We start from the raw sequence: 57,671 nt of genomic DNA, 5'->3' as shown, positions 1-57,671 counted from the left end.
CGCCGTCCGGTTCCGCGTGGCACAGAGCATCACGGGCCACCCGGGCTCCCTGCCGCAGGGGTGGCGACGGTGGGCGGAGGAGGCGTTCCACCCGCCGCAACCGTGGCGCGACCTGCTGGGAGCGGCGGTGCGTTCCGCCGTCTCCGGCCCCGGCGTGGGCGAGGACTACACCTACGGCAGGCCCGCCCGCAGGTCGGCCGGCGTGCCGAAGGTCGTCCTGCCGAGCTTGCGGCGCAGGCCGCCCAAGGTCGTCGTCATCGTCGACACCTCCGCGTCCGTGAGCGACGCGGAACTGGGCAGCGCGCTCCTCGAGATCACCGCGATCGTCCGTGCGGTGGGCGGCCGCCGTGATCTCGTCTCGGTGTTGTCCTGCGATGCCGCCGCCCATGTCACCGGTCCGCTGTGCCAGGCGGAGGGAATCCCGTTGGTGGGCGGCGGTGGCACCGACCTGCGCGAGGGCTTCGCCAAGGCCTCGCGCACCCGCCCGGACGTGGTCGTGGCCCTCACCGACGGCCAGACCCCATGGCCTGACGCGACACCACCCTGCCGGACGGTGGTGGGTCTGTTCCCGCGACCACGTCCGTCCGGAATGGACGACGAGGACGATCCCGACTACGTTCCGGACACCCCGCCCGACTGGGCGCGGGTGGTCACCATCGGCTGACCGTTCAGACGCAGCGCCTGGGCGACCGTGATGCGGGACGCCGTGGCCGTGGGCAGAATGCGGTGATGCGGATCAAATTCCAGGTCGTCGCCTTCGACGCCGCCGATCTCACGCAGGAGAGCCGCTTCTGGGCGGGTGTTCTCGGCGGGGAGGTGCAGGAGGACGACGACTGGCACATGGTGATCGTCGACGGGACTCCCCGGGTCGGCGTGCAGCTCGCGCCTGACCACACGCCGCCGGAATGGCCGGACGGGCCGACCAAGCAGCAGGTCCACCTCGACCTGTGGGTCGAGGACTTCGCCGAGGCGCACGAGCAGGTCATGGCCCTGGGCGCCAAGGTGCTCAAGCCGGCCATCGGGAACACCACCGGGGACGACTTCCAGGTGTACGCCGATCCTGCCGGGCACCCCTTCTGCCTGTGCTGGCTGGTGGCCGAGCAACCCAGGTGAGCCGTTGGTCGCAGGTCGTTGCGGCAGAAGGCGCAACTTCCCGCAGCTGACATCCCCGGTGCCGCTCCGCGCGTCTCTAGGCACGAGAGGCCGCGCCGAGCGGCCTGCGGAAAACTGGGGTTCTCCTTTGCGTGCTTTGACCATCGGTGCCGCGGTCGTGCTGACCGCGGCACTGGCGCCCGGTGCCGCCCAGGCGGCGCCTCCGTCCAACGACGACTTCGCCGGCGCCACCGCGATCACCTCACTCCCGTTCTCGTCCACTGTGGACACCCGAGAGGGCACCGCGGCGGACGACGACCCCTCCCACTGCTGGTGGAGCACCAGCAGCGTCTGGTTCCGTTACACCGCACCGGCTGACGGTTTCGTCCGGATGACGACGGACCGGCCGGACGACCAGAAGCCCGCCGTCTCCGCCTACACGGGCGAGCGTGGCGCACTGACCTGGACGGCGGGTGCCTGCCAGTACCCGCACGGCGGCGGTTCGAACACGTTCGCGGTGACCGCCGGCACGACCTACCACCTCCTGGCGCAGGACACGAGGTTCGCCGGGCCGGTGACGTTCGGGCTCGAGCTGGTGCCGCGGGCGGCCAACGACGACCTCGCGTCCGCCGCCGACATCCGGCTGGACACCGCCGCCACCGGTGACACCGGACCGGCCACGACCGAGACGGGCGAGATCAGGCCGGGCTGCGACGGTTCCTCCAGTCGTTCGCTGTGGTTCCGCTACACGGCCGACCGTGCACTGATCATCGCGGCGAAGGTCGGCGACAGCCGGAGCAACGCGGGTGTCGCCGTGTTCCGCGGCAGCGCACTGACCGAGGTGGACTGCCGGCAGAGCGCGCACGACCCGGCGATCTTCGCGGCGACGCCCGGTGAGACCTACTACGTCCGGGTCGCGGACGACGTGTACGGCGCGGGACCGCTGACGTTGCGGCTGGCCGAGGCGCCACCGATCAAGCCCACCGCGTGGTGGGTGTCGCCGCAGCAGCCCGGCGTCTTCGACGACGTCCGGTTCGGCATCGATCCCGGCGATCCGGCGGGACGCTGGCTCGCGGGCGGCGAGGTGCGGTTCGGGGACGGCACGTCCGCCCCGATCCCGGCGGTGCCCGGCACGGCGGAGGTCTGGCACCGGTACGCCGCCGACGGCGAGTACGAGGTCACGATCACCGGCTACACGGCGGACGGCCGTTCCGGCTCCTCCACGCAGAAGCTGAAGGTCGAGACGCACGACGTGACCGTGTCGAACGTCGTCGCGCCCGCGACCGCGACGGCCGGTGAGACCGGGCGGGTCGAGGTGTCGGTCACCAGCACCGGCTACGCCGAGGGCGTCGTCGCCGAACTGCTCCGCCGCAGGCCGGACGGCTACCACACCGTCGTCGGCACGGTTCGCGGGCAGGTGGCGAAGGACGGCACGGTGGTCCTGCCGTTCGCGTACACCTACTCCGCGCAGGACGCGGCGCTCGGCAAGGTGACGTTGAAGGCACGGGTACGCCTCGACGGCCGCGAGGACAACAACCCGGGCGACAACGAACGCCAGCTCGAAACGACTGTCGTAGCAGCGAAGTAGGTCCTGAAGGGCCGGGCAACGTCCTATCAGGACGTTGCCCGTCCCTTCAGGAGGTTCAGGAGCCGCAGCCCTCCGGCGACCAGTCCCGGGAGCTCGCGCCGCCGGCCCGGACGACCCGCACCTCGACGCACAGCGTGCCCGACGCGGTCAGCTCGACCGACGGCTCGCTGACGGTGCCGGTCTTGAGCTCGTCGTTGGTGCGCCAGACGAACGTGTCACCGGGCTGCGGTGACGGGTAGGTCCACGAGAAGCGGAGCGTCTGCGGGTTCACGCGGACCACGGTGACCACGACCTCGCCGGCGGATCCGCCCTCGGCCGCGCTCTGCGGCTGCGCCCCGGTCGGCATCTGCACGGAGCCCTTGTCCTGCAGGAGGAGCGCACTGGTGATGCCGACCACGGCGACGGCCCCGGCCACTCCGGCGTACAGCGGCCAGCGGGACTTCCGGCGCGCGGGCGGATCCGGCGGACCGGCTGGGACGACGACCGCTGCCAGTGCGGCGGTCGGAGCCGACTCCTCGTGGATCTGCCGGAGCCGCTCGGCGAACTCGCCCGCGGACGCCGGTCGGGCGGACGGATCGGCGGACATCGCCTGGCGCAGCAGTGTTTCGAGGGAAACAGGTGCCCTGCCGGACGGCGGCGCCGCGCTGAGCAGGATGCGCTGCGCGATCGCCACGCGGGAGTTGTCGCCACGCGGCACCACGAACGGCGAATGGCCCGCGAGCAGGTGCCACAGCGTCGCGCCGAGCGAGAAGACGTCCGCACGGACGCTGTGCGCACCGCTGCTGAGCACCTCGGGCGCGGTCCACAGCAGGTGGTCTCCGCCGGTGGTGCCGAAGTCGGTCAGGTACACCTGCCCGTGCTCGTCGCGCAGCAGGTTGGCGGGCTTCACGTCGCGGTGCAGGACACCTGCCTGGTGCGCGGCGTGCAGGGCGTCGGCGACGCCCATCCCGATCTCCAGCACGCGCGCGAAGGGCATCGGTGCCGCGGCGGCCAGGTCACCGTCCGGGAAGTACCTCATCACCAGGTACGGCATGCCCGCGCGGGTCCGTCCGGCGCGCTCGGCGCTCGCGATGCCGGGATGCCGCAGACCCGCCACCGTCCTGATCTCGGCCACCCGCGGCGGGTCGACGAGCAGCTTCACCGCGACCTCACCGTCCGCGGCGCGGTACAGGTGAACGGTCCTGCCTAGCGGTCGGGCGTACCGGAAGCCGGGGATCTCCGGTAACTCCTCTGTCATTCGCCACCTCGAAGCCGGCGGCGCCCGTCGGGTGGCCCCGCCCACCAGACCGCGCCGGACACTCTGCAAGGCTTGGAATATTCCACCCCTGGCCCAAGTGTCAACCGTCAAACCACCAGTTGAGACGTGGCGAGGCCCTGAAACGGCGGACGGGCGCCCTGTCCGGGCGCCCGTCACTCACCTCAGTGCCGGCCCCAGTTGGGGACGTCGTGGCCGTTCATCGTCACCTCGAACTGGTCGTACTTCGCCATCAGGGCCAGCAACTCGTCCTCGGAGGGCTGGTTGCCGTCCGCGTACATCTCGGCGAGTCCCCTGAAGTACTCCTCGCGGTTGAGCGCGGGGGTGAAGATGATCAGCATCGTCGCCTGGTCCTCGTACGGGTTGTGGAACCCGTGCGAGACCCCCATCGGCACGTTGACGTAGGTGCCGGGCGGCGCGGCGAACGACTTGCCGTCGAGGTGGAGTTCCACCATGCCGTGCAGGACGTAGAACGCTTCGAGCTGCTCGTTGTGGACGTGCGGCGAGGCGCCGGGCGCTCCGGGGGCCATCCGGTGCTCGTACAGACCGAGCCTGCCGTCCGTCTCGCTGCCCCTGGCCTTGAAGGTCGTGTGGGTGGTCGTGCCGATCTGCACCGACTCGCCCTCGCCGGGAAGCAGGATGTTGGAGACTTGCGTCATGTCTGTTCACTCCTCGTTGCTGGCGATGTCGTCCTGGTTGAACCACGAGAGGTAACGCTCGCCCGTGTCCGGGAACACGGTGATCAAGTTCTTGCCCGCGTACTCGGGCCGTGCGGCCAGCACGCGGCAGGCGTGCGCCGCCGCGCCGGAGGAGACGCCGACCAGCAGTCCCGCCGTCCTGGCCAGTTCCCGCGCCGTGGCGTAAGCGTCCTCATTGGACACCGCCAGGACCTCGTCGATCAGGTCGACGTCGGTCGTCGCCGCGACGAAACCGCCGTTGAGACCGGGGATGCGGTGCAGGCCGCCCCATCCCTGGCTGAGCACCGGTGATCCCTCGGGCTCCACGGCGACCACGCGGATGGCGGGGTTGCGCTCCTTCAGGTACTTCGCGGTGCCGCTGAGCGTTCCGCCGGTACCCACACCGCAGACGAAGACGTCCACCTCGCCGTCGGTGTCGTTCCAGATCTCCGGGCCGGTGGTGGCGTGGTGCGCCGCCACGTTGTCGGGGTTCTCGTGCTGGCAGGCGAACCACGAGCCCGGCCGTTCGCGGTAGATCTCCTCGGCCTTGGCGATCGCCGCGACGTAGCCCTCCTGGTACGGGGTCAGCACGATCTCCGCCCCGAACGCCCGCAACAGCTGGATGCGCTCGCTGGTCGCGCTGTCCGGCAGCACGATCACGCACCGGTAGCCGCGCGCGGCGGCGATCGCCGCCATGGAGATGCCGGTGTTGCCGGACGTCGCCTCGACGATGGTGCCCGAGCCCCTGGTGAGCTGCCCGCGTTCCTCCGCGCCGTTGATCATGTAGAGCGCGGCGCGGTCCTTCACGCTGGACAGCGGGTTGGCCATTTCCAGCTTGGCGTAGAGGTTCGCGGTCGTCACGCCGAGGTCGAGCTTCACGGTGGGCGTGCCGCCGATCAGGTCCACGAGCGACTCGGCGGGTGGTCGTTTGGTGAGCGGCTGACTGAGCCGGACGTTCACGAGCTCTCCGATCGGTTCGGTGTCACCAGCTGGGGAACACGGCCGCACCCTTGTGCTTCTGCCCCGCGACCACGACGGACTGGCGAGTCCTGGCCGCCTTCGCGACGCTGCGGCTCGACTTCAGGTTCGGGATGGAGAACGGCGCCAGCACCCGGGAGTCCGCGGGCACGTCCCGGATGACGAGCGCCTGGGCGCCCACCACGGAGTCGTGGCCGACGGTGACCGGGCCGAGGATCGTCGCGTTGGCGCCGACGACGACCCGGTCGCCGAGCTTCGGGTGCCGCCGCGAGCCCTCCGGCCGCTGGTTGTCGTGCCACCAGCCGACCGCGCCGAGCGTCACCTGGTGGAAGATCGTGACGTCCTCCCCGATGACGACGGTCTCCCCGATCACCACGCCCGCGCCGTGGTCGATGAAGAAACCACGGCCGATCGTCGCGCCGGGGTGGATCTCGATCCCCCCGGTCAGCAGCCTCGCGACGACCATCACCAGCCGGGCGCCGCGCCGATGTCCCCGCAGGTGCAACCAGTGCGACACGCGGTGGCCCCAGATCGCGATGACCGTCGGGTGCAGCAACGCCTCGCTGCGCGACAGGATCGACGGGTCGCGGTCCATGACCATGTCCAGGTCGGCGGTGATCACGCGGAGCAGCGCCCTCGCGTTCACCGGACCGCTCCCGCGGTTTCCTTCTCCTTGCGCAGCTGCCCCATCCTGTTCTCCGCGTAGGCCACGCCGACGAGCACGACCAGGCCACCGGCCAGGAGGTTCCACGTCACGTGTTCACCGAGGAACAGCACGCTGACGAGCACCGCGAACACCGGCACCACGTAGTTCACCGCGGAGGCCGTCGTGGCACCGACGTCACCGATGAGGCGGAAGTAGAGCACGTAGGCCAGGCCGGTGCTGAAGAGCCCGAGCAGCACGATGCTCAGCGTCACCGGACCGGTGAAGTCGGGCGTCCGCCAGGCCAGGAACGGCGTGACGACCGCCTGCAGCACGGCCGCCGACACGAGCTGCGACGCGGCCAGCGACAACGGGGCCAGGCCGAGCGGCGACAGGTACTTCCGCACGTACACGAAGCCGATCGCGTAGCTGACGGCCGCGCCGAAGCAGGCCAGCCGTCCGCTGAGCGAGCCCAGCGACTCGTGCCACGGGCCGATCAGCAGCACCACGCCGACGAAGCCCAGTGCCAGGCCGACGGCCTTGCGGGAGGTCGCCCGCTCGGTCGGCAGCGCGGCCGTGGCGAGTGCCAGCGTCAGCAGCGGGGTGGCGCCGATCAGGACGCCCGCGATGCCGGCGCCGGTGCTCTTCTCGCCGTAGGACAACAACAGGAACGGGATGACGTTGCCGAACAGGCCGGCGGCCGCGATGTGGCCCCAGACCTGGACGGACCTCGGGAGGGCGACCTTGCGGATGGCCGCGATCGAGAGGAGCACGGCCGCGCCCAGGATGAGTCTGCTCAGCACTAGCTGTCCCGGTGTCAACCCCTCGAGGGACACCTTGATGAACGTGAAGCTGCTTCCCCACAGCAGCGCCAGCAGCAGGAAGCGCGCGACGGATGCCTTGTCCATTGCTTCTCGATTCGGATCATCAGTCAGTAGTCGTTTGGACACTTCAGCAGAGGGGGCTCGGGGCGTACTAGAGCGAGCCGCACGCGGGGCAACCATTCGCGGCACCCGACTGGTAGTAGCAGTGACGGACACAGCGGAAAGGCCGTGGAGTGCTGCATTCACCTGAGGGGTTCGAGGAGTTCGTGGCGGTCGCGTCGCCAAGGCTGCTGCGAACGGCTTTCCTGCTGACACGGGACATCGGGCACGCGGAGGACCTCGCCGGCATCGTCTTCGCACTGCTCCCCCGCATCGTGCAGCCCGAACCCGCCGTGCCGCCACGCAGCCTGCCGGAGTACCAGGACGGCGCCCGGCTCGTCGCCCAGGCCTGGGCTGACCTCCCCTCGACCAGCACCACCCTGCGTTTCGTGCCGAAGTCGCTGGACCTCGTGCTGTTCACCCACTGCGAGACCGGACGGGACGGCGGCCTGCTCCTCATCACCCTGGTCGTCAACGGCCACCCTTACACCGAACGCAACGGGTGTGGCGGCTCGCGCAGGGTGAGGGACTGGGGTGCTTTCGGCATCGTGGTGGGGCAGCCGTCCGTCATCACGCTGACCGTGGAACCCCAGCGCACGACGGCCAAGGGCACGTTCGCCGTCGCCATCGGTGAGGAGGTACCGGTGAGCGAGTACTCGTTCCCCCCGCGCCCGCAGACGCTGGAGACGTTCCCCGCCATCCAGCCGGAGCCGGCGATCGTGCTGCGGCCCGACCAGGCGGCTCCGGCTGCGCAGAGGGAGTTCACGATCGAATGGCCGGGCATCAACATGATGGAGCTGCGGTCGAACACACCCGGAAGGATCCGGGTGCTCGTCGACGACGTCGTCGTCCTGGACTTCTCGCACTGGTCCTACAGCGTGTTCACCACATGGGTGCAGCCCTCCGACTGGGAGAAGATCGACGGGCTCGATCTCGCGAAGGGGCAGGCCGTCAAGATCACCGTCATCCCCGAGCGCGTCACGGGCGACTGGGACGTGACGCTCACCCCTCGGTGAGGATCCGCGTCTGCTCGCGCAGCACGCCGATCGTGTTCGCCACCCAGTCGGCGATCACCGCCTGCTCGGCGGGTGTGTAGCGATCGGTCAGCTCCGCCATCGCCTTGGCGAGCCCCGCGAAGGTGTCTCCGAACGCGCCGGGGACCGCCGTGATCACCAGCCGGCGGCGGTCCTCCAGGTCCGGCTCGCGGCGGGCCAGTCCTGCCCGCACGAGGCGGTCGACCACGCCTGTGACCGCGCCGGGCGTCAGGCCGATCTCCCTGGCCAGTTCCCCCGCGGACACCGACCCGGCGCCCATGATCACGGCCAGCGCGCGCTGGTCGACGGCCGTCACCCCGAGGCTCGCCCCCACGGCCTCGTGGAACGCGACCACGGCGGTGCTGAGCTCACGTCCGGCATCTCGACCTTCCACACCGCCACTTTACCGCAATGGATATTTCAGTATGCTGAACTAAATTGTTCAGTCGAATGAAGTATCAGGGGGAACCGTGAGTGAATTCAGGCTGGCGCTGGAGGTGCCGGGGTGGACCTGGTGGTGCTACACGCGTCATCTGGGGCTGGTGGTGGGGCTGTCCTCGGTCGCCTCGGTCCAGCGGCTGGTCACCGTGAACTGGACGCAGGACATCGACCCCGTGGTCGCGACGGCCTCCGAGGTCGTCGTGCTCGCCGCCCGCATCGCACTGGTGGTGCTCGTGTGGAGGATCGCCGTGGCCGGGCGGACGTTCCGCTGGGGCGCCGGGCGTGAGTTCGCGCGCCGGCACTGGCGCAGCCTGGTGTGGCAGGTCGTCTTCCTCGGGGTGGCGTTCGCGGTGTTCGAGGTGCTGGCCGAACACGTCGTGTCCGCGCTGCTGCCCCCGTCGGCCCGGCAGACCTATCTGGCCGTGCTGTTGTTCCTCAAGAACCCGACGATCATCGCGCTGACGTTCCTCTGGTGGATCGGCATCGTCCGGCAGACGTTCACCGAGGCGTCGGCGCGCCCTGTTGGAAGTGAATTGCCCGGCTGACGGCCCAAGCTCTCGTGCCATGTTGGTCGGCCGGGATGGCGAACGGACCCAGCATCATCACCTCGACGCAGGTCAACATCTCCTTCGGCGCCTGCTACGGCTGATCGGCCGCGCGGTGACCCGGCTTGCGGGACCGGGTCACCGCCGCAGCCGGCCGTACCTGCTGGGGGTCACGCCGAACCAGCGGCGGAACGCGTGGATGAAGCTCGCGGCCTCGGCGAAACCGAGCCGTTCGGCGACGGCCTCGACCGACAGGTCGCCGTCGGTGAGCATCCGGACGGCCCGTTTCGCGCGGACCTCGTCGAGCAGCGCCTGGTAGCTCGTCCCGGACGTGGTCAGGCGGCGGCGCAACGTGCGCGGACTGACGCCCAGCGCCCGTGCCACCGAAGGCATGCTCTCCTCGAACCTCACCGAGGACTCGAGCAGGCGGCGCACCTCCTGGGCGACCCCCGGACTTTCCCTGCGGCGCGCGGCGAGGGTCCGGCACTGCTCCTCGCACAACGCCGTGGTCTCCGGGCTGGCCAGCCGCAGCGCCTCGGCCAGCACCGAAACGTCCACAATAGACTGGTCGGCGCCCGCTCCGAAGCGTGGCCGGACACCGAAGACCTCCTCGTGCTCGCGGACGTCCCCAGGTTCGGCGTGGGCGAAGTCGACGCCCAGGACCGGCACGGCACCGGTCAGCAGCTCCCCCACGACGGTGTGGATCGCGGCGAGGTCGCGTTCGACGAGGAACGACGCCACCCCGTCCGGCAGCGCGCCGCCGTCGAGCGCCAGCACGAGCCGGTCGCCGTCGATCTCGGCGGTGGGGGCGGTGAACGCGAAGCTGAGGTCGAGGTAGCGCAGGGCGGTGGTGATCGCGTCCTGCAGGGTGGCCGCGCTGAGGAACGCGTAGCCCAGCACGCCGAACGTGGTGGCGTGATACCGGCGTCCGACGGCGATGCCCGCGTGCGGCAGCAGACCGGCGAGGTTGCGCACGACCGCGAGCTCCTGACGGGCCTCGATCTCGGCGACCGGGTCGGTGAGCAGCGCGGCGTCGATCTCGCTGCCGTCGAGCAGGCTGCCCACCGTTAGGCCGTGCTCGGCGCCGAAGCGCAGCAGGAGTGCGACGCTCGCGACGCCGCGGGGGAAGTCCCAGTGCCGGACGACCGGCTCGGCCAACGACCTCATGGCCGCGATTGTCAACTGCGCGGCCGGTGTTGTCCTGGTGCGAACGGGTGGTTGTTCCTAGCGTCGACCACGTGAGAGCACAACCCGAGGTGGTCGTCATCGGTGCCGGGTTCGGCGGGCTGGGTGTCGCGTTGTCGTTGCACAGAGCCGGGTTCGACCGGTTCACGGTGCTGGAGCGGGCGAGTGGGGCCGGCGGCGTCTGGCGGGACAACACCTATCCCGGCGCGGCCTGCGACGTCCCGTCCTCGCTCTACTCGTACTCCTTCGCCCCCAGCACCTCGTGGCCACGCCGGTACTCGGCCCAGCCGGACATCCTGCGCTACCTCCGCACCACGGCCGCCCCGGTGCGCGACCGCATCAGGTTCGGCGCCGAGGTGGTGGCGGCGTCGTTCGACGAGACGCGCGACCGGTGGCGGGTCGAGCTGGCGGACGGCGGCACCGTCGAGGCCGACGTGCTGGTCTGTGCAGTGGGACAGCTCAGCACGCCGTCGGTCCCGGCGCTGCCCGGCCTCGACCGGTTCACCGGGGAGGTCTTCCACAGCGCCGCGTGGCGGCACGACGCCGACCTGCGCGGACGCCAGGTGGCCGTGGTGGGTACGGGTGCGAGCGCGGCCCAGTTCGTGCCGGAGATCGCGCCGGTCACGGGCCACCTGACGGTGTTCCAGCGGTCGGCCCCGCACGTGTTGCCGAAGCCCGACGCCCGGCTGACCGGCCGCTCGCACCCGTCGAGGTTGCGTGCCGCGCGCGGCGGGGTGTGGCTCGCGGGCGAGGCGCTGACCGGGCTGCTCAACGCCGGGCGGCTCTCCCGCGCGCTCGTCGCGGCCGTCGCCGCCGCGCACCGCCGGGTCCAGGTCCGCGACCCCGCGTTGAGGGCGGCACTACGGCCCACCACGCAGCCGGGGTGCAAGCGGGTGCTGTTCAGCAACGACTGGTACCGCACCCTGAGCAGGCCGGACGTTGACGTGGTCACCGAGGCGATCACCGAGGTCACCGAGCACGGCTTGCGCACCGCCGACGGCCGCGACCACCCCGCGGACGTGCTGATCTGGGGCACCGGGTTCACGGTGTCCGGCTTCGGACTTCCCCTGCGGATCGCCGGGCGGAACGGTCACGACCTCGCCGAGGCGTGGGCCGGTCGTCCGCGCGCCCACCTGGGCCTGACCGTCCCCGGCTTCCCGAACCTCTTCCTGGTCTACGGCCCGAACACCAACCTCGGGGGCAACTCGGTGGTCACCATGATCGAGGCGCAGTGCCGGTACGTGGTGTCCGCCGTACGCCACCTCGCGGAGACCGGAGCGGTGCTGGAGGTGCGGCGCGACGTCGCGGAGGCCTTCGACCGCGAGATGACCGCCCGGCTGGCCAAGGGCGTGTGGAGCACGTGCTCGTCGTGGTACCGCACCGCCGACGGGGCGATCACGACCAACTGGCCGGGGGGAACGCGGGAGTACCTGCGCCGCACCGCACGGCTGCGGACGGCGGACTTCGAACCCGCCCGCACCGCCGTGGAGGTGTGAGCCGTGGACTACGACGTGCTGGTCGTCGGATCGGGGTTCGGCGGCGCGGTGACCGCGTTGCGGCTGACGGAGAAGGGCTACCGGGTCGGCGTCCTGGAGGCGGGGCGGCGCTTCGCGGACCACGACCTGCCCGAGACGTCCTGGCAGGTGCGCGACTACCTGTTCGCCCCGTCCCTCGGCTGCACGGGCATCCAGCGGATCACCGCGCTGCGTGACGTGGCCGTGCTCAGCGGAGCGGGTGTCGGCGGCGGGTCCCTGGTGTACGCCAACACCTTGTACCGGCCGCCGGCGTCCTTCTTCCGCGACTCCCGCTGGGGGCACATCACCGACTGGGAGGACGAGCTCGCCCCGCACTACGACCAGGCGTCCCGGATGCTCGGCGTGACCGGCAACCCGTGCCGCACCACCGGTGACCGGCTCCTGCGCGACGTGGCGGTCGACCTCGGCGTCGAACCCACCTTCCGGCCCTCCCAGGTCGGAGTCCACTTCGGACCCGGCGGCACGGACCCCTACTTCGGCGGCGCCGGACCGAAGCGGGACACCTGCGTCGGCTGCGGCTCGTGCATGACCGGCTGCCGTCACAACGCGAAGAACACGCTGCCGAAGAACTACCTCCACCTCGCCGAACGGGCGGGCGCGCAGGTGTGGCCACTGACCACCGTCGTCGACGTGCGGCCGCATCTGAGCGGGTACAAGGTGGTGGCGCGACGCACCGGAGGACGGGCGACCCGTGCGTTCACCAGCTCTCAGGTCGTGTTCGCCGCGGCGTCACTCGGCACGCAACGGCTGCTCCACCGCATCCGCGACCGAGGTGGCCTGCCCGGTCTCTCGCCACGGCTCGGGTTCCTGTGCCGCACCAACTCCGAGGCAGTGGTGGCCGTGCGGACGCCCGGCGGCCGGGTGGACCACTCCCGCGGGCTCGCGATCACGTCGTCCATCCACCCGGACGCCGACACGCACGTCGAGGTGGTCCGGTACGGCAGGGGCAGCAACCTGATGGGGCTGCTCATGACGACGCTGGTCGACGGCGGTCCCGCGCGGTTGCGCCGCGGCCTCGCCCAGCTCCTCCGCGAACGCGGCTCGGTGCTGCGGATGCACACGCCCCGCGCGTGGTCGGAGGAGACGATCGCCCTGCTGGTCATGCAAAGTCTCGACAACTCGCTCACCACCGTGACCCGGCGCGGCCGGATGACCACGACGCAGGGCGAGGGCGCTCCGAACCCGTCCTGGATCCCCGCCGGGCACGACGTGGCGCGCCGCCTCGCGGCCAAGGCGGGCGGGGTGGCCCGGGGAGCGTGGACGGACCTGGCGGACATCCCGCTGACCGGGCACCTCATCGGCGGCTGCGTGATCGGCGACTCCCCCTCGACGGGCGTGGTCGACCCGTACCACCGGGTGCACGGCTGTCCCGGCCTGCACGTCGTCGACGGGTCGGCGATCCCGGCGAACCTCGGCGTGAACCCGGCGCTGACCATCACCGCGCTCGCGGAGCGGGCCATGTCGTTGTGGCCCAACAAGGGCGAGCCGGACCCGCGCCCGGAGCCGGGCACCGCATACTTGCGCCTGAACGCCGTGGCACCGCGCAGTCCGGCGGTCCCGGACGGCGCGCCCGCCGCGTTGCGTCACGACGTGGAGGTGCACGATGCCGAGTGAGTGGCCCGCCGAGCCGTGGGACCTGCACGGACGGGGCTGGCTCACCCTGTGGACGGCACCACGTTCGGCCGTGCCCCTGCCACCGCCGGACGTGGTGCCGTTGAGCCTGTTCGGCCGGGTGCTGGTGGTGTCGGCGTTCGTCGACTACCAGCCGCCGGGTGTGCTGGCCTACCACGAGGTGATGGCCGCGGTCCTGGTGCGCCGGAAGGCCCGTCCCGGCCTGTCCATTCTGGACATCCTGGTTGACGACAGCACCTCTCAACAGGGTGCGCGGGCGCTGTGGGGAATCCCGAAGCTGCTGGCGGGCTTCACCTTCTCCACCGAGCCGCACCTCGACGCGACGGCTCACGACGACGGCGGCGTCATCGCCGCCGCCACCGAGACCCGCAGGTCCTCGCGAGCTCTTCCCGTCCGGCTGACCACTTCGGTCTGGCAGACCCTGCACGGCAGAACACATCGCACCGCACTTCACACGTCCGCTCGAATCAGCCTCACCCGCCTGCGCTGGCGAATCACGCCGGACGGCGAACTCGGCTGGCTCAAAGCGGCGCGGCCACGCCTGCACCTGGCCGTCTCCACCCTGCACATGCGATTCGGATCTCCCTGACGATCTCATGAGGAGAAGCTCATGCGCGTTCTCGCGATCACGCTCGCCCTGGTGGCCTCCACCGTGGCCACGCCGGCGTCAGCCGCGCCACCGGACTACGGCCTGCCCGGCACGTACCCGGTGGCGTACAGCGATGTCACGGCCGTGGCGGGCGGCAGGTCCGTCCCGGCGCGGGTGCACTACCCCGCGACGACCTCCGGCGTGAACCAGCCGGTCGCCACGGGCAGGTTCCCCGCGATCGCCTTCGGGCACGGCTTCTTCCAGGTCACCTCGAAGTACACCAGCACGAGCACGCACCTCGCCTCGTGGGGCTTCGTCGTGGTGGTGCCCACGACCCAGGGCGGTCTGAGCCCCAGCCACAGCGCCTTCGCCGACGACCTCAACACCTGGCTCGTCGCCCAGGACGGCACGGCGGGTTCCCGTTTCCGGGAGCACGTCACCACCACGGCGCTGGGTGTCTCGGGGCACTCCATGGGCGGAGGCGCCGCCGTTCTCGCGGCCGCGCGCAACCCGAAGATCACGGCGGTCTCGACCTACGCCGCGGCGGAGACGAACCCCTCCGCGAAGGCGGCGGCCGCCACGCTGCGGGCGCCGGCGCAGTTCCTCGCCGGATCGCAGGACACGATCACCCCGGTCGGTGAGCACCAGCGGCCGATGTTCGCGGCCAAGCCACCGTCGAAGCAGCTCCGCACCATCACCGGCGGCTTCCACTGCGGCTTCATGGATTCCTCGGGGTTGTTCTGCGACAACGGTTCGATCACCAGGGCCGCTCAGCTCGTCGCGGCGAAACGAGTGCTCACGTCGTGGTTCCGCCACTACCTCGCCGGGGACGCGGCTGCCCGTGACCTCGTCTGGGGCACGCCCGCCCGCACCGACTCGGCGGTGACCTTCGAGGGAACGGAGTGACCGTCACGGCCAGAGCGCTGTCGCCGTGCGGACGAACGACGCCAGGGCCTGCGACCGGGTGCTCGGTTGCCACGCGAGCACCGTGGTGACGTCGGGAGCGTCGAGGACGGGCACGGCGACGTGCTCCGGCCACTGCCAGGCGCGGCTGGAGGCGGGGATGACGAGCAGCGTCCTGCCGAGCGCCACGAGCTGAGCGAGCTTCGACTGCGTGCGCACCTCCGGGCCGGGTCCGTCCGGATAGGACCCGTCGAGCCGCGGCCACCGGGCGATCGGCAGACCCGGCACGTCGCGGACCTCCTCGAACGTGAGCCGGTCACGTGCCGCGAGGGGGTGCGCCGCGGGAAGGATCGCGACCTGGCCCTCCGTGAGCAGGTCCTCGGTGTCGAACCCGTCGAGGTCGTCGAACGGCCGGTGCATGAGCGCCACGTCGGCACTCCCGTCGCGCAGCAGCCCCGCCTGCTCGCCGACCTCGCACAGCAGCACCTCGACCGGCGTCTCGGCCTCGACCGCGCCGAGCAGCCGTTGCAGCAGTTCGTGGGACGCCCCCGCCTTGGTCACCAACACCAGTGGCCGGCGGGGGTCTCCCGCTCGGCGCGTCCGGCGCGCGGCCGCCGCGACCGCGTCGAGCGCCGGACGGGCCTCGTGCAGCAGCACCCGGCCCGCGTCGGTGAGTGCCACGCCCCGGCGGTCGCGGTCGAGGAGCCGGACGCCGAGCCGGTGCTCCAGCTGCCGGATCGCGCGGGACAGCGGCGGCTGGGCGATCCCGAGCCGTTCGGCGGCGCGACCGAAGTGCAGCTCCTCCGCGACTGCGACGAAGTAGCGGAGTTCGCGGGTCTCGAGATCGGGCACGCACTTCAGCGTACTGATACCCGTGGAGTATCACAGGGTGCTGAATCGATCTTGGACAGCACGTCTCCCTGCGCCGAGCATTGATCACGTGAGCAACGAGAAGACCGCGCTGATCACCGGCGCGAACAAGGGAATCGGTTTCGCCATCGCCCAGGGTCTCGGGGCGATCGGGTTCACGGTGGCGGTGGGAGCACGGGACGACGGCCGGCGGGCGGAGGCCGTCGAACGCCTGCGCGCCAACGGCATCGACGCGTTCGGGGTCGCGCTCGACGTCACCTCCGACGACAGCGCCGCCGCCGCGGCGAAGACCGTCGAGCAGACGACGGGCCGGCTCGACGTGCTCGTCAACAACGCGGGCATCGCCGGACGCACCGACGGCGGCGCCCAGAACGCGTCCACATTGGACTTGGACGTCCTCCGCACCGTCCTGGACACCAACGTGTTCGGCGTCGTGCGCGTGACGAATGCGATGTTGCCGCTGCTGCGTCAAGCGGAGTCACCGCGCATCGTCAACCTGTCGAGCAACATGGGGTCGCTGGCGCTGCAGACCGGGCCGCCGCTCGCCGCCTACGCACCGTCGAAGTCGATGCTCAACAGCATCACCGCGCAGTACGCCCGCGAACTCGCGGACACGAACGTCATCGTGAACGCCGCCTGCCCCGGCTACGTCGCCACCGACTTCACCGGCTTCGCCGCGCCGCGCACGGCGGAGCAGGGTGCCGCGATCGTCCTCCGGCTCGCCACCCTGCCGGACGACGGGCCGCGTGGCGGCTTCTTCGACGACGAGGGCGTCGTTCCCTGGTGATCCCCGGTCACAACCCGGCGAGGCGGACGACCGCGGCGAACCCGTCGTCGGTGCCCGGCCAGTGCGCGCGGACCGCGTCGATGCCCGCGCGCCGGACCACTCCGCGCAGCACGGCTGTGACGATGATGGCGTCGTCGGCGTACCCGAGCACCGGGATGAAGTCGGGGATCAGGTCGATCGGCACGGCGAGGTAGACCATCAGCAACCAGAGCCGGACCCGGACCCCACGCGGCAGCGACCTGTCCGCGGCGAGCCTGCGCACCAGGCGCAGCACGTCGGGCAGCAGGCGCAACGCCTCCCGCAGCAGGCCTCCGCGCGGGCGGACGACCACCAGCGCGACGATCAGCGCCACCCAGGTCAGCACCAGTGCGGCCGTCACGCCGATCAGCAGGTCCCACCAGGAGGAACCGGTCACTTCCGGCCCACGAGGCGCTCCACGTCGGCGACCTTCCCGGCGAGGATCAGCACGTCACCGCTCTCGACCACGGTCTCCGCGGTCGCGTAGGTGAAGCCCTGCCCCGGACGCTTCACGCCCACCACGGTCACGCCGTACTTGGCCCGCAGCTTGCTCGTGCCGAGCGGCTTGCCGATCGCCTCCTCCGGCGGCCGGGCCTTGATCATCGCGTAGTCGTCCTCGATCTCGATGTAGTCGAGCACGCGGCCGGCCACGACGTGCGCGACGCGTTCGCCCATCTCGTGTTCGGGCAGCACGACGTGGTGGGCGCCGATGCGTTCGAGGATGCGACCGTGTTCGTGGCTGATGGCCTTGGCGAAGATGTCGGGAATGCCGAAGTCGACCAGTACGGCGGTGGTCAGGATGCTGGCTTCGAGGTTGTTGCCGATGCCGACGACCGCGCGCTGGAACTCGTCGACTCCCAGCTGGCGCATGACCTCGGCGTCGGTGGTGTCGGCGACGACGGCGTGGGTGACGTCGTCGGCGTAGCGCTGGACCAGCTTCGAGTCCGAGTCGATCGCCATGACCTCGGTGCCCAGGCTGATCAGTTCGAGCGCGACCGACCTGCCGAAGCGGCCCAGTCCGAGCACGACGACGCGGGACGGGTGCTTATCCGACAATGGGTCGCTCCTCGGGTAGTTCGTAGCGCCGGCGGCGTTCCCGCAGCGCCAGGGACGAGACCAGGGTGATCGGCCCGACCCTGCCGATGAACATGAGCACGATGATGACGAACTGCCCGGCCGGGGACAGCTGGGGTGTGATGCCGGTGGACATGCCGACGCCGCCGAACGCCGCCGTGGTCTCGACCAGCACGGCGTCGAGGCGGAACGAGGTGGTGGCGAGCAGGACGAGCGTCGCGACCATCACCACGCCCACGCCGAGCAGCGCGACCGTGACCGCCTGGCGCTGCACCTCCGCGCTCAGCCGGCGGCCCATGACGTGCACGCTGGGCTCGGCGCGGACCTCGGCCAGCAGCACGAACGCGAGCAGCGCGAACGTCGTGACCTTGATGCCGCCCGTGGTGCCCGCACTGCCGCCGCCGACGAACATCAGCACGTCGTACACGAGCAAGGTGGCGGGTTGCAGCTGGGCCACGTCGATGGTGTTGAACCCGGACGAGCCGGGCATGACGCCGTGGAACAGTCCGATCAGGAGCTTGTCGCCGACGCCGTACGGCCCGAGAGTGCCCGAGCGGGCCCATTCCACGACGAGCACGACCAGCATGCCGAACGCCATCAGCCCTAGGTACACGGGCACGGTGATCTTGGTGTGCAGCGACCACCGCTTGCGGCGCCGGCGGAGCAACTCGAACAGCACGGGGAAACCCAGACCGCCCATCACCGAGAGCGCCGCGATCGGCAGGCACACCCACGGATCGGTCGCGTACCGCATGAGGCTGTCGGGGTAGAGCGCCAGACCGACGCTGTTGAACGACGAGATCGAGTGGAACACCCCGGAGTACAGGGCCTGCCCGAACGACTCGCCGTAGCCGAGCCAGAACCGCAGGGCCAGCACGACCGCGCCGATCGCCTCCACCACCAGGCTGATCGTGACCACCCCGGCCACGACCCTGCGGACCTGGCCGAGGTTCAGCGTGTTGGTCTCGGTCTTCACCGTGAGCTGCATCTGCAGGTTCAGCCGGTGCGAGACCAACAACGCCAGCACCGACGCGAGCGTCATGATGCCGAAGCCGCCGATCTGCCACAGCACCAGCAGCAGGACCTCGCCGAACACCGACCAGTGCGAACCGGTGTCGACCACGGCCAGCCCCGTGCCGGTGATGCCGGAGACCGCCGTGAACAACGCCTGCATGAACCCGGTGGTCCGGCCCGGCTCGGCGGCGACCGGCAGCATGAGCAGCACCGTGCCGGCCGCGGTGGCCGCCAGCAAGGCGAGTACGACGAGGCGGGCGGGGTGCCGCCACCCGGTGATCACCGCGACAGCCTAGAACGTCCTCTCCGGACACGTCGGGAGACTCCCGAACGTGGCGGGCGCGACCCCTCCGCCCTCCCGGCCACTCCGGGCGGCACGCGGGGACCCCGCGTGCCCTCCTACCGCACGAAAGCTCCCCGCGTGCGGTCAGCGAACATGAAACGCGCCCACGTCAGAGAGTCCTGCCGTTTCGGTCAGTGTTGATCTTTATGAGGGGAGCTTTACTCAACCTCAGGTTTATGAAAGCTCCCCTCATAAAGATCAACTAGGCTGCAGTGCCTCCGAAATCGTCCAACCCGGACACGAGGGGACGCTCCCGGACATGCCTCGCGTATCTCAGGCACAGGCACGCCGAGCACAGCCTGGCCGGGGATCCGGCGGGGCACGGCCACACGCTCAAACGCGGGGGCACAGCCATGGCGCGTACCCCGGAGACAGCGTCACCGGGGTACGCCGGACATGCCCGCACACCGAGGCACACCGGGCACCCCAGGCGGGTCACGTCGGGCGCGGCCTCACCGGAGTCCGGCGAGGCCGCGCCGTCCCGTCACCTCCCGGCGGCCTGCCGGTCCAGCTGGTCCCGGACGCTGCGCGGCCGCATGTCCGTCCAGTGCTGGTTCACGTAGTCGAGGCAGGCCTGCCTGGTGTCCTCGCCGTGGGCGACGGTCCAGCCGTCGGGAACGGTGGCCAGCGTGGCCGGCCAGAGGGCGTGCTGGCCCTCGTCGTTGACGACCACGAAGAAGCGGCCGTCCTCATCGTCGAAAGGGCTCGTGCGCATGGGATTTTCCTGACTAGTAGATGGTGCGGTCGTCGGCACTGCGGCGGTGGGCACGCGACTTGCGGAGGTCGCGGGCGATGTTCAGACGGGTCAGCCAGCGGTCGGTGCCGTCGAAACGGGCCGTGAACGGCTCACGGCCGTGCGTGCCGCGGTAGTTGTCGAGGAACAGGACCTCGCCGGGCTTCAGGGCGTAGCCCGCGATGTTCGCGTCGATCGCCTTGACGATCGTGTCCAGCGCGGCGGCCGCCTCGGGGTCGGAGGCCGGGACCTCCATGAAGTACGGGTCGAGGCGCAGGTACGGGTTCTCCTGCGGGCCGAACAGCACCGCGATGGGCTCCGGGTTCGCGTCCAGGCCGGTGATCCACTCGTAGCTGCGGTCGCGCAGGCGGCGCAGCTGCTCGTCGCCGTCGTTCTGGCGGTTCTCGGCGAGGTGCGAGCGGTCCGGGCGGATCGGGAAGCGCTCCTGGCGCAGCACCTCGACCACGTCGGCCGGCAGGTCGATGCCTTCCAGCGAGCCGTACGTGGTGTTGACGCCGTCGGGGTTGCGCAGGCACATGAGGCCCACGTAGTCCGTGCGCATCGGGTGGAACGCGTCCTCGATGTGCCACGTGAGCAGCTCCTCGCTGCCCGAGCCGAGCTGCTCGTACTGGTGTTCCTTGATGGGGAACACGTCGTGCAGCAGCCGGCCGTCCTGCTGGGTGGACCACGCGATCGGGTCGCCCAGCAGCGACGCGCAGAGGTAGAAGAACAGGTCCTCCGCCAGGGTCGGCCTGCCCTCGCCGCCGCAGTCCTTCCAGTGCGCCGGCGTGAGCCCGATGCGCTCGTCGTCGATCGGGTAACCGCCGATCACGCACAACGGGTGGGGCTCGGTGAGGCGGAACTCCAGCAGGCCGGCACGCAGGGCGCGCGGCAGTTCGTGGGCGATGATCGTGGCCTCGCGCACGAACGCGGGGTCCTCGACGGTGCGGTAGCGCTCGGCCAGCGAGGCCACGAGTGCGCCGGCCTCGGCGATGTCGGATGCGGACAGGTCAATTCTGAACACGGGCCTTCTCCCCTGCGAGTGCGAGCGTTTCGAGGCCTCGGGTGAACGAGGCGGTGGGGCCGCCGTAACCCAGCCGGACACGGGTCGGGTCCCCGAAGCACGACCCGGGGACGAGGAGCGTGCGGTGCTCCCTGGCCAGGTCGTGGCAGAAGCCGGTGGTGTCGGTGTGGCCGAGCAGCTGCGGGAAAGTGCTGGCGCTGCCCATCGGTTCCGGCAGGTCGATCAGGTCGGGGTGGTCGGCGGCCCACTGGCGCAGCAGGCCCAGGTTGCGGCGGGCCTGCTCCATGCGCGGGCCGACCAGCAGGCCGGCGTTGCGGGCGACGCGGGTGGCGAGCAGCTCGACCAACGGCGAAAGGTGCAACGTCATGCGGTCGCGCAGGTCGAGGGTGCCGCGCAGGACGTCCTCGGGCCCGATCGCCCAGCCGACGCGCAGACCCGGCAGGCCGTAGCCCTTCGACAGCGTGCCGATGGAGATGGCCTTGTCGTAGTCGTGCACCGGGTCGACGAGCGGCTCGCCCTCGATGACCATCTCGCGGAAGGCCTGGTCCCACACCAGGTACGCGCCCGCCTCCGCGCAGATGGCGACGAACTCGTCGCGCTGCTCCGGGGTGAGCGACGCGCCGGTCGGGTTGTGCGGGAAGTTCACGACGACGGCCTTGGCGCCGTCGACGACCGCGCGCAGGTCGTCCAGGTCCGGGCGGAAGCCGTTCTCCGGGCGCAACGGCCACACGCGCAGCTCGCACCCCATGGACCGGGCGATCGACGTGTGCGTGTGATAGGTCGGCTCGGTGACGACGATGGCGTCGCTCGGTTCGAGCAATGTGCTCAGCACGAGGTAGATCGCCTCGCTGCCGCCGTGCGTGACCATGACCTTGTCGGGGTCACCGGTCCCCCATTGCGCGGCGATCGCGGTGCGCACTTCCTCACTGCCGAACGACGTGCTGTCGCGGAACACGACGGCGTCGAGCTCGTCGCTCCCGATGCCGAGCAACGCGCGCAGCTCCGCGAGCGAGTAGTCCTCGACCCCGCTGCTGCCGATGTCGTCGTCCACCGCGAAGTAGTAGAGACGCATCCAGTCCTCGAGTGGCGCTGGTTCGAACTTCATAAGGGCGACTCCTTTCAGCGGTAGGCCGAGGACTGCAGGTCGTACAGCTCGGCGTAGAGGTCGGGGTGGGCCATGAGGTGTTCGTGACTGCCGATCTCGCGGATGCGGCCGCCGTCGAGGACGACGATCAGGTCGGCCATGCGCACGGTCGAGAAGCGGTGTGACACCAGAAGAGTCACCGTTCCCCGCTGCTTTCCCTCCCGGGCGGCCTCGGCGAAGCGCTCGAACAGCGCGTGCTCGGTCTGCGGGTCGAGCGCGGCGGTGGGCTCGTCGAAGACCGCGAGCAACGGGTCGGTGCGCAGCAGTCCGCGGGCGAGCGCCAGCTTCTGCCACTGGCCTCCCGACAGCTCGACGCCGCCTTCCCACGACCGGCCGAGCTGGGTGTCGAGGCCGCGCGGCAGACCGTCCACAACGGACGTCGCCCCGGCTCGGGCGAGAGCCCCGTGCAACGCGGCGTCGTCGTCGATCCGGCCGATGTCCGCCGCCCCGACGGTTTCGCGGGCCGCGAACTGCAGCTCGACGAAGTCCTGGAAGGCACCGGTGAGCCGGGTCCGCCACTCGGCACTGGGGATGGTGCGCAGGTCGACGCCGTCGACCTGGATCTCGCCGCCGTCCGGCTGGTAGAAGTCGCACAGCAGCTTGACGAGCGTCGACTTGCCGGCACCGTTCTCCCCCACCAGCGCGACCACGGACCCGGCCGGCAGGTGCAGGGACACGCCGTCGAGGACGGTCCGCTCGCTGGCCGGGTAGCGGTAGGTGACGTCGACGAGGTCGATGCCGTGGCTCAGCGACGCCGGCGGCGCGGCCGGCTCTTCCGTCCGCTTGACCTCGGACGCGGCGAACCGCTCGAGCCAGACGTAGCGCCGGGCCTGCTTGAGGCACCACAGGAAGTCGCCGCTGTAGCCCACGGAGGAGGCGACGACCGCGGCCATCTCGATGGTGAGCGCGACGACCAGGACGACGTCGCCGGGGGTGGCCCTGCCCTGGACCGCGAGCCAGACCACCAGTGCGATGGCACCGAAGAACCCCGCCGCGTTGATCACCGCGTCGATGCTCTTGAGCACGGCACCGCGCCAGGCGGCGGCGTTGCGCGTGCCGAGCACCTCGTCGGAGACCTGGTGGTGCCGGCGGACCAGTTCGCGGGTGAGCCCGAAGACGCGCAGCTCCTTGCCCGCACCGGCGGTCGTGCCGATGTCGAACAGGTGGCGGCGCAACCGCTCGGGTTCGCCGGTGTCCTCCTGGGCGTCGGCCGCGATGTCGTTGGCCCGGCTGGTGATCCACAACGAGATGAACGCCAGCAGCGCCAGCGAGATGAGCGCGGGGTGGACTTGAGCGAGCAGCAGCGCCGTCGCGCCGAAGCCGACGAACGCGCTGATCAGACCGGCCGTCGCGTTGGTCATCTCGGCGAGGCTCTCGCGCTCCTCGCGCAGCAGCTGGATCTGGTCGAGGTACTTCGGGTTCTCGTACGGGGCAAGGCTTCCGATCCCGCCGAGCAGGCGCATCAGCGTCCGGTCGGACAGCGCCTGGGTGCGTTCGAGGACCGCGAACACGCAGTGCGCGTTGTAGTACTGGGCCACGATGAGCAGCCCGGTGGCGGCGGCGATGCCGAACCCGGCGGTGAGCGCCGTGTCCAGGTCGCGATCGCGGGCGGCGTCGACGAGGGTGCCGGCGCTGTAAGCGATCAGGGGCCCGGTGAGCGCGAGCGCGATCTCCGTGAGGATCTGGAAGACCGCGTGCCAGCGCGCCGCGCGGAACCCGAAGCTGATGGTGGTGACGAAAGCCCGCCAGGTGTCATGCATCGGTGCCTCCTCCCGTCGGCTGGAAGCGCTCCGCCTGCAGGCGGAACAGGTGGGCGTAACGGCCGTCGCGATCGATCAGCTCGTCGTGGCCGCCGGCCTCGATGACACGGCCGTCGGACACGACCACGATCCGGTCCGCGCGCCGCACGGTGGAGAAGCGGTGCGAGATGATGATCGTGGTGAGCCCCTGGGTGAGGTCCAGGAACCGTTCGTACAGCTCGGCTTCCGCCCGCACGTCGAGTGCCGCCGCGGGCTCGTCGAGCACGAGGACCTTGGCGCCCGCCTCGACGGCGAACATCGCGCGGGCGAGTGCGACGCGCTGCCACTGCCCGCCGGACAGGTCGACGCCCTCGGTGTAGGTCTGCGACAGGACCGTGTCCCAGCCGTTCGGCAACGACTCGATCAGGTCGCCGATCCCGGCCCGTTCGGCGGCGCGGCGCAGCATGTCCTCGTCACCGGCGTGCTCGACGGCACCGAGTCCGATGTTGTCGCGCACCGGCAGGTGGTAGCGGGTGAAGTCCTGGAACAGCACCGCCACCCGCCTGCGCCACTCCCCGGGGTCGAGGCTCGCGAGGTCCGCGCCGTCGACGCTGATCTTGCCGCCGGTGGGTTCGTAGAAACCGGCGAGCAGCTTCACGAGCGACGTCTTGCCCGCGCCGTTGTCACCGACGATCGCCAGCGACTGCCCGGCGGGGATCACCAGGTCCAGTCCTGCCAGGACGTCGCGTTCGCCGCTGGGATATCGGAACGACACCCCTTCGTAGCGGATCTCCCGCGAGGGCACGTCCGCACCGACCGGAAGCCCGGTCTGCGGTGGCGCGCCGTCGGCGAGCCGCTTCTCCAGCGAGAGGAGCTTCGGCACGGTGACGGCGGCGTTGGACAGGTACAGGTGCTCGTCGCCGACCGCGTACTCGTTGGCGTTGGCCAGTGCCTCCACGAACACGGCCAGGGCGGCGAGCGTCAGGTCGCCCTGCACCGCCGCGTAGGCCAGCAGGCCGTAGGACAGCACGTTGATCACCAGGATCACGGACGCGGAGCCGATCACCATGCCCGGACGCGGGCGGCGCGCCTTGCGGATCGGGCCGATCCCCGCCTGCCACAACGTGTCGAACCGCGTGACGAGCCAGTCGAGGGCGCCCCAGAGGCGCACCTCCTTGGCCGGGCCCGGATCGAGCGCGAGGTCCCTGGCGTACTCGGCCTGGCGGAGCTGGGCGCTCTGTCCGAACCCCTCCTCGCCGACGCGCAGGTAGTCGCGCTGCATCCGGTAGACGATGATCGGCCAGATCACCAGCCACGCCAGGCCGAGCCACCAGTGGAACCAGGTGAGCACGGCCGCCGAGCCGATGGCCCGCAACCACGACGTGAGCACCTCGGGCAGCGCCTCGACGGTCTGGCCCGGACGGTGCGCGCTCATGCCGAGACCTCGCACGATGCGGACCTCGTCGAGCACGTCGGAGTCCTCGAGGTGAGCGATGCCCCTGGGCTTGCCCAGCGCGGTGAGGACGATCTCCTGCAGGTACCGGTCGAGGTCGCGGCCGAGCGTGGACACCGCCGCCCGCAGCAGCGGGGACGTCAGGCGCTCGAGGAGGATCGCGACCGCGACCGCGACCAGCAGGGTGCCCACCCGGCCGGTGGCGGCCGAGTCCGCACCGTCGCGCGCGGCGTCGGGGATGGCACCGATCAGCAGACCGGTGAGGACGGCGATCCCGATGGGCAGGACCGCGCCCACCACCACGCCGCCCGCCAGGAGCACCGTGCGCGGCCGGCTGACCCGTGGCAGGACCCGCAGGACGGCGAGGATGCCCTTGGCGGTGGGCGGGAGGCTGTGGAGCGGGTTCGGCATGACTTCCGTATCCGTCAGATGAGGCGGGCGGTCGCCGAGGCGCGCCGCTCGTGGGACTTGCGCAGGTCGGTCGTGATGCTGACCCGCTTGAGCCAGCGGTCCGTGCCGTCGTAACGGGCCTGGAACGCCTGCCTGCCGTGCGCGAGGCGGTGGTTGTTGATGATCAGGACGTCACCCGGCGTCAGTGCGACGTCCAGGCACGACGCCTCCAGGAGGTCGCTGACCGCCTGCAGTGCCTCGCGTGCGGCGGGGTCCGTGGGGGTCTCCATGAAGTACGGGTCGATGCGGATGTACGGGTGCTCGCGCGATCCATAAAGGACGGCGACGCGGTTGTCGTCGGCCTTCATCTCGGCGATCTCCGAGAACTCGGCATCGACGCCCTTGGTCTCGTTGTGCTTGGCCAGGTGCGAGTCGTCGGGCCGGATCAGGAAGTTCGGCTCGTGCAGCAGCTGGAGGTGCTTGGCGTCGAGCGACCGCAGGTCGGGCTCGGACACGATCGTCGCGACCTCGTCGGGGTTGCGCAGGCACTCCAGCAGCAGGTAGTCGGCGCGCCACGGGTGGAACGCGTCCTCGGTGTGCAGCGTGAGCGTGTCGGTGCTGCCGATCCCCATCTGCTCGGTCTCGAACCCCTGGATGGGGAAGATGTCGTGCACGAGCCGGGCGTCCTGCTGGGTCTTCCAGCCGAACGGCTCACCGAGCAGGGAGCCGTGCAGCAGCAGGAGGACCTCCTCGGCGAACTCCGGGGTCGGCGTGGGCCGGCCCCGCCAGTGCTGCGGCGTTGGGCCGATGCGCGCGTCGTCGATGTTGTGACCGCGGACCACCGCGTAGCCCAGCTCGTCCTCCAGCGCGAAGTCGCGCAGGAAGCGGCGCTGGCCCACGGGCAGCTCGGCGGCGAGCAGCGGCAGGTCGCGCAACAACTGCTCGTCCGCCGGGCCCGAGTACTCCTTGGCAATGCGCAGCGTCAGGTTCTCGGCCTCGGCGGCCTCTTCTGACGACAGGTTGTAGATCCGTTTCGGCGTGGACACGGACTGCTCCCTCTATTTCAGGTTCAGGTGTGCGATCAGGGCCTCTGCGGCTTCCCGGAAGCGGGATGCGACCCGTCGCACGGTCTCGGTGCGGTGCAAGTTGGTGCTGTGGTGCCATTCGACGAGGAGCTCTCCCTCGTCGGTGCGCTCGATCTCCAGGTGCAGCGCGTACGGACGCAGTCCGCGGCTGGTGCTCTCGCCGCACAGGTCACCCGGTAGTTCGTCGACGATGAGGCCCCTGACCTCGTCGTCGTTCACGGCGGCGTCCAAACCGCCCGTGAAGTTGATGTTGATCTGACGGTCTGGTGCGGCACGGAGGCGAAGCACCTCCGGGTCTTCGGCCGTCAGGTGGCGCAGCGCGCCGTAGCCGACTCCGTGCCGTGGCACGGCTTTCAGGCTTTCGCTCGCCGCGGCGACGACTCCGGCGGCGTCGCCCAGGTCGTCGTGCCGGAGCACCACCGGGTGCACCGAGGTGAACCAGCCGACCGTGCGGGACAGGTCCGTGCCCGGTGCCAGGCTTTCGCGGCCGTGGTGTTCGAGGTCGACGACGACGGTGCCGGTGCCGGCCCACTCCCCCAGCGTCTGCAGCAGCGCGGCCAGGACGACGTCGAGGACTTTCGCGTTCGGCAGCCCCGCGGCGCCGACGGTGACCTCCTCGACGGCGGCGGACTCCTCGGTGTTGGCACCCGTGGCGTCGACCGGCAGCGTGAACGCGGTCTCCGCCTGCTCCAGCCAGTACGGCAGCTCGTCGCGGACCTCGGTGCTGTCCGCGAAGGTCACGACGGACTCGGCCCACCGCCGGAACGACGTCGTCTTCGCCCCGAGGGGTTCGCCCTGGTAGGCCGCGTCGAGGTCTTCCAGCAGGATGTTCCACGACACGCCGTCGACCACCAGGTGGTGCACGACGAGGCCGAGCCACGACGGTTCCTCGCCGCGGTCGAACAGGACCGCGGCCACGAGAGGACCGTTCGCGAGGTCCAGCGAACGTTGCAGCGCGTCCATGTGTTCCTGGACGTCGCCTCGGACCACCGTGAACGCCGCTGCCTCGCCCGGCTCGACGACGTGCTGCTGCCAGCCGCCGGGCCCGTGGTGCAGGCGGGTGCGCAGGGCGTCGTGGTGGGTCACGACGGTGTTGAGCGCGGCGGCGAGCCTGGCGGCGTCGACGTCCGGCTCGAGCTCGAAGAGCCCCGACCAGTTCCAGTGGTTCCGGTCGTCGATGGCGGCCTTGGTGAACCACCGCTGGATGGGCGTCAGCGGCACCGGTCCGGTGACCGGGCCCTCCTCGACCAGCACGGGGGCGGTCGTGGTCACGGCGGCCAGTTCGGCGACCGTCTGGTGTGTGAACAGGTCGGCGACCGCGAGGCCGAAGCCCGCGGCACGCGCCCGTGCCACCACCTGGAGGCAGGCGATCGAGTCACCGCCCAGGTCGAAGAAGTTGTCGTGCAGGCCGACTCGGTCGGCGCCCAGCAGCTTCGCCCAGATGCCCGCCAGCGCCCGTTCCGCGTCGGTGCGCGGCGCGACGTACGCGCCGTCCGACTCCGGCGCCGCCGGTTCCGGCAGGGCCCGGCGGTCGAGCTTGCCGTTGGGCGTCAGGGGAAGGGCGTCGAGTTCGACGAACGCCGAGGGCACCAGGTAGTCGGGCAGCCGCTCGCGCAGGAACGTGCGCAGCTCGGCCGTGCCGGCGCTGGTGACCACGTAGGCCACGAGGCGCTTGCCGGTTCCGGACGACGTGGCCACGACAGCCGCGGCCCGCACGTCGTCGTGAGTGCCCAGCAGTGCCTCGACCTCGCCGGGCTCGACCCGGAAGCCCCGGATCTTGACCTGCTCGTCGGCCCTGCCGAGGAACTCGAGCGTGCCGCCGGAGCGCCAGCGAGCGCGGTCACCGGTGCGGTACAGGCGATCCCCGGATCCCGCGGGGTCGGGGACGAACCGCTCCGCCGTGAGGTCAGCGCGGCCGACGTAACCACGGGCCACGCCGGGGCCGCCGACGAACAGCTCGCCCGCCACGCCCGCCGGCACGACCTGCAGCCACGGGTCGAGGACGTAGGCCCGCATGCCCGCGAACGGCCTGCCGATGGGCACCTGCGCGCCGATGTCGTCGAGTGTGTGGATCGTGCACGTCATGGTGGTCTCGGTGGGCCCGTAGGCGTTCACGATGCGCAGGTCCGGACGGCGTTCGCGAGCCGTGCGGGCGTGCTGGGCCTGCAGGGCGTCACCACCGACCACGAGCAGGCGCAGGCCGTCGAGGACGTCGGGCGAGGTCTCGACCAGCTGGTGGAAGAGACCGGTGGTGAGCAGTGAGGCGGTGATGCCGTTTTCTCGCAGGAACTTGCCGACGTCCATCCGTTCGGCGAGGTCCGCGGGACCGACGACGAGGGTGGCGCCGTTGAGCAGCGCCAGCCAGATCTCGAACGCGCCGGTGTCGAAGCCGATGCCGGCGAGGTGCGAGACGACGTCGCCGGGCTCGACGCGCACGGCGGGGTCGGTGCAGACCCTGGCCACGCCCTCGTGGGTCAGCGAGACGCCCTTCGGCACGCCCGTCGAACCGGACGTGAACAGCACGTACAGCTCGCTGTCCAGCCCGCCGGCGACGGGCAGGGATCCCTTTGCCTCAGGCAGGTCGAGCACGTTCGCGTCGAGCACGCGCACCCGCGGGATGTCGAGAGGCCACTCCCCTGCCGTGACGACGAGTCCGACTCCGGCGGTGCCGATCATCTGGGCGAGCCGGGCGGTGCCCTGGGCCGGATCCAGCGGGACGTAGCTGCCGCCTGCGCCGATCACGCCGAGCATCGCGATGATCAGCTCGGGGCCGCGGTCCAGGTGGAGCCCGACCCTGGTGCCCGCGCGGACACCGTTGGCGCGCAACCACTCCGCGACACCCGCGGCCCTGCGGTCGAGCTGGGCGTAGGTGAGTTCGGTGCCGCCGCGCAGTGCCGGACGGTCCGGGTGCGCCGCGACCTGACGGCCGAACAGCTCGGCCAGGTGGGCCGCCGGCATCTCGCGGGACTCCGACGAGCTCCACCCGAGCACCTCGGCGCGCTGGGCGGCGTCGAGCAGGGCGATCTCCCGCACGGACGTGCCGGGCACCGCGGCGACCGTGGTGAGGATGCGTTCGAGCTGGTCCAGCAGCGCCTCGACGGTGGCGTCGTCGAACGCGCCCGTGGAGTACTCGCACAGCAGTGCCAGCTGGCCGTCGACGTCGACGACGAGCTTCAGCGGGTAGCGCCCTTGTTCGAGCAGCGCGGGTGAGTCGAACTCATCGGTGTCGTCGTCACCGTCACCGTCGTCGAACCCGCCGGGCAGGTTCTGGACCGCGACGATGCTCTCGAACAGCCTCGGCACCCCGGCCACGCGCTGGATGTCGACCAGCGGCGAGTGCTCGAACCGCTGCGCGGCGACCTGTCCGTCCTGGACGGTCCGCAGCCACTGGTCGAACGGCGTGCGGTCGCCGGGGACCTTGATCCGCACGGGCAGCGTGTTGATGAACAGTCCGACGATGGACTCGACACCGGCCAGCTCGGCCGGGCGTCCCGACACGGTGAGGCCGAAGACGACGTCGTCGTCGCCGCTGTGCGAGGCCAGCAGCAACGCCCACGCGGCCTGCACGACGGCGCTGATCGTGACGCGCTCACGTCGCGCCAGCCCTTCCAGCGCGAGGGCAACGCTCTCGGGCAGTTCGCGGTGGCGCCTGCCCTGCTCCCAGTGCACACGGGTGGTGCGGTCGACCGGCAGCGCCGTGGGCGAGGTGAAGCCGTCGAGGTACTCGCGCCAGAAGTCGTCGGCGGAGGGCTGTTCCTGGAGCCAGGCGATGTAGTCGCGGTAGGGGCGCACCGGCGGCAGCGACTGCCCCCGGTAGGCGGCGAACACCTCGTCCCAGACCAGCGGGATGCTCCAGCCGTCGAGGTACAGGTGGTGGAACGTGAACACGACCCACTGGCGGTCGCCCCGGTCGGCCACGTACACCCGCAACAACGGCGCCGTCGTGACGTCGAACCCGCGCCGCTGGTCGGCGTCGAGCAGGTCGTCCAGCGCGGCACCGGGATCGGCGACGGAGGTCCAGTCGAGCACCTCGAACGGCACGTCGACCCCACCGACCACGACCTGCAACGGTTCCTCGACGCCCTCCCACACGAACGCGCTGCGCAACGCGGGATGACGACCGACGACGGTGCGCCAGGCTTCCCGCATGGCCGCCACGTCGAGCGGTCCGCGCAGTTCGCGCACGTCCTGCGCCCAGTACACGGCGGTGTCGGCGGGCGCCTCCAGGACGTGGAAGAGCATGCCCTGCTGCATGGGGGACAACGGGTAGGCGTCGACCAGGTCCGGCACCCGTGCCCGCAGGGGCTCCAGGTCGGCCAGCGGCTTCGCGGTGACCGCCGTGGTGGTGGCGACGCCCGTGTGGGCGGCGATCTGCTGGATGGTCTGGTGCGTGAAGATGTCGGCGATCTTCAGTTCCAGGCCCGCTTCCCGCGCCCTGGCGACGATCTTGAGGCTGACGATCGAGTCGCCACCCAGTTGGAAGTAGTTGTCGTGGACGCCGACGCGGTCGACGCCGAGCACCTCCGACCACACCGCGGCGAGGGCCCGTTCGACGTCGGTGCCGGGTGCCTCGTGGCTCGCGGACTCCGGTGCCTCGGGCAGCGGCAACGCGCGCTTGTCGAGCTTTCCGTTGCTGTTCAACGGCAACTCGTCGAGCGGCACGATCGCCGAAGGCACCAGGAACTCGGGCAGCCGCTCACCGAGGAACGCGCGCAGATCGGCCGGCTCGGCGGTGCCCACGACGTAGGCGACGAGACGCTTGCCCTGCGGCAGCTCACGAACGACCACGGCGGCGTTGGCGACGTCCGGGTGTCCGACGAGCACGTGCTCGACCTCGCCCGGCTCCACCCGGAACCCGCGGATCTTGACCTGGTCGTCGGTGCGACCGACGAAGTCGACCGCGCCATCGGCGCCCCACCGCACCAGGTCACCGGTGCGGTACATCCGAGCGCCAGGCACGTGCGGGTCGGGCACGAACCGCTCGGCGGCCAGGTCCGCCCTACCCGCGTAGCCGCGGGCCAGGCCGATGCCACCGATGTACAGCTCTCCCGGCACGCCGACCGGCGTCGGCTGGAGCCAGCGGTCGAGGACCGAGAAGCGCAGACCGCGCAGGGCGTCACCGATGGGCACGGTGGCCGGGCCGAGCCGTCCGGTGTGCATGTCGTGGAACGACGCGTACACAGTGGACTCGGTCGGGCCGTACATGTTGTAGATCGCCACGGACGGGTTCGCGTCGACGACCTTGCGCGCCTGGACCGGAGACATGCCCTCGCCACCGGCGAGGACCTTGCGGTGCCCCGAGAACACACCGGGGTCGGTGTCCGCCAGCTGGTGGAACAGACCCGTGGTCATGAACGACAACGTGACGCCGTGCGTCGTGTAGAACGTGGCGACGTCCAGCCGTTCGGCAAGGTTCGCGGGTGCCACGGCGAGCGTCGCACCGCTCAGCAACGCCGTCCAGATCTCCCACGTGGAGGCGTCGAACGACACCGCGGCCATGTGCGCCACGACATCGCCGGGGTGTGCGGCGACCGCCGGGTCGAGCACGACCCGCACGACACCTTCCTCGGTGACCTCGACGCCCTTGGGCACACCGGTCGAGCCCGACGTGAACATCGTGTAGACGAGCCGCTCCGGCAACGACGGCACCAGCCGGTCCTCGGGTTCCGCGGCGAGACCGGCCAGGTCGGCCACGCCGAGGCGCGGCGCGTCCAGGGCGTAGTCGCCACGAGAGACGACCAGCTCGACGCCGGCGGCGGTCTGCACGTCACGCAGCCGGCCGTGCGGCAACGCGGGGTCGAGCGGCACGTAAGTGCCACCCGCCCGCGTCACGGCGAGAATCGCGACGACGAGATCCGCGGACCGTTCGAACCACAGCCCGACCCGCGTCTCCTCACGCACACCGGCGGCACGCAGACCCGACGCCACGCGAGCCACGCGCTCGCCCAGTTCGGCGTAGGTCAGCTCACGGTCGCCGTCACGCACGGCCACCTCGCCGGCGAAACGCGCGGCAGAGAGGCGGAACCGCTCGGCCAGCCCGATGAAGGGCTCGTCCAGCACAGGCCCCAGACCCCACCCGGTCACGGGCGCGGGAGTCACCTCGCGCACGGCCGCGGCAGGCCGGCGGGCGACGGCGGTGAGCACCTCGGCCAGCTGACCGAGCAGACGCTCCACAGTGGACGTGTCGAAGGCGCCGGTGGAGAAGTTGGCCTCCACCTTCAGGGTCGCTTCGAGGTCGACGGCGAGGATCATCGGGTAGTGCATCTGCTCGACCGAGTCGGTCGAGGCGAACAGCTCCTCGGGGTCCTCCTCGCCCTCCTCCGGCGCCTCGCCCTGCGGGTAGTTGCCGAAGACGAGCATGCTGTCGAACAGGCCACCGGTGGCCACGCGCTGGATGTCGGCGAGCGGCGTGTGCTCGTGCCGCTGCACGGCGACCTGGTTCTCCTGCAGGTCGCCGAGCCAGTCCGCGAACGACCGCTGCCACGCCACCTTCACGCGCACGGGCAGGGTGTTGATGAACAGGCCGACGATCGACTCCACCCCGGCCAGGTCGGCCGGGCGCCCGGACACGGTCAGGCCGAACACGACGTCGTCCTCGCCGGAGTAGGCCGACAGCAGCACGGCCCATGCCGCCTGCACGACGGTCGACAGGGTGACCCGCCGGTCGCGGGCCAGGGCGACGAGTGCCGTCGTGACGTCGCGGGGCAGCGCCAGCTCGCGCCGGTCCTGGGCCCAGTGCTCGCGCACCGCCCGGTCGACCGGCAACGGCGTCGCCGAGTCGAACCCGGCGAGGTACTCGCGCCAGAACTCCTCGGCCTCGGCGGAGTCGCGCTGCGCCAGCCACGCGATGAAGTCGCGGTACGGCCGCACCGGCGGCAGCGACTCGCCCTGGTAGGCGGCGGTGACCTCGTCCCACAGCAGCGGGATGCTCCAGCCGTCCGCGTAGAGGTGGTGGAACGCCAGGAGGATCCAGTGGCGTCCGCGTCCGCTGGCGACTTGCACGCGCAGCAGCGGTGCGGTGGCGAGGTCGCAGCCGCGAGCACGGTCTTCGGCGAGCAACTGCTCGACGGCGGCGTCGGGATCGGTGACGTCAGACCAGTCGTGCACCTCGAAGGGGACCTCGACGTCGCTCACGACGACCTGGAGCGGTTCGCGCACACCGGACCAGACGAAACCGGTGCGCAGCGCGGGGTGCCGGTCGAGCACGAGCTGCCAGGCCGCGCGCATCGCGTCGACGTCGAGATCGCCGGTCAGCTCCCGCACGTCCTGCGTCCAGTAGACGCCGCTGTCCGGTGACTCGACGGCGTGGAAGAGCATGCCCTGCTGCAACGGCGACAACGGGTAGGCGTCGGTCAGTCCGGGCGTGCGCGCGACCAGGGCGTCCAAAGAGGACTGGTCGAGGGACGCCAGGGCCACGTCGGACGGCGTGAGGCCGTGCGCGCCGGACCGGCAGTGGTCGACGATGCCGGCGAGCGCTGCCACGTAGGCCTCGGCGAGCCGTTCGATCGTCGAACGTTCGTGCAGGTTGGTGCTGTACTGCAGCTCCACGGACAGGGATCGGTCGGCGGCCTGGACGACCTCGACGCCGAGCACGTGCGAGCGCAGGCCGCCATCACCTTCGGCGGGGCCGCACAGGTCCTCGGAGAGCTCGCGGGCGAACAGGCCCACGGCGTCGTCCTCCGCGGCGTCGACACCACCGAGGTAGTTGAAGACGACCGGGCGTGCCAGGGCGTTCTGGAGCTGCTCGTCCCGCTCGCGCAGCACGGTGTAACCGACACCGCGGCGCGGCACGGCGCGCAGCTGTTCCTTGACCGCCTTGATGACACCGGCGACGTCCCCGAGGTCGTCGTGGTGCAGCCCGACGGGGTGGATGGCGGTGAACCAGCCGACCGTGCGGCTGAGCTCGATGCCGTCGGCGATCGCCTCACGGCCATGGCTTTCCAGGTCAATGGCGGCGGAACCCGTATCGGTCCACCGTCCGAGGACCTGGAGCAGTGCGGCCAGGAGCAGTTCGTGGCCCTGGGTGCGGTAGGCGCGGTGGGCCTGGGTGAGCAGGACCGAGGTGCGGTCCGCGTCGAGCGCGATGCGGACGGACTCGGTCGAGTCCTCGGTGTTGGGTCCGTCGAGGTCGGTGGGCACGGCCGTGGCCGTCTGGACGACCTCACGCCACCAGGGCAGCTCGTCCTGCGGGTCGAACGCCTCCAGTGCGGCGGCCCACTCCTGGTACGACGTGGTCTTCGGCTCCAGCGCACCGGCGGAGTACGCGGTGTCGAGGTCTTCCAGCAGGACGTTCCAGGAGACCGCGTCCACGACGTAGTGGTGCACGGTGAGGCCGAACCACGCGGGCTTGTCGCCGCGATCCACGTACACGGCACGCAGCAGCGGACCGTCCGTGAGGCTCAGCGACGTCTGCGCCGTGGTCATGGCCGCGGTGACGGCCTCGTCCAGCGCCGTGCCGTCGAGGTCCGTCCTGAGCACGGTCAGGAGTTCGGCGGTCTCGGCGGGCGCGTTCTCCTGGGTGTCGCCGTTCAGGCGCAACCGCAGGGCGTCGTGGTGGGCGACGACGGTGCCGAGCGCGGCCCGCATCGCGTCCGCGTCGGTTCCTTGGGCCAGCTCGAACATGCCGGACCAGTTGAAGTGGTCGCGTTGCGGCAGGTCCTCGCGGAGGAACCAGCTCTGGATGGGCGTGAACGCCACGGGGCCGCTGACGGTGCCCTGGTCGGCCGAGCTGGGCTCGGACGTGCCGGCGCGGGCGGCGAGCTCGTGGACGGTCTGGTGGGTGAAGAGGTCGGCGATCTCCAGCCGCAGCCCGGCGGCACGGGACCGCGAGACGATCTGGAGGCTGACGATCGAGTCGCCGCCCAGTTCGAAGAAGTTGTCGTGGACGCCGACCCGTTCGACGCCGAGCACCTGCGACCACACCTCGGCGAGCGTGCGTTCGGCATCGGTGCTGGGCGGTTCGTACGCGGAGGTGCTCTCGGGTGCGCCGGGGTCGGGCAGCGCGCGCACGTCGAGCTTTCCGTTGGTGTTCAACGGCAGTTCGCCGAGCGGCACGATCGCCGACGGCACCAGGAACTCCGGCAGGCGTTCGGCGAGGAAGCGCCGCAGGTCCGCCGGTTCGGTGGTGCTCACGACGTAGGCGATCAGGCGCTTGTCGTTCACGATCACGGCGGCGTTGGCGACGTCCGGGTGGCCGACGAGCACGTGCTCGACCTCGCCCGGCTCGACGCGGAAGCCGCGGATCTTGACCTGGTCGTCCGTGCGCCCGACGAAGTCGACCGCACCGTCCGCGCCCCACCGCACCAGGTCACCGGTGCGGTACATCCGCGCACCCGGCACGTACGGGTCGGCGACGAACCGTTCCGCGGCCAGGTCCGCCCGGCCCGCGTAGCCACGCGCGAGGCCGGTGCCGCCGATGTACAGCTCTCCCGGCACGCCGACCGGCGTCGGCTGGAGCCAGCGGTCCAGCACGTAGAAGCGCAGGCCCCGCAAAGCGGTGCCGATCGGGACCGACGACGGACCGAGCCGCCCGGTGTGCATGTCGTGGAACGACGCGTACACAGTGGACTCGGTCGGGCCGTACATGTTGTAGATCGCCACGGACGGGTTCGCGTCGAGCACCTTGCGCGCCTGGAGAGGCGACATCGCCTCGCCGCCGGCGAGGACCTTGCGGTGCCCCGCGAACACACCGGGATCGGTGTCCGCCAACTGGTGGAACAGACCGGTGGTCATGAACGACAACGTGACGCCGTGGTCGGCGAAGAGCTTGGCGACGTCCAGCCGCTCGGCCAGGTTCGCGGAGGCCACGGCGAGCGTCGCGCCGCTCAGCAACGCGGTCCAGATCTCCCAGGTCGACGCGTCGAACGACACGGCGGCCATGTGCGCGACCACGTCACCGGGCACGGCGGTCACCGCGGGGTCGAGCACGACGCGGACAACACCCTCCTCGGTGACCTCGACGCCCTTGGGCACGCCGGTCGAGCCCGACGTGAACATCGTGTAGACCAGACGTTCCGGCGTGGCAACGAGTTCCGGCCATTCGGCCGGGCCGGTCACCAGGTCCGCGAACTCGACGACGCGCGGGCCGTCCAGGGCGTAGTCGCCCCGGGACACCACCAGCTCGACGCCGGCGGCGGTCTGCACGTCACGCAGCCGGCCGTGCGGCAACGCGGGGTCGAGCGGCACGTAAGTGCCACCCGCCCGCGTCACAGCCAGGATCGCGACGACCAGGTCAGCGGATCGTTCGAACCACAGGCCGACCCGCGTCTCCTCACGCACACCGGCGGCGCGCAGGCCGGACGCGACCCGCGCCACCCGCTCGCCCAGCTCGGCGTAGGTCAGCACGGAGTCGCCGTCACGAACAGCCTGCCGGTCGCCGAACTCGGTGACAGCCGACCGGAACCGCTCGGCCAGGCCGGCGTACGGCTCGTCGAACGCGGGGCCCGTGCCCCAGCCGGTCACCGGCGCCGGCGTCACTTCACGCACGGGCCGGTCAGGACCGGCGACCGCGGCGGCCAGCACGGCCTGCAGCTGGTCGAGCAGCCGGTCGACGGTGGCCTCGTCGAACGCTCCGGTGGAGAACTCGGCCTCGATCTTGAGCGTGTCCTCCAGGTCGACCGCGAACGCGATCGGGTAGTTGACCTGCTCGATGGAGTCGAGGGCACCGAAGCGGTCCTCATCGCCGTCGCTTTCTTCGTCCTCTTCGGACAGCAGTGCCTGCGGGTAGTTGCCGAACACCACGATGCTGTCGAAGACACCGCTGCCGCGCGGCAGATCCGACCACCGCTTGATGTCCGAGAGCGCGGTGAACTCGTAGCGCTGCACCGCGACCTGGTTCGCCTGCAGCTCCCCCAGCCAGTCGGCGAAGGAACGCTCCCACGCCACCTTCACGCGCACGGGCAGGGTGTTGATGAAGACGCCCACCATGGACTCGACGCCGGGCAGGTCCGCCGGGCGGCCGGACACGGTGAGGCCGTAGACGACCTCGTCGTCACCGGAGTAGGCGGACAGCAGCAGCACCCACGCCGCCTGGATCACCGTGGACGGCGTGACGCGCCTGCGCCGGGCGAGGTCCATGATCGAGGTGGTCAGGGCCTCCGGCAGCTCGGCGCGGCGGCGTCCCTGGGCCCAGTGGTCGCGGACCGAGTGGTCGACGGGCAACGCCGTCGGGGCGTCGAAGCCGGCCAGGTAGTCGCGCCAGAAGGCTTCCGCCTCCGCGCGGTCGCGCTTGCCCAGCCAGGCGATGAAGTCGCGGTAGGGGCGGACGGGTTCGAGTTCGGGGGTCGTGCCGCTGCACAGGGCGTCGTAGGTGGCGCCGACCTCCTCGAGGACGACGGGCACGCTCCAGCCGTCGCACAGCCCGGAGTAGAGGGCCCACACCATCCGGTGGTGGCTGGTGCCGTCGACGATGACGTGCACGCGCATGAGGGGCGGCCGGGTGAGGTCGAAGCCTTGGGCGCGGTCGTGGGCGAGCAGCTCGTCGAGCGCGGCCTGCTGGTCGGTCACGGTGGTCCAGTCGTGCACCTGGAAGGGCACCTGGAGATCACCCATGACGACCTGGAGCGGCTCGGGCACGCCCTCCCACACGAATCCCGTGCGCAGCACGGCGTGGCGGGCGACCACCAGTTCCCACGAGCGCCGCATGGCGTCGAGGTCGAGCACCCCGTCGAACTCGTAGAGCCCTTGCGCCCAGTAGACGCCCTTGTCCGATTGCGCTTCCAGGACGTGGAACAGCATGCCCTGCTGAACGGGCGCCAACGGATACATATCTTCGATCACAGATAAGCCCCTCCCCTGGCGTCATTTTTACACAATCTTCATTTACTTGGTCAAGCCATTCCCCATGACCAGTCATAAGACATTCGCATGAGGGTCATTCAGGGCGGCCATGATCAATTTAAATTGGCACGCCGAATAGAACCGTTCATCACCGTGTAATTCATTCCCCCAGATGCGCAGACCCCAGTGCGCTAGGTGCCCCCGAGCTTTACTTGATCACCCTCCCATCTGCTTGAGCACGGCGGCGAGACTCGCTTGATCGATGTTGGCCAGCGGGAAGTCCGACGGAGTCACGCCGCCGGCCCCGGACTGGCAGTGCTCGACCAGCTCCTTCAGCACGGTCACATAGCGGGTCGCGAGCCGCTGCACGGTCGCCTCCCGGTGCACGTTGGTGCTGAAATACCACTCGACCAGCAGGCGCCCGTCCGGCGTCTGCTCGGCTTCGATGTGCAGGAGGTGCGAACGGTTCCCCTGTTCGTTCTCCGTCGGTCCGCACAGGTCAGCGGAGAGTTCTTCGCGAATCAGGCCGACCGCGTCGTCGCCTGCTGCGTCGAACGCTCCAAGGTAGTTGAACAGAACTGGCCGCGCAGGCGCTTCGACAACATTGTCGTCGCGTTCCAGATAACGGAGGATTCCGTAGCCGACGCCACGGCGCGGCACGGTGCGCAGCTGTTCCTTCACCGTCTTGATCAGCTCACCGTCGTCACCGAAGCGCTGGTGACGCAGGCGCACGGGGAAGATCGACGTGAACCACCCGACGGTGCGGGACAGGTCGACCCCGTCGGCGATCGCCTCACGGCCGTGGCTCTCGAGGTCGATCGTGACGTCGCCGGTGCCCGCCCACTCGCCCAGCGTCCTGACCAGAGCGGCCAGCAGCAGGTCGTTGATCTGCGTGCGGTAGGCCTTGTGGGCCTCACCGAGCAACACCTCGGTGGACTTCGCGTCGAGCCAGGTGCGGACGGTTTCGGCCGACGCCTCGGTGTTGGCACCGTGGCCGTCGGCGGGCACCGTCATGACCCGCTCGGTCTGCGCGGCCCAGTGAGCGCGTTCGGCTTCCGGGTTGTCGGCGTGCAGCACTTCGGCCCACTGCTGGTACGACGTCGTCTTCGGCCCGAGCGGTCCACCCCGGTAAGCGGTGTCCAGGTCCTCCAGCAGGACGTTCCACGCCACGCCGTCCATGACGAAGTGGTGCGCGGTGAGCCCCAGCCAGGCCGGTTCCGCGCCGCGGTCGAAGTAGAGCGCGGCGAGGAGCGGACCGTCCGCCAGGCTCAACGACGTCTGCGCCCGCGTCATGTGTGCGACGACCTCGTCGTCGTCGCCGGCGGTGACGACGCGCAGGACCTGCGTCGGCTCACCGTCGTTGTCCTGCACCCAGGTGTCCCCGTCCTGGCGGAACCTGATGCGCAGGGCGTCGTGGTGGGCGACGACGGCGTCGAGCGCCCGCGCGAGCCTCTCCGGGTCGGTGCCGGAGGCCAGTTCGTACACGCCGGACCAGTTCCAGTGATCGCGGTCCGGGATGTCCTGCTCGACGAACCAGTGCTGGATCGGGGTGAGCGGGACGGGACCGGTGACGACACCCTGCTCCGCCAGCATGGCGGTCGGGGTGTCCCGCACGACAGGGGCCAGCTCGGCGATGGTCTGGTGTTCGAACACGTCCGCCACGTCGACGCCCAGGCCGGCGGCACGGGTGCGTGCCACGATCTGCAGGCTCAGGATCGAGTCGCCGCCGAGCTCGAAGAAGTTGTCGTGCACGCCAACGCGTTCAAGGCCCAGCACCTGCGCCCACACCTCGGCCAGCACGTCCTCGACGGACGTCCGGGGTGCCTCGAAGACTTCGGCCGTCGTCTCCGGCTCGGGGTCGGGCAGGCCCTTGCGGTCGACCTTGCCGTTCGGCGTGAGCGGCACCGACTCCAGCGCCACGAACACCGACGGGACGAGGTAGTCCGGCACGCGCTCGCGCAGCCAGGTCCGCAGTTCCTTCGAGCTGAACTCGCCTTCCGCGACGACGTAGGCGACCAGTCGCTTGCCGCCGTGCGGGCCGCCATCCCGTGCCACCACAACAACATCACGCACGTCGGGGTGGTCGCCGATGACGATCTCGACCTCGCCGGGTTCGACCCGGTAGCCGCGGATCTTGACCTGCTCGTCGACACGACCCAGGAACTCGATCGTCCCGTCGGCACGCCACCGAGCCCGGTCACCGGTGCGGTACAACCGGCCGCCGGCCGCGCCGAAGACGTCCGGCACGAACCGTTCCGCGGTCAGGTCGGGCCGGTTCACGTAACCGCGAGCCACACCCGGACCACCGACCAGCAGCTCACCGGGAACACCGACGGGGGCAGGCCGCATCGCGTCGTCGACGATGACGGCGCGGGCACCGGCCAGCGGGGTGCCGATGGGCACCACGGCCTGCGGGTGGTCGTCGCCGACCGGGTGGAAGATCGAGTCGATCGCCGCCTCGGTCACACCGAACACGTTGCCCGGCAACGCGTTCGGCGCAACCTCGGCCACGGCGGTGGTGAGCGCGTCGTGCGTCCACATGTCCGTACCCGAGATCACCAGCCGCAGGCCGTCGATCGGACCGGCCGTGCGGCAGTGCGCCGCCAGGTCGCGCAGGAGCATGCCCGGCACGATCTCGGCGATCGCCACGCCGTCACCGGAAAGCGTGCTGTGCAACGACTCCACGGACACGTGTTCGTCGTGCGGCAGGAACACCACCGTCTGCCCGAACGCCAGCGCGCGGGTCATGTCACCGATCGACACGTCGAAACCGGGGCCCGACATCGACAACACCGCACCGGGCCCACCCAGCTCGGCGAGTCCGTCACGCCATCCCGCCACGTACGACGAGAGCGCGCCGTGAGTCACGGCCACTCCCTTCGGCCGTCCGGTCGACCCCGACGTGTAGGCGATGTAAGCCAACGCTTCCGGGTCGATCCGCACCGGCGGACCGTCGATGACCGTGCCGTCCAGCACGAGCACCTCACCGGTGAACCCGGCGAGCTCGCCCGCGAAGGCTTCGGTGGTGACCGCCGCGACCACACCGGCGTCGGCGAGCAGGAACGCGAGGCGCTCCTCCGGCAGGCCGGGGTTGACGGGCACGTACACGCCACCGCTGCGCAGCACGCCCTGGAAGGCGATCGCCAGGTCGATCCCGCGCGGCACCAGCACCGCCACCGGCGACTCCGCCGTCACTCCGGCGTGCTGGAGCCGTGCCGCCAGTCCGGCGGAGCGGGCGTCCAGTTCGGCGAACGTCAGGCGCTCGTCGCCGCACTTCGCGGCCACGGCGCCGGTGCGGGCCCAGCTCTGGACCAGCTCGGGCACCGGCAGTTCGGCGATCGGCGCCGGGGTCTCCCCCTGCGCCACGAGCCGCGCTGCCTGTTCCGGACGCTGCAACGGCAGGTCGGCGACGGCCAGTCCCGGCTCGTGGGCGACGGCGGTGAGCACGACGACGAGCTGGTCGAGAACGCGTTCGACCGTGGCGGCGTCGAAGGCCGCCGTGGAGAACTCGGCCTCGATCTTGAGCGTAGATTCCAGGTCGACCGCGAACGTGAGCGGGTAGTTGCCCTGCTCCACCGACTCGACGGCGTCGGCCCACTCCTCGCCGCTGTCGGCGGGTGCTTCCTCCTGCGGGTAGTTGCCGAACACGACGATGCTGTCGAACAACCCGCGTCCGTGCGGCACCGCGGACCAGCGCTGGACGTCGACCAGCGGTGTGAACTCGAACCGTTGCAGCGCGATTTGGTTGTCCCGCAGCTCGTGCAGCCAGGCCGAGAACGGCGTCCTGCCGGGGATCTCGGCCCGCACGGGCAGCGTGTTGATGAACAGGCCGACCATGGACTCGACCCCGGCCAGATCAGCCGGACGACCCGACACGGTCAGGCCGAACACCACGTCGTCCTCGCCGGACGACGCGGACAACACCTTCGCCCACGCCGCCTGCACGACCGTCGACAACGTGACGCGCTCGCGCCGGGCCAGCTCGACCAGCCTGGTGGTGACGTTCTCCTGGAGGTGCGTGCGCCGCCGGTCCTGGGCGTAGTGGCTCGCGGCCAGGCGGTCCACCGGCAGTGCGGTGGGCGCCTCGAAACCGTTCAGGTAGGTGCGCCAGAACCCCTCCGTGGCAGCGGGATCGCGCTGACCGAGCCACGCGATGTAGTCGCGGTACGGCCGCACCGGCGGCAAGGCCTGCCGCTGGTAGGCGACGGACACCTCGTCCATGACGACGGGCAGGCTCCACCCGTCGCACAAGCCCTGGTACAGGCCCCAGACGAGCCAGTTCTGCTCGTTGCCCCGGTCGACCAGGTACAGGCGCGTCAGCGGCGGCCGGGCCAGGTCGAAGCCGAGCGCGCGGTCGTCCGCCAGCAACTCCTGCAGCCGCAGCTGTTGTGCGGCCTCGTCGAGATCCGACCAGTCGTGGGTGGTCAGCGGCACGTCGACGCCGGCCAGCACGATCTGCACCGGTTCGCTGACGCCCTCCCACACGAACCCGCTGCGCAACGCGGCGTGCCGGGTGATCACCTGACGCCAGGCACCGGCGAGCCGTTCGGCGTCGATCGAGCCGGCCAGGTCGTAGACACCCTGACCCCAGTAGAGCCCGTCCCCCTCGTCGGGAGCGCCGACGACACCGAACAACATGCCCGACTGCACCGGCGCGAGCCGATAAACGTCCACAAGCGACGGATGGCGTCCCGTGAGCCCGTCGACCTCGCTCTGCGTGAGGGTGGCCAGCGGGAAGTCCGACGGCGTGAACCCGCCGACGGCCGAACGGCAGTGCGCGACCAGTTCGCGCAACGCCTCGACGTACCGGGCCGCGACCCGTTCGACGGTGGCGGTGTCGTGGTTGTTCGTGGAGTGAAACCACTCGATGGACAGCCGTCCGTCGGCGCTCTGCTGCACCTCGAGCTGCAACAGGTGCGACCGCTTCCCGCCCTCGCCTTCGCTCGGGCCGGCGAGGTCGCCGTCCAGCTCACGGCGGATCAGCCCGGCCGAGTCGTCGTTCCCGTCGTACGTGCCGAGGTAGTTGAACAGCACCGGACGGTCCGGCACGTCGGCCAAGTCGTCCCGCAGCCAGCGCAACACCCCATAGCCCACACCACGACGCGGAACCGCACGCAGCTCTTCCTTGACGGCCTTGATCGCCGTCGCGGGATCCTCCTGGTTCGTCAGGCGCACCGGGAAGATCGAGGTGAACCAGCCGACTGTGCGCGACAGGTCCGCGCCTTCGCGGCCGTGGCTCTCCAGGTCGATCGTCACGTGATCGCTGCCGGCCCACTCGCCCAAAGCCTGGGCCAGAGCGGTCAGCAGCAGGTCGTTGCCCTGCGTGCGATACGTCTTGTGCGCATCGCCGAGCAACGCCGTCGTCGTCTCGGCATCCAGCCACGACTGCACGATCGCCTCGGACGCATCGACGTTCGGCCCGCCGGCGTCCGGCAGCGTGACCACGTCCGCTGTCGCCGCCACCCAGTGCTCACGTTCAGCGCTGGGGTCGTCCTCCTGCAGCTGCAACGCCCACTGCTGGAACGAAATCGTCTTCGGCGGGAGCGAACCACCCTGGTAGGCGGTTTCCAGGTCTTCCAGCAGGACGTTCCACGACACGCCGTCCATCACCAGGTGATGCACGGTCAAACCCAGCCACGCGGGCTGATCACCACGGTCGAAGTAGACGGCGGCGAGCAGCGGACCATCGGCCAGACGCAACGACTTCTGCGCCGCCGTCATCTCCGCGACCACATCTCCGTCGGTGACGCGCAAGAGCCCGCCACCGTCGACCGGAGCGTTGTGCTGGTCGTCCGCGCTGAAGCGGATCCGGAGCGCGTCGTGGTGCGCGACGAGCACGTCGAGCGCCCGGCCCAGCCGATCGGGATCGGTACCGGGTGCCAGCTCGAACATGCCCGACCAGTTCCAGTGATCGCGGTCAGGGATGTCCTGCGCCAGGAACCACCGCTGGATCGGCGTGAACGGGACAGGCCCGGTGACCACGCCCTGCTCGGCCAGGGACTCCGCCGGAGCGTCACGCACGGCCGACGCCAGCTCTGCCACCGACTGGTGCGCGAACACGTCCGCCACGTCGATGCCGAGTCCGGCGGCGCGAACCCGGGCCACGATCTGCAGGCTCAGGATCGAGTCGCCACCGAGCTCGAAGAAGTTGTCGTGCACGCCAACGCGTTCGACGCCGAGCACACCGCTCCACACCGCGGCGAGGGTCTCCTCGGCCGCGGTCCGGGGCGCGACGTACTGCTCACCGGCCGACTCGGGCTCCGGGTCGGGCAGTCCTCGCCGGTCGACCTTGCCGTTGGGCGTCAGCGGCAACCGGTCCAGTGCCACGAACACCGACGGGACCAGGTAGTCCGGCACCCGTTCCCGCAGCCACGCCCGCAACGCGGAACCGCTGAACTCACCCTCCGCCACGACGTACGCGACCAGCCGCTTACCACCGTGCGGGCCGCCATCGCGTGCCACCACAACAACATCACGAACGTCCGGGTGGTCACCGATGACAACCTCGACCTCGCCCGGCTCGACCCGATAGCCACGGATCTTCACCTGCTCGTCGACACGACCCAAGAACTCGATCGTCCCGTCCGCACGCCACCGAGCACGGTCACCAGTGCGGTACAACCGCTGACCGGATCCACCGAACACGTCGGGAACGAACCGCTCCGAAGTCAGGTCAGGCCGGCCCACATAACCCTGGGCCACACCCGGACCACCGACCAGCAACTCACCCGGCACCCCAACCGGAGCGGGCCTCAACGACCCGTCCACCACAAAGGCCTGAGCACCCGCCAACGGAGTGCCGATCGGCACCACCGCCGCCGGATGGTCCTCGCCGACCGGGTGGAAGATCGAGTCGATCGCCGCCTCGGTCACACCGAACACGTTGCCCGGCACCGCGTTAGGCGCCACCTCGGCAACCGCGGTCGTCAGAGCCTCGTGCGTCCACATGTCCGTGCCGGAGATGACCAGACGCAGACTCTCCACCGGCCCGGCGGTGCGGCAGTGCGCCGCCAGATCACGCAGGAGCATGCCCGGCACGATCTCGGCGATTGCCACGTCGTGCGTGCGCAGCGTGTGGTGCAACGACTCGACCGACACGTGTTCGTCGTGCGGCAGGAAGACCACGGTCTGCCCGAACGCCAACGCCCGCGTCATGTCGCCGATCGACACGTCGAACCCAGGCCCGGACATCGACAACACCGCACCGGGACCACCCAGCGCTCGCAGTCCGTCACGCCACCCGGCCACGTACGACGAGAGCGCGCCATGGGTCACCGCCACACCCTTGGGGCGGCCGGTCGAGCCGGAGGTGTAAGCCACGTACGCCAACGCGCCGGGATCAATGCGGACCGGCACCGCGTCGAAGACCGGCGAGGCGTCGTCGAGTGCCAGCACCTCGCCGGTGAAGCCGGCCAGCGCCTCAGCCGTGACGGCGACAACCGCGCCGACGTCGGCCAGCAGGAACGCGACGCGGTCAGCCGGCAGACCGGGGTTGATCGGTACGTAGACACCACCAGCGCGCAGCACACCCTGGAAGGCCACCGCAAGGTCGATCCCGCGCGGCACCAGCACGGCGACCGGCGACCCGACCGTCACACCGGCCCGTTGCAGGCGGGCGGCCAGGGCATCGGCCCGAGCGCCCAACTCCGCGAACGTGAGCCGTTCGTCGCCGCAGATCACCGCGATCTCGTAAGAAGCCCACCCGGCGATCAGATCCGGCACCGGCGACTCGGTCAGGGGCGCAGTCGTGCCACCCCACCGGACGATCTCGGCAGCCTGCTCCGGGCGGTGCAGCGGAACGTCCTGCACCCGCAGGCCCGGACGCTGTGCCACCGCGGTCAGCACGACCACCAGCTGGTCGAGGATCCGTTCGACCGTGACCGCGTCGAAGGCCGCCGTGGAGAACTCCGCCTCGATCTTGAGCGTGGCCTCCAGGTCGACCGCGAAGGTGAGTGGGTAGTTGCCCTGCTCCACCGACTCGGTGGCCTGCAACCAGTCCTCGCCCAGGTCTTCCGGCAGTTCCTCCTGCGGGTAGTTGCCGAACACCACGATGCTGTCGAACAACGCACGGCCGTGCGGCACGGCAGACCACCGCTGCACGTCCACCAACGGCGTGAACTCGAACCGTTGCAGCGAGACCTGGTTGTCCCGCAGGTCGTGCAGCCACGACGTGAACGGCACGTTCGCGGGCACGACCGTCCGGACCGGCAGCGTGTTGATGAACAGGCCGACGATCGACTCGACGCCGGCCAGCTCGGCCGGACGACCCGACACGGTCAGGCCGAACACCACGTCGTCCTCACCCGAGGTGTCCGCGAGGACCTTGGCCCACGCGGCCTGCACGACCGTCGACAACGTGACGCGCTCGCGCCGGGCCAGCGCCACCAGTCCGGCGGTCACACCCTCGTCGAGGTGCGTGCGCCGGCGGTCCTGGGCGTAGTGGCTCACGGCCAGCCGGTCGGCGGGCAGCGGAGTCGGTGCCTCGAACCCTGCCAGGTACTCGCGCCAGAACGCTTCCGGCTCAGCCGGGTCGCGCCCGTCGAGCCACGCGATGAAGTCCCGGTAGGGCCGGGTCGGTTCGAGGGCGCCGCCCTGGTAGGCGGCGGACACCTCGTCCATCACGAGGGGCAGGCTCCACCCGTCGCACAAACCCTGGTACAGCCCCCAAACGAGCCAGTTCTGCCCGTTGCCCCTGTCCACGACGTAGAGCCGCGTCAACGGCGGCCGGGCCAGGTCGAAACCGAGCGCGCGGTCGTCCGCCAGCAACTCTTCCAGCCGCACCTGTTGCGCGGCCTCGTCGAGCCCCGACCAGTCGTGGGCCGTCAGCGGCACGTCGACGTCGCCGAGCACCACCTGGACCGGCTCCGCCACGCCCTCCCACACGAAACCACTCCGCAGGGAGGCGTGCCGGGCGATCACCGCACGCCACGCCGCCGCGAACCGCTCCACGTCGATCGGACCCGCGAGGTCGTAAACGCTCTGACCCCAGTACAGCCCGTCGACAGGAGAACCCACGACACCGAACAACATGCCGGACTGCACCGGCGCCAACCGGTACACGTCCACCAGCGGATAACGCGCCGCGAGTCCGTCGACCTCGGGCTGGGTCAGCGACGCCAGCGGGAAGTCCGACGGCGTGAAGCCACCGGCCGACCGGCAATGCGCGACTAGTTCGCGCAACGCCTCGACGTACCGGGCGGCAACCCGTTCGACGGTGGCGGTGTCGTGAACAGCGCTGGAGTGGAACCACTCGATGGACAACCGGCCATCGGCAGTCTGTTGTACTTCGAGCTGCAGCAGGTGCGACCGCGTCCCGCCCTCGCCCTCGGTCGGGCCGGCGAGATCACCGTCCAGCTCACGACGGATCAACCCGGCCGGGTCGTCGTTCCCGTCGTACGCGCCGAGGTAGTTGAACAGCACCGGCCGCTCCGGCACATCCACCAGTTGCAACGCGCCGTAGCCCACACCAAGACGCGGAACAGCGCGCAACTCCTCCTTGACCGCCTTGATCGCCGCATCGGGCTCGTCGTGACGGCTCAACCGCACCGGGAAGATCGACGTGAACCAGCCGACCGTGCGCGACAGATCCGCACCCTCACGGCCGTGGCTCTCCAGATCGATTGTGACGTGATCACTACCGGCCCACTCCCCCAAGGCCTGGGCCAGAGCTGTCAGCAGCAGGTCGTTGCCCTGCGTGCGATACGCCTTGTGCGCGTCACCGAGCAGAGTCACCGTCGTCTCGGCATCCAGCCACGACTGCACGATCGCCTCGGACGCCTCCGTGTTCGTCCCGTCGCCGTCGGCCGGAAGCGTGACCACGTCCGCGGTCGCCGCCGTCCAGTGCTCACGTTCAGCACTGGGGTCGAGGGTCTGGAGCTGTTCGGCCCACGCCTTGAACGACGTCGTCTTCGGCGCCAGCACACCGCCCCGGTAGGCGATGTCGAGGTCCTCCAACAGGATGTTCCACGACACCCCGTCCATTACCAGGTGGTGCACCGTCACACCGAGCCACGCCGGCTGCGGACCACGGTCGAAGAACACAGCCGCCACCAGCGGGCCGTCGGCCAGCCGCAACGACTTCTGCGCCACGGTCATCTCCGCGACCAGGTCGTGGTCGCCCTCGACCACACGCAGGACCCCGGTCTCCACCGGCGCGTTGTACTGGCCGTCCGGGGTGAACCGGATGCGCAACGCGTCGTGGTGCGCCAGCACCGCGTCCAGCGCCGACGCGAGGCGACCGGGATCGGTGCCCGGTGCCAGCTCGAACATGCCCGACCAGTTCCAGTGATCCCGGTTCGGGATGTCCTGCGCCAGGAACCAGTGCTGGATCGGCGTGAACGGAATCGGCCCCGTGACAACACCCTGTTCGGCCAACGTCTCCGCCGGGGTGTCGCGCACGGCGAGGGCGAGCTCGGCGATGGTCTGGTGGGCGAACACGTCCGCCACGTCGACACCCAGACCAGCGGCACGAACACGCGCCACGATCTGCAGACTCAGGATCGAGTCGCCACCCAACTCGAAGAAGTTGTCGTGCACACCGACACGTTCCGCACCGAGCACCTGTGACCAGACTGCGGCCAGAGCTTCTTCGGCAGCGGTCCGCGGCGCGACGTACGCCTCGCCGGAGGTCTCGGGCTCCGGGTCGGGCAGACCACGACGGTCGACCTTCCCGTTCGGCGTCAGCGGCAACCGGTCCAACGCCACGAACACCGACGGCACCAGGTAGTCCGGCACCCGCTCCCGCAGCCATGCCCGCAGCACCGAACCGCTGAACTCACCCTCCGCCACGACATACGCAACGAGCCGCTTACCGCCGTGAGGCCCGCCATCACGAGCCACCACAACAACATCACGCACGTCCGGGTGGTCACCGAGGACAACCTCGACCTCACCGGGTTCGACCCGGTAGCCACGGATCTTGACCTGCTCGTCGACTCGGCCAAGGAACTCGATCGTCCCATCAGCACGCCACCGGGCACGGTCACCGGTGCGGTACAACCGCTCACCGGCCGCACCGGGCACGAACCGCTCCGCCGTCAGATCCGGACGCCCCACATAACCCTGGGCCAGACCGGAACCACCGACCAGCAACTCACCCGGCACCCCGACCGGGACAGGCCGCAACGACCCGTCCACCACGAAGGCCTGAGCACCCGCCAAAGGAGTACCGATCGGCACCACGGCGGCAGGATGGTCGTCACCCACCGGGTGGAAGATCGAGTCGATCGCCGCCTCGGTCACACCGAACACGTTGCCCGGCACCGCATTGGGTGCCACCTCGGCCACCGCCGAAGTCAACGCGTCATGCGTCCACAGATCGGTACCCGAGATCACCAGACGGAGGCTTTCCACCGGACCGGCCGTCCGGGAGTAAGCCGCCAGGTCGCGCAACAACATGCCGGGCACGATCTCCGCGACCTCGACCGAGTGCTCGACCAAGGTGTGGTGCAACGACTCCACCGTCACGTGCTCGTCGTGCGGCAGGAACACGAGGCGCTGACCGAACGCCAAGGCGCGCGTCATGTCACCGATCGACACGTCGAAACCGGGACCCGACATCGACAACACCGCGCCCGGACCACCCAGGCCGGCGAGTCCGTCGCGCCATCCCGCCACGTACGACGACAGCGCGGCATGCGTCACCGCCACCCCCTTGGGGCGTCCCGTCGATCCCGACGTGTAAGCGATGTACGCCAAGGCGTTCGGGTCGACCGGAGCAAGCGGTTCACCAGGCACCGCGGACACGTCGTCCACCGGCAGCACTTCCCCGGTGAAACCGTCCAAAGCCGAAGTCGTGACAGCGGCGACCACGCTGGCATCAGCCAGCAGGAACGCCAGCCGTTCAGCGGGAAGCCCAGGGTTGATCGGCACGTACACGCCACCAGAGCGCAACACGCCCTGGAACGCGACCGCCAGCTCAAGACCACGCGGCACGAGCACCGCCACAGGCGATCCCACCGTCACGCCGGCCCTCTGAAGCCGTGCGGCCAGCGCGTCGGCCCGAGCGCCCAGCACCTCGAACGTGAGACTCTCCTCGCCGCACACCACCGCCACGGCATCCGGGGTCGCATGAGCCCAGCCGTCGACGAGGTCGGGCACCGGCAGTTCGGTCACCGGTTCCGGCGTCCTGCCCCACGCCACCAGCTCCGCCGCCTGCTCAGGACGCTGCAACGGCACGTCACCGACCGCGAGCTCCGGCTGTTCCGCGACCACGGTGAGCACGACCACCAGCTGGTCGAGGATCCGTTCGACGGTGGCGGCGTCGAAGGCCGCCGTGGAGAACTCGGCCTCGATCTTGAGCGTGGATTCCAGGTCGACCGCGAAGGTCAGCGGGTAGTTGCCCTGCTCCACCGACTCGGTGGCCTGCACCCCGCCCAGGTCCTCCGGCAGCTCCTCCTGGGGGAAGTTGCCGAACACCACGATGCTGTCGAACAACGCACGGCCGTGCGGCACGGCGGACCACCGCTGAACATCGACCAGCGGCGTGTACTCGAACCGTTGCAGCGCGACCTGGTTGTCCCGCAGTGCGGGCAACCACGCGGCGAACGACGTGTCGACCGGCACCGCGGCCCGCACGGGCAGCGTGTTGATGAACAGGCCGACCATCGACTCCACCCCGGCCAGATCAGCCGGACGACCCGACACGGTCAGGCCGTACACCACGTCGTCCTCGCCCGACGACGCGGACAACACCTTTGCCCACGCCGCCTGCACGACAGTCGACAACGTCACGCGCTCACGACGCGCCAGCTCCACCAGCCCGGCCGTGACGCTCTCGCTCAGGTGCGTGCGCCGGCGGTCCTGGGCGTAATGGCTCGCAGCCAGGCGGTCGGCCGGAAGTGCCGTCGGTGCCTCGAAACCATCGAGGTACGTGCGCCAGAACCCTTCGGTCGCAGCAGTGTCGCGCTGACCCAGCCACGCGATGTAGTCGCGGTACGGACGTACCGGCGGCAACGCCTGCCGCTGGTACGCGGCCGACACCTCGTCCATGACGACGGGCAGGCTCCACCCGTCGCACAAACCCTGGTACAGGCCCCACACCAGCCAGTTCTGCCCGTTGCTCCGGTCGACGAGGTAGAGCCGGATGAGCGGCGGGCGGGCAAGGTCGAATCCGAGGGCGCGGTCGTGGTCCAGGAGTTCCTGAAGCCGAACCTGTTGTGCGGCCTCGTCGAGACCCGACCAGTCATGGGTCGTCAACGGCACGTCGATGTCGGTCGGAACGACCTGCACCGGTTCGCTGACGCCCTCCCACACGAACCCGCTCCGCAGCGGCGCGTGCCGGCCGATCACCTCACGCCACGCAGCCGCGAACTTTTCCACGTCGATCGGACCGGCCAGGTCGTAGACGTTCTGCGCCCAGTAGAGACCGTCGACAGGAGAGCCCACTACACCGAACAACATGCCGGACTGCACCGGCGACAACCGGTACACGTCCGCCAGCGGATAGCGCTCCGCCAGCAGGTCGATCTCCGGCTGGGCCAGCGCCGCCAACGGGAAGTCCGAAGGCGTGAAACCACTGGCGGACCGGCAGTGTGCGACCAGTTCGCGCAACGCCTCGACGTACCGGGCGGCAACCCGTTCGACAGTGGCGGTGTCGTGAACAGCGCTGGAGTGGAACCACTCGATGGACAACCGTCCGTCGGCGCTCTGCTGAACCTCGAGCTGCAACAGGTGCGAGCGCGTCCCGCCCTCGCCCTCGCTGGGCCCCGCCAGGTCGGCGGGTAGCTCCCGGCGGATCAGCCCCGCCGAGTCGGCGGCGTCGTACGCCCCGAGGTAGTTGAACAGCACCGGACGCTCCGGCACGTCGGCCAGTTCGCCATGCAGCCAACGCAATGCCCCATAGCCGACGCCCCGCCGCGGAACAGCCCGCAACTCCTCCTTGACGGCCTTGATCGCCGCCGCCGGATCGCTCTCGTGGGTGAGCCGCACCGGGAAGATCGACGTGAACCAGCCGACCGTGCGGGACAAGTCCGCACCTTCACGGCCGTGGCTCTCCAAGTCGATCGTCACGTGATCGCTACCGGTCCACTCCCCCAAAGCCTGGGCCAGAGCGGTCAGCAACAGATCATTGCCCTGCGTGCGATACGCCCTGTGCGCATCGCCCAGCAACGCCGCCGTCGTCTCGGCGTCCAGCCACGACTGCACGACCGCACCGGACGCCTCGGAGTTCGGCCCATGGCCGTCCACCGGAACGACCGTGACGTCCGCGGTCGCAGCGGCCCAGTGGTCGCGCTCCTCCGCGGCGTCGATGGTCTGGAGCTGCTCGGCCCACGCCTGGAACGACGTCGTCTTCGGCGCGAACGATCCGCCTTGGTAAGCAGTGTCGAGGTCCTCCAGCAGAACGTTCCACGACACCCCGTCCATCACGAGGTGGTGCACGGTCAACCCAAGCCACGCAGGCTGATCACCACGGTCGAAGTAGACGGCGGCGAGCAGCGGACCATCGGCCAGACGCAACGACTTCTGCGCCGCCGTCATCTCCGCGACCACGTCATCCACAGCAACGACGCGAAGAACGTCGGAGGCCTCGACACCGGCGTTGTGCTGGCCGTCGGGCGTGAACCGGATGCGCAGGGCGTCGTGGTGAGCGACAAGAGCGTCGAGCGCCCGTCCGAGCCGACCAGGATCGGTGCCCGGCGCCAGCTCGAACATGCCCGACCAGTTCCAGTGGTCCCGGTCCGGGATGTCCTGCGCCAGGAACCAGCGCTGGATCGGCGTGAACGGAATCGGACCCGTGACCACGCCCTGCTCGGCCGACGACTCCGCCGGAGCGTCCCGCACGACGAGAGCAAGTTCGGCGATGGTCTGGTGGGCGAACACGTCCGCCACGTCCACACCCAGACCTGCGGCGCGAACCCGAGCCACGATCTGCAGACTCAGGATCGAGTCGCCACCCAACTCGAAGAAGTTGTCCTGCACACCAACGCGTTCGACACCGAGCACGCCACTCCACACCGCCGCGAGAGTCTCCTCGGCAGCGGTCCGAGGCGCGACATAGGCCTCACCCGTCGTTTCGGGCTCCGGGTCGGGCAGACCGCGACGGTCGACCTTCCCGTTCGGCGTCAGGGGAAGGCGATCCAGTGCGACGAACACCGACGGCACAAGGTAGTCCGGCACGCGCTCCCGCAGCCACGCACGCAGAACCGAACCGCTGAACTCACCCTCCGCCACGACGTACGCGACGAGGCGCTTACCGCCGTGAGGCCCACCTTCACGAGCCACCACTACAACATCACGCACATCGGGGTGATCGCCGATGACGACCTCGACCTCACCGGGCTCGACCCGATAACCGCGGATCTTCACCTGCTCGTCGACACGACCCAAGAACTCGATCGTCCCGTCAGCACGCCACCGAGCCCGGTCACCAGTGCGGTAGAGGCGCTCACCAGAACCGGTGAACAGGTCCGGAACGAACCGCTCCGCCGTCAGATCCGGCCGGCCCACATACCCCTGGGCCACACCGGAACCACCGACGAGCAACTCACCCGGCACGCCTACTGGCGCCGGCCGCAACGAGCCGTCCACCACAAAAGCCTGAGCACCGGCCAGCGGCGTACCGATCGGCACCACCGCCGCCGGGTGGTCCTCGGTCACGGCGTGGAAGATCGAGTCGATCGCCGCCTCGGTCACACCGAACACGTTGCCCGGCAGCGCGTTCGGCGCCACCTCGCGCACAGCCGCCGTCAACGCGTCATGCGTCCACAGATCGGTACCCGAGATCACCAGGCGCAGGCTCTCCACCGGCCCAGCCGTCCGGGAGTAGGCCGCCAGGTCGCGCAACAGCATGCCCGGCACGATCTCCGCGACCTCGACGTCGTGGTCGACCAGCGTGCGGTGCAACGACTCCACCGTCACGTGCTCATCGTGCGGCAAGAACACCACGCGCTGCCCGAAAGCCAACGCCCGAGTCATGTCACCGATCGACACGTCGAACCCAGGCCCGGACATCGACAGCACCGCACCCGGACCGCCCAGCGCACGCAGTCCGTCACGCCACCCGGCCACGTAGGACGAGAGCGCGGCATGGGTCACCGCCACACCCTTGGGCCGTCCCGTGGAACCCGACGTGTAAGCGATGTACGCCAACGCATTCGGGTCGACCGGAGCAAGTTCACCGACGACCGCGGACTCGTCGTCCACCGGCAGCACTTCACCGGCGAACCCGTCCAGAGCCGAAGTCGTGACGGCCGCGACCACACCGGCATCGGCCAGCAGGAACGCCAGCCGTTCAGCAGGCAGCCCAGGGTTGATCGGCACGTACACGCCACCAGAGCGCAACACACCCTGGAAAGCGATAGCGAGTTCAAGCCCACGCGGCACCAGCACGGCGACCGGCGATCCCACCGTCACACCGGCTCGGCGCAGACGTGTGGCAAGGGAATCGGCCCGAGCGTTCAGTTCGGCGAACGTCAGCTGCTCATCGCCGCACACCGCGGCGACCTCGGACGAAGCCCAGCCGGCGATCAGGTCGGGCACCGGCAGTTCGGCGGAGGGCACGGGGGTCGCGCCCCACGCCACCAGCTCCGCCGCCTGGTCGGGACGCTGCACGGGCACATCGCGGACCAAGAGCTCCGGCTGCTCCGCCACAGCGGTCAGCACGACAGCGAGCTGGTCGAGGATCCGCTCGACCGTGATGGCGTCGAACGCGGCCGTCGAGAACTCCGCCTCGACGCGCAGCGTGCGCTCCAGGTCGACGGCGAAGGTGAGCGGGTAGTTGCCCTGCTCCACCGAGTCGGCGGCCTGCAGCCCGCCCAGGTCCTCGGGGAGTTCCTCCTGCGGGTAGTTGCCGAACACCACGATGGAGTCGAACAACGCGCGGCCGTGCGGCACCTCGGACCACCGCTGCACGTCCACCAACGGCGTGTACTCGAACCGTTGCAGCGCAACCTGGTTGTCCTGCAAACGCGGCAGCCACGCGGCGAATGTCATGTCGGTCGGCACCACGGCCCGGACCGGCAGCGTGTTGATGAACAACCCGACCATCGACTCCACGCCGGCCAGGTCGGCCGGACGGCCGGAGACGGTCAGGCCGAAGATCACGTCGTCGTCACCCGAGTACGTCGACAGCAGCAGCGCCCACGCCGCCTGGACGACGGTCGACAACGTCACGCGCTCGCGGCGGGCCAGGTCGACCAGCCTGCCGGTGACGGTCTCGTCCAGGCGCAGGCGACGCCGGTCCTGGTCGTAGTGGCTCGCGGCCAGCCGGTCGGCCGGAAGTGCCGTGGGAGCCTCGAAACCGGCCAGGTGCGTGCGCCAGAACCCTTCGGACTCGGCCGGGTCACGCCGGCCCAGCCACGCGATGAAGTCCCGGTAGGAGCGCACCGGCTCCAGCGCCCTGCCCTGGTAGAGGGCGGACACCTCGTCCATCACGACAGGCAGGCTCCACCCGTCGCACAAGCCCTGGTACAGACCCCACACCAGCCACAACCGGCCCTGGCCGCGGTCCACCAGGTACAGGCGCGTCAACGGCGGCGCGGCGAGGTCGAAGCCCAGCGCGCGATCCTCGTCGAGCAGCACCCGCAACTGCTCCTGCTGCACGACGTCGCCGAGGCGAGACCAGTCCAGCCGCTCGAGCGGAACGTCGACCTCGGCCAGCACGACCTGCACCGGCTCGCTGACGCCCTCCCACACGAACCCGCTGCGCAACGCCGCGTGCCGGGAGATCACCTGACGCCAGGCACCGGCCAGCCGTTCCGCGTCCATCGGCCCCGTCAGGTCGTAAACCCCTTGACCCCAGTAGAGACCGTCGACGGGAGAACCCGCGACACCGAACAACATGCCTGACTGCACCGGCGCCAGCCGATGCACGTCCACCAGCGGATAGCGCTCCGAAAGCCCGTCCACCTCGGGCTGGGTCAGCGACGCCAACGGGAAGTCCGACGGCGTGAAGCCCGTGGCCCCGGACCGGCAGTGCGCCACCAGCCGACGCAACGCCTCGACGTAGCGCGCGGCGACACGTTCGACGGTGACCATGTCGTGCAGGTTGTGGCTGAAGTGCCAGTCGACCTGCAGGCGTCCGTCCGCGTCCTGCTCCGCCTCGATCTGCAGGAGGTGCGACCGCGTCCCGCCCGGTCCCTCGCTCGGGCCGGCCAGGTCGGCGGGCAGTTCCCGGCGGATCAGCCCCAGCGAGTCGACGGCGTCGAACGCTCCGAGGTAGTTGAACAGCACCGGACGCTCCGGCACATCGGCCAGGTCACCCTGCAGCCAGCGCAACGCGCCGTAGCCGACACCGCGGCGCGGCACTGCCCGCAGCTCTTCCTTGACGGCCTTGATCGCCGCCGCCGGATCGCTCTCGTGCGTGAGCCGCACCGGGAAGATCGACGTGAAGTACCCGACGGTGCGCGACATGTCCACGCCGTCGGCCACCGCCTCGCGGCCGTGGCTTTCCAGGTCCACCGTCACGTGGCCGCTACCAGCCCACTCGCCCAACGCCTGGGCGAGCGCCGCCAGCAGCAGGTCGTTGGCCTGGGTGCGGTAGGCGCGGTGGGCGTCGCCCAGCAGCGCGGCGGTGGTGCCGGCGTCCAGCCACGACCGCACGACACCGGCCGAAGTCTCGGTGTTGGGGCCGTCCTGGTCCTGCGGCACTGCCACGACGTCCGCGGTCTGAGCCAGCCAGGTCTCCCGCTCGCCCCGAGCGTCCAGGTCCTGCAACACCTCGGCCCACTGCTGGAACGAGGTCGTCTTCGGCCCTAGTTCCCGGCCCGCGTAGACAGCGTCGAGGTCCTCCAGCAACACGTTCCACGACACCCCGTCCATCACGAGGTGGTGCACGGTCAAACCGAGCCACGCGGGCTGATCACCGCGATCGAAGAACACGGCGGCCATCAGCGGGCCATCAGCCAGCCGCAACGACGTCTGCGCCGCGGTCATCTCCGCGACCACGGCCTCGTCGCCCTCGACCACCCGCAACAACGCGCTGCCGTCGACCGGCGCCAGGTACTGGCTTTCCGGCGTGAAACGGAGGCGCAGCGCGTCGTGATGAGTGACCAGGACGTCGAGTGCCCGCCCGAGCCGTTCCGGGTCGGTGCCGGGCGCCAGCTCGAACATTCCGGACCAGTTCCAGTGGTCCCGGTTCGGGATGTCCTGCGCCAGGAACCAGTGCTGGATCGGCGTCAGCGGCACGGGTCCGGTGACGACGCCCTGTTCGGCCAGGGTCACCGCCGGCGTGTCACGCACGACGGCGGCCAGTGCGGCGA

29 protein-coding genes (2 of these 29 cut by a window edge) are annotated in these 57,671 nt (G+C 70.4%); 10 read left to right on the top strand and 19 right to left on the bottom strand.

The window, feature by feature from the left end; translation table 11 throughout:
- The 3 genes from LX88_RS16730 to LX88_RS16720 all read left to right on the top strand — a co-directional run.
- On the top strand, positions 1-664 hold the 3' portion of the coding sequence (locus LX88_RS16730; RefSeq protein ID WP_258948698.1) for a vWA domain-containing protein. 566 nt of this gene lie to the left of the window's left edge; only the last 664 of its 1,230 coding nucleotides appear in the window; its start codon lies beyond the left edge, outside the window; its stop codon occupies positions 662-664.
- A gap of 65 nt (positions 665-729) precedes the next feature.
- Positions 730-1,113 carry a VOC family protein gene (locus tag LX88_RS16725; protein WP_258948697.1) on the top strand — a complete coding sequence of 128 codons (384 nt, stop codon included), beginning with the start codon at positions 730-732 and terminating at the stop codon, positions 1,111-1,113.
- A 127-nt stretch (positions 1,114-1,240) separates the two neighbouring features.
- The gene (locus tag LX88_RS16720) at positions 1,241-2,680 is read left to right on the top strand and encodes a hypothetical protein (RefSeq protein ID WP_258948696.1); all 1,440 of its coding nucleotides are present in this window, start codon (positions 1,241-1,243) and stop codon (positions 2,678-2,680) included.
- Positions 2,681-2,735: 55 nt separating this feature from the next.
- On the opposite strand, the gene LX88_RS16715 is transcribed toward LX88_RS16720, so the two are convergent.
- From LX88_RS16715 to LX88_RS16695, 5 genes are all read right to left on the bottom strand, one after another.
- A complete protein-coding gene (locus LX88_RS16715; RefSeq protein WP_258948695.1) occupies positions 2,736-3,917 on the bottom strand; it encodes a serine/threonine-protein kinase in 1,182 nt (393 codons plus the stop codon).
- A 182-nt stretch (positions 3,918-4,099) separates the two neighbouring features.
- Positions 4,100-4,594: a cupin domain-containing protein gene (locus LX88_RS16710; RefSeq protein ID WP_258948694.1), complete on the bottom strand. Its 495-nt coding sequence runs from the start codon at positions 4,592-4,594 to the stop codon at positions 4,100-4,102.
- 6 nt (positions 4,595-4,600) lie between these two features.
- On the bottom strand, positions 4,601-5,572 hold the full coding sequence (gene cysK / locus LX88_RS16705; protein ID WP_258948693.1) for a cysteine synthase A: 972 nt from the start codon (positions 5,570-5,572) through the stop codon (positions 4,601-4,603).
- 22 nt (positions 5,573-5,594) lie between these two features.
- Positions 5,595-6,236, bottom strand: coding sequence for a serine O-acetyltransferase EpsC (gene epsC / locus LX88_RS16700; RefSeq protein ID WP_245982469.1), 642 nt, complete (start codon positions 6,234-6,236; stop codon positions 5,595-5,597).
- Positions 6,233-7,141: a DMT family transporter gene (locus LX88_RS16695; RefSeq protein WP_258948692.1), complete on the bottom strand. Its 909-nt coding sequence runs from the start codon at positions 7,139-7,141 to the stop codon at positions 6,233-6,235. The genes epsC and LX88_RS16695 overlap by 4 nt, the downstream gene beginning before the upstream one ends.
- A gap of 149 nt (positions 7,142-7,290) precedes the next feature.
- Here LX88_RS16695 and LX88_RS16690 point away from each other — a divergent pair, with 149 nt between their 5' ends.
- The gene (locus LX88_RS16690; RefSeq protein ID WP_258948691.1) at positions 7,291-8,172 is read left to right on the top strand and encodes a hypothetical protein; all 882 of its coding nucleotides are present in this window, start codon (positions 7,291-7,293) and stop codon (positions 8,170-8,172) included.
- On the opposite strand, the gene LX88_RS16685 is transcribed toward LX88_RS16690, so the two are convergent.
- Entirely contained in the window at positions 8,159-8,584 is a 426-nt protein-coding gene (locus tag LX88_RS16685) for a MarR family winged helix-turn-helix transcriptional regulator (RefSeq protein WP_258948690.1), read from the bottom strand. The two genes, LX88_RS16690 and LX88_RS16685, sit on opposite strands and share 14 nt — an antisense overlap.
- A 76-nt stretch (positions 8,585-8,660) precedes the next feature.
- Between LX88_RS16685 and LX88_RS16680 the strand changes: the two genes are divergently transcribed.
- Complete coding sequence (locus tag LX88_RS16680; RefSeq protein ID WP_258948689.1) at positions 8,661-9,176, top strand: hypothetical protein; 516 nt, start codon at positions 8,661-8,663, stop codon at positions 9,174-9,176.
- 138 nt (positions 9,177-9,314) lie between these two features.
- Here the strand turns inward: LX88_RS16680 and LX88_RS16675 are convergent, their stop codons facing one another.
- Positions 9,315-10,343, bottom strand: a complete 1,029-nt coding sequence (locus tag LX88_RS16675) for an AraC family transcriptional regulator (RefSeq protein ID WP_258948688.1) — start codon at positions 10,341-10,343, stop codon at positions 9,315-9,317.
- 71 nt (positions 10,344-10,414) lie between these two features.
- Between LX88_RS16675 and LX88_RS16670 the strand changes: the two genes are divergently transcribed.
- The 4 genes from LX88_RS16670 to LX88_RS16655 are packed head-to-tail and all read left to right on the top strand — an operon-like array spanning position 10,415 to position 15,023.
- On the top strand, positions 10,415-11,857 hold the full coding sequence (locus tag LX88_RS16670; protein ID WP_258948687.1) for a flavin-containing monooxygenase: 1,443 nt from the start codon (positions 10,415-10,417) through the stop codon (positions 11,855-11,857).
- Between the two features lie 3 nt (positions 11,858-11,860).
- Positions 11,861-13,510 (top strand): GMC oxidoreductase, encoded by a 1,650-nt coding sequence (locus LX88_RS16665; RefSeq protein WP_258948686.1) that lies wholly within the window; start codon positions 11,861-11,863, stop codon positions 13,508-13,510.
- Positions 13,500-14,117 carry an acetoacetate decarboxylase family protein gene (locus tag LX88_RS16660; RefSeq protein WP_258948685.1) on the top strand — a complete coding sequence of 206 codons (618 nt, stop codon included), beginning with the start codon at positions 13,500-13,502 and terminating at the stop codon, positions 14,115-14,117. The genes LX88_RS16665 and LX88_RS16660 overlap by 11 nt, the downstream gene beginning before the upstream one ends.
- 21 nt (positions 14,118-14,138) lie before the next feature.
- Positions 14,139-15,023: an alpha/beta hydrolase family protein gene (locus LX88_RS16655; protein WP_258948684.1), complete on the top strand. Its 885-nt coding sequence runs from the start codon at positions 14,139-14,141 to the stop codon at positions 15,021-15,023.
- Positions 15,024-15,026: 3 nt separating this feature from the next.
- Here LX88_RS16655 and LX88_RS16650 read toward each other — a convergent pair whose 3' ends face one another.
- Positions 15,027-15,872: a LysR family transcriptional regulator gene (locus tag LX88_RS16650; RefSeq protein ID WP_258948683.1), complete on the bottom strand. Its 846-nt coding sequence runs from the start codon at positions 15,870-15,872 to the stop codon at positions 15,027-15,029.
- A gap of 88 nt (positions 15,873-15,960) precedes the next feature.
- On the opposite strand from LX88_RS16650, the gene LX88_RS16645 reads away from it, so the two are divergent.
- Complete coding sequence (locus LX88_RS16645; protein ID WP_258948682.1) at positions 15,961-16,677, top strand: SDR family oxidoreductase; 717 nt, start codon at positions 15,961-15,963, stop codon at positions 16,675-16,677.
- A gap of 7 nt (positions 16,678-16,684) precedes the next feature.
- On the opposite strand, the gene LX88_RS16640 is transcribed toward LX88_RS16645, so the two are convergent.
- The 11 genes from LX88_RS16640 to LX88_RS16590 all read right to left on the bottom strand — a co-directional run.
- The gene (locus LX88_RS16640) at positions 16,685-17,092 is read right to left on the bottom strand and encodes a YkvA family protein (RefSeq protein WP_258948681.1); all 408 of its coding nucleotides are present in this window, start codon (positions 17,090-17,092) and stop codon (positions 16,685-16,687) included.
- Entirely contained in the window at positions 17,089-17,751 is a 663-nt protein-coding gene (locus tag LX88_RS16635; RefSeq protein WP_258948680.1) for a potassium channel family protein, read from the bottom strand. The genes LX88_RS16640 and LX88_RS16635 overlap by 4 nt, the downstream gene beginning before the upstream one ends.
- Positions 17,741-19,066 carry a TrkH family potassium uptake protein gene (locus LX88_RS16630; RefSeq protein WP_258948679.1) on the bottom strand — a complete coding sequence of 442 codons (1,326 nt, stop codon included), beginning with the start codon at positions 19,064-19,066 and terminating at the stop codon, positions 17,741-17,743. The genes LX88_RS16635 and LX88_RS16630 overlap by 11 nt, the downstream gene beginning before the upstream one ends.
- 544 nt (positions 19,067-19,610) lie before the next feature.
- Positions 19,611-19,841 (bottom strand): MbtH family protein, encoded by a 231-nt coding sequence (locus LX88_RS16625; RefSeq protein ID WP_090064109.1) that lies wholly within the window; start codon positions 19,839-19,841, stop codon positions 19,611-19,613.
- Positions 19,842-19,854: 13 nt separating this feature from the next.
- Positions 19,855-20,883 carry a guanitoxin biosynthesis L-enduracididine beta-hydroxylase GntD gene (gntD, locus tag LX88_RS16620; RefSeq protein WP_258948678.1) on the bottom strand — a complete coding sequence of 343 codons (1,029 nt, stop codon included), beginning with the start codon at positions 20,881-20,883 and terminating at the stop codon, positions 19,855-19,857.
- Entirely contained in the window at positions 20,870-21,988 is a 1,119-nt protein-coding gene (gene vioD, locus LX88_RS16615; RefSeq protein WP_258948677.1) for a capreomycidine synthase, read from the bottom strand. The genes gntD (LX88_RS16620) and vioD overlap by 14 nt, the downstream gene beginning before the upstream one ends.
- A gap of 14 nt (positions 21,989-22,002) precedes the next feature.
- Entirely contained in the window at positions 22,003-23,787 is a 1,785-nt protein-coding gene (locus tag LX88_RS16610) for an ABC transporter ATP-binding protein (RefSeq protein ID WP_258948676.1), read from the bottom strand.
- Positions 23,780-25,630 (bottom strand): ABC transporter ATP-binding protein, encoded by a 1,851-nt coding sequence (locus LX88_RS16605; protein WP_258948675.1) that lies wholly within the window; start codon positions 25,628-25,630, stop codon positions 23,780-23,782. Before LX88_RS16605 ends, LX88_RS16610 begins: the two co-directional genes overlap by 8 nt.
- Before the next feature lie 14 nt (positions 25,631-25,644).
- Positions 25,645-26,655 (bottom strand): guanitoxin biosynthesis L-enduracididine beta-hydroxylase GntD, encoded by a 1,011-nt coding sequence (gntD, locus tag LX88_RS16600; protein ID WP_258948674.1) that lies wholly within the window; start codon positions 26,653-26,655, stop codon positions 25,645-25,647.
- 12 nt (positions 26,656-26,667) lie between these two features.
- The gene (locus LX88_RS16595; RefSeq protein WP_258948673.1) at positions 26,668-38,472 is read right to left on the bottom strand and encodes a non-ribosomal peptide synthetase; all 11,805 of its coding nucleotides are present in this window, start codon (positions 38,470-38,472) and stop codon (positions 26,668-26,670) included.
- 216 nt (positions 38,473-38,688) lie between these two features.
- Positions 38,689-57,671 carry the 3' portion of a non-ribosomal peptide synthase/polyketide synthase gene (locus LX88_RS16590; protein ID WP_258948672.1) on the bottom strand. The gene runs 11,893 nt beyond the window's last position, so 18,983 of the gene's 30,876 nt are visible here — the last part of the coding sequence; its start codon lies beyond the right edge, outside the window; the stop codon is at positions 38,689-38,691.

This window comes from Lentzea californiensis, assembly GCF_024648825.1.
GTDB classification, from domain to species: Bacteria; Actinomycetota; Actinomycetes; order Mycobacteriales; family Pseudonocardiaceae; genus Lentzea; species Lentzea californiensis.
Note: the sequence above shows the minus strand (reverse complement) of the source record. Positions and strands in the feature narration are given on the sequence as shown.

Bases quoted from the DNA above. Each gene is read 5' to 3' on its own strand.
- LX88_RS16725 (WP_258948697.1), top strand. From the start codon at position 730: ATGCGGATCAAATTCCAGGTCGTCGCCTTCGACGCCGCCGATCTCACG.
- LX88_RS16715 (WP_258948695.1), bottom strand. From the start codon at position 3,917: ATGACAGAGGAGTTACCGGAGATCCCCGGCTTCCGGTACGCCCGACCG.
- LX88_RS16710 (WP_258948694.1), bottom strand. From the start codon at position 4,594: ATGACGCAAGTCTCCAACATCCTGCTTCCCGGCGAGGGCGAGTCGGTG.
- LX88_RS16695 (WP_258948692.1), bottom strand. From the start codon at position 7,141: ATGGACAAGGCATCCGTCGCGCGCTTCCTGCTGCTGGCGCTGCTGTGG.
- LX88_RS16675 (WP_258948688.1), bottom strand. From the start codon at position 10,343: ATGAGGTCGTTGGCCGAGCCGGTCGTCCGGCACTGGGACTTCCCCCGC.
- LX88_RS16660 (WP_258948685.1), top strand. From the start codon at position 13,500: ATGCCGAGTGAGTGGCCCGCCGAGCCGTGGGACCTGCACGGACGGGGC.
- LX88_RS16655 (WP_258948684.1), top strand. From the start codon at position 14,139: ATGCGCGTTCTCGCGATCACGCTCGCCCTGGTGGCCTCCACCGTGGCC.
- LX88_RS16625 (WP_090064109.1), bottom strand. From the start codon at position 19,841: ATGCGCACGAGCCCTTTCGACGATGAGGACGGCCGCTTCTTCGTGGTC.
- vioD (WP_258948677.1), bottom strand. From the start codon at position 21,988: ATGAAGTTCGAACCAGCGCCACTCGAGGACTGGATGCGTCTCTACTAC.
- LX88_RS16610 (WP_258948676.1), bottom strand. From the start codon at position 23,787: ATGCATGACACCTGGCGGGCTTTCGTCACCACCATCAGCTTCGGGTTC.
- LX88_RS16605 (WP_258948675.1), bottom strand. From the start codon at position 25,630: ATGCCGAACCCGCTCCACAGCCTCCCGCCCACCGCCAAGGGCATCCTC.